Source organism: Burkholderia sp. PAMC 26561, assembly GCF_001557535.2.
Taxonomy (GTDB): domain Bacteria; phylum Pseudomonadota; class Gammaproteobacteria; order Burkholderiales; family Burkholderiaceae; genus Caballeronia.
In genome coordinates, this window is record NZ_CP014306.1 from 3,323,852 (window position 1) to 3,379,810 (window position 55,959).

Annotated in this window: 59 protein-coding genes, 2 tRNA genes and 2 pseudogenes (1 of these 63 running past the window's edge); 16 read left to right on the top strand and 47 right to left on the bottom strand. The window is 60.5% G+C overall.

The window, feature by feature from the left end; translation table 11 throughout:
• The 11 genes from pheS to AXG89_RS15275 form a co-directional block, all read right to left on the bottom strand.
• On the bottom strand, positions 1–246 hold the start of the coding sequence (gene pheS, locus AXG89_RS15225) for a phenylalanine--tRNA ligase subunit alpha (protein ID WP_062170089.1). Its footprint begins 768 nt before the window's first position; the window shows 246 of its 1,014 coding nt (coding positions 1–246); its start codon is at positions 244–246; its stop codon lies off the left edge, out of view.
• 180 nt (positions 247–426) lie between these two features.
• Positions 427–786 carry a 50S ribosomal protein L20 gene (rplT, locus tag AXG89_RS15230; RefSeq protein WP_007585475.1) on the bottom strand — a complete coding sequence of 120 codons (360 nt, stop codon included), beginning with the start codon at positions 784–786 and terminating at the stop codon, positions 427–429.
• A 29-nt stretch (positions 787–815) separates the two neighbouring features.
• Entirely contained in the window at positions 816–1,013 is a 198-nt protein-coding gene (gene rpmI / locus AXG89_RS15235) for a 50S ribosomal protein L35 (protein ID WP_031359004.1), read from the bottom strand.
• A 210-nt stretch (positions 1,014–1,223) separates the two neighbouring features.
• On the bottom strand, positions 1,224–1,748 hold the full coding sequence (gene infC, locus AXG89_RS15240; RefSeq protein ID WP_075359824.1) for a translation initiation factor IF-3: 525 nt from the start codon (positions 1,746–1,748) through the stop codon (positions 1,224–1,226).
• A gap of 50 nt (positions 1,749–1,798) precedes the next feature.
• A complete protein-coding gene (gene thrS, locus AXG89_RS15245; RefSeq protein ID WP_062170090.1) occupies positions 1,799–3,706 on the bottom strand; it encodes a threonine--tRNA ligase in 1,908 nt (635 codons plus the stop codon).
• Between the two features lie 276 nt (positions 3,707–3,982).
• Positions 3,983–4,059, bottom strand: a tRNA-Val gene (locus AXG89_RS15250).
• 148 nt (positions 4,060–4,207) lie between these two features.
• Positions 4,208–6,442 (bottom strand): RelA/SpoT family protein, encoded by a 2,235-nt coding sequence (locus tag AXG89_RS15255; RefSeq protein ID WP_062170091.1) that lies wholly within the window; start codon positions 6,440–6,442, stop codon positions 4,208–4,210.
• Between the two features lie 33 nt (positions 6,443–6,475).
• Positions 6,476–6,841 carry a RidA family protein gene (locus tag AXG89_RS15260; RefSeq protein ID WP_062170092.1) on the bottom strand — a complete coding sequence of 122 codons (366 nt, stop codon included), beginning with the start codon at positions 6,839–6,841 and terminating at the stop codon, positions 6,476–6,478.
• Positions 6,842–6,890: 49 nt separating this feature from the next.
• Complete coding sequence (locus AXG89_RS15265) at positions 6,891–7,808, bottom strand: alpha/beta fold hydrolase (protein WP_062170093.1); 918 nt, start codon at positions 7,806–7,808, stop codon at positions 6,891–6,893.
• A gap of 219 nt (positions 7,809–8,027) precedes the next feature.
• Positions 8,028–8,669 (bottom strand): CoA transferase subunit B, encoded by a 642-nt coding sequence (locus AXG89_RS15270; RefSeq protein WP_061999731.1) that lies wholly within the window; start codon positions 8,667–8,669, stop codon positions 8,028–8,030.
• 2 nt (positions 8,670–8,671) lie between these two features.
• Complete coding sequence (locus AXG89_RS15275; RefSeq protein WP_061999732.1) at positions 8,672–9,376, bottom strand: CoA transferase subunit A; 705 nt, start codon at positions 9,374–9,376, stop codon at positions 8,672–8,674.
• Between the two features lie 192 nt (positions 9,377–9,568).
• Here AXG89_RS15275 and AXG89_RS15280 point away from each other — a divergent pair, with 192 nt between their 5' ends.
• Positions 9,569–10,114, top strand: a complete 546-nt coding sequence (locus AXG89_RS15280) for a LuxR C-terminal-related transcriptional regulator (RefSeq protein WP_061999733.1) — start codon at positions 9,569–9,571, stop codon at positions 10,112–10,114.
• Here AXG89_RS15280 and AXG89_RS15285 read toward each other — a convergent pair whose 3' ends face one another.
• The gene (locus tag AXG89_RS15285; protein WP_062170094.1) at positions 10,115–10,576 is read right to left on the bottom strand and encodes an acyl-CoA thioesterase; all 462 of its coding nucleotides are present in this window, start codon (positions 10,574–10,576) and stop codon (positions 10,115–10,117) included.
• Positions 10,573–11,346 carry an SDR family oxidoreductase gene (locus AXG89_RS15290; RefSeq protein WP_061999735.1) on the bottom strand — a complete coding sequence of 258 codons (774 nt, stop codon included), beginning with the start codon at positions 11,344–11,346 and terminating at the stop codon, positions 10,573–10,575. The genes AXG89_RS15285 and AXG89_RS15290 overlap by 4 nt, the downstream gene beginning before the upstream one ends.
• Before the next feature lie 237 nt (positions 11,347–11,583).
• Between AXG89_RS15290 and AXG89_RS15295 the strand changes: the two genes are divergently transcribed.
• Positions 11,584–13,257, top strand: a complete 1,674-nt coding sequence (locus tag AXG89_RS15295; RefSeq protein WP_062170095.1) for an electron transfer flavoprotein-ubiquinone oxidoreductase — start codon at positions 11,584–11,586, stop codon at positions 13,255–13,257.
• Positions 13,258–13,334: 77 nt separating this feature from the next.
• Here the strand turns inward: AXG89_RS15295 and aroC are convergent, their stop codons facing one another.
• The 3 genes from aroC to AXG89_RS15310 form a co-directional block, all read right to left on the bottom strand.
• Complete coding sequence (gene aroC / locus AXG89_RS15300; protein WP_062170096.1) at positions 13,335–14,438, bottom strand: chorismate synthase; 1,104 nt, start codon at positions 14,436–14,438, stop codon at positions 13,335–13,337.
• A gap of 82 nt (positions 14,439–14,520) precedes the next feature.
• Positions 14,521–16,455: an MFS transporter gene (locus AXG89_RS15305; RefSeq protein WP_062170097.1), complete on the bottom strand. Its 1,935-nt coding sequence runs from the start codon at positions 16,453–16,455 to the stop codon at positions 14,521–14,523.
• 156 nt (positions 16,456–16,611) lie between these two features.
• Entirely contained in the window at positions 16,612–17,064 is a 453-nt protein-coding gene (locus AXG89_RS15310) for a CBS domain-containing protein (protein ID WP_061999739.1), read from the bottom strand.
• Between the two features lie 253 nt (positions 17,065–17,317).
• Between AXG89_RS15310 and AXG89_RS15315 the strand changes: the two genes are divergently transcribed.
• The 3 genes from AXG89_RS15315 to AXG89_RS15325 all read left to right on the top strand — a co-directional run bounded on the left by AXG89_RS15315 (position 17,318) and on the right by AXG89_RS15325 (position 19,921).
• Positions 17,318–18,619, top strand: a complete 1,302-nt coding sequence (locus tag AXG89_RS15315) for an O-acetylhomoserine aminocarboxypropyltransferase (RefSeq protein WP_062170098.1) — start codon at positions 17,318–17,320, stop codon at positions 18,617–18,619.
• Entirely contained in the window at positions 18,616–19,449 is an 834-nt protein-coding gene (locus AXG89_RS15320; RefSeq protein WP_062170099.1) for an alpha/beta fold hydrolase, read from the top strand. Before AXG89_RS15315 ends, AXG89_RS15320 begins: the two co-directional genes overlap by 4 nt.
• A 151-nt stretch (positions 19,450–19,600) precedes the next feature.
• A complete protein-coding gene (locus tag AXG89_RS15325; protein ID WP_062000905.1) occupies positions 19,601–19,921 on the top strand; it encodes an Mpo1-like protein in 321 nt (106 codons plus the stop codon).
• A 7-nt stretch (positions 19,922–19,928) separates the two neighbouring features.
• Here AXG89_RS15325 and AXG89_RS15330 read toward each other — a convergent pair whose 3' ends face one another.
• Positions 19,929–21,236, bottom strand: coding sequence for a YihY family inner membrane protein (locus AXG89_RS15330; RefSeq protein WP_061999742.1), 1,308 nt, complete (start codon positions 21,234–21,236; stop codon positions 19,929–19,931).
• Positions 21,237–21,353: 117 nt separating this feature from the next.
• Here AXG89_RS15330 and wrbA point away from each other — a divergent pair, with 117 nt between their 5' ends.
• From wrbA to AXG89_RS15350, 4 genes are all read left to right on the top strand, one after another.
• On the top strand, positions 21,354–21,956 hold the full coding sequence (gene wrbA, locus AXG89_RS15335) for an NAD(P)H:quinone oxidoreductase (RefSeq protein WP_061999743.1): 603 nt from the start codon (positions 21,354–21,356) through the stop codon (positions 21,954–21,956).
• Positions 21,956–22,363: a DUF2069 domain-containing protein gene (locus AXG89_RS15340; protein WP_062170100.1), complete on the top strand. Its 408-nt coding sequence runs from the start codon at positions 21,956–21,958 to the stop codon at positions 22,361–22,363. The genes wrbA and AXG89_RS15340 overlap by 1 nt, the downstream gene beginning before the upstream one ends.
• 122 nt (positions 22,364–22,485) lie before the next feature.
• Positions 22,486–23,934 carry an FAD-binding oxidoreductase gene (locus tag AXG89_RS15345; RefSeq protein WP_062170101.1) on the top strand — a complete coding sequence of 483 codons (1,449 nt, stop codon included), beginning with the start codon at positions 22,486–22,488 and terminating at the stop codon, positions 23,932–23,934.
• Positions 23,935–23,956: 22 nt separating this feature from the next.
• Positions 23,957–24,760, top strand: coding sequence for a metallophosphoesterase (locus AXG89_RS15350; protein WP_062170102.1), 804 nt, complete (start codon positions 23,957–23,959; stop codon positions 24,758–24,760).
• Between the two features lie 200 nt (positions 24,761–24,960).
• On the opposite strand, the gene AXG89_RS42150 is transcribed toward AXG89_RS15350, so the two are convergent.
• Both AXG89_RS42150 and AXG89_RS15355 read right to left on the bottom strand, forming a co-directional pair.
• Positions 24,961–25,122, bottom strand: coding sequence for a hypothetical protein (locus AXG89_RS42150; RefSeq protein WP_162916060.1), 162 nt, complete (start codon positions 25,120–25,122; stop codon positions 24,961–24,963).
• A 172-nt stretch (positions 25,123–25,294) separates the two neighbouring features.
• A complete protein-coding gene (locus tag AXG89_RS15355; protein WP_061999747.1) occupies positions 25,295–26,233 on the bottom strand; it encodes a LysR family transcriptional regulator in 939 nt (312 codons plus the stop codon).
• Between the two features lie 199 nt (positions 26,234–26,432).
• On the opposite strand from AXG89_RS15355, the pseudogene AXG89_RS43020 reads away from it, so the two are divergent.
• Positions 26,433–26,785, top strand: a pseudogene (locus AXG89_RS43020) (RND transporter); the annotation flags it as partial.
• Between the two features lie 8 nt (positions 26,786–26,793).
• Positions 26,794–26,997: pseudogene (locus tag AXG89_RS15360) on the top strand (HlyD family secretion protein); the annotation flags it as partial.
• A gap of 6 nt (positions 26,998–27,003) precedes the next feature.
• Here AXG89_RS15360 and astE read toward each other — a convergent pair.
• From astE to AXG89_RS15410, 10 genes are all read right to left on the bottom strand, one after another.
• Positions 27,004–28,008, bottom strand: coding sequence for a succinylglutamate desuccinylase (astE, locus tag AXG89_RS15365; RefSeq protein WP_236873345.1), 1,005 nt, complete (start codon positions 28,006–28,008; stop codon positions 27,004–27,006).
• Positions 28,009–28,015: 7 nt separating this feature from the next.
• Complete coding sequence (gene astB, locus AXG89_RS15370) at positions 28,016–29,359, bottom strand: N-succinylarginine dihydrolase (RefSeq protein ID WP_062170105.1); 1,344 nt, start codon at positions 29,357–29,359, stop codon at positions 28,016–28,018.
• 9 nt (positions 29,360–29,368) lie between these two features.
• Positions 29,369–30,844, bottom strand: coding sequence for a succinylglutamate-semialdehyde dehydrogenase (gene astD / locus AXG89_RS15375; RefSeq protein ID WP_062170106.1), 1,476 nt, complete (start codon positions 30,842–30,844; stop codon positions 29,369–29,371).
• Between the two features lie 21 nt (positions 30,845–30,865).
• Positions 30,866–31,903: an arginine N-succinyltransferase gene (gene astA / locus AXG89_RS15380; RefSeq protein WP_062170107.1), complete on the bottom strand. Its 1,038-nt coding sequence runs from the start codon at positions 31,901–31,903 to the stop codon at positions 30,866–30,868.
• Positions 31,900–32,955 (bottom strand): arginine/ornithine succinyltransferase subunit alpha, encoded by a 1,056-nt coding sequence (gene aruF, locus AXG89_RS15385; RefSeq protein ID WP_062170108.1) that lies wholly within the window; start codon positions 32,953–32,955, stop codon positions 31,900–31,902. Before aruF ends, astA begins: the two co-directional genes overlap by 4 nt.
• Positions 32,956–32,999: 44 nt before the next feature.
• Positions 33,000–34,211 carry an aspartate aminotransferase family protein gene (locus tag AXG89_RS15390; RefSeq protein ID WP_062170109.1) on the bottom strand — a complete coding sequence of 404 codons (1,212 nt, stop codon included), beginning with the start codon at positions 34,209–34,211 and terminating at the stop codon, positions 33,000–33,002.
• A gap of 106 nt (positions 34,212–34,317) precedes the next feature.
• Positions 34,318–35,235, bottom strand: a complete 918-nt coding sequence (locus AXG89_RS15395) for a GlxA family transcriptional regulator (RefSeq protein ID WP_082771475.1) — start codon at positions 35,233–35,235, stop codon at positions 34,318–34,320.
• 64 nt (positions 35,236–35,299) lie between these two features.
• Positions 35,300–36,115 (bottom strand): ABC transporter ATP-binding protein, encoded by an 816-nt coding sequence (locus tag AXG89_RS15400; protein WP_062170110.1) that lies wholly within the window; start codon positions 36,113–36,115, stop codon positions 35,300–35,302.
• A gap of 138 nt (positions 36,116–36,253) precedes the next feature.
• On the bottom strand, positions 36,254–36,679 hold the full coding sequence (locus AXG89_RS15405; protein ID WP_061999754.1) for a hypothetical protein: 426 nt from the start codon (positions 36,677–36,679) through the stop codon (positions 36,254–36,256).
• A 37-nt stretch (positions 36,680–36,716) separates the two neighbouring features.
• Entirely contained in the window at positions 36,717–37,604 is an 888-nt protein-coding gene (locus AXG89_RS15410; protein ID WP_082771435.1) for an EAL domain-containing protein, read from the bottom strand.
• Between the two features lie 438 nt (positions 37,605–38,042).
• Here AXG89_RS15410 and AXG89_RS15415 point away from each other — a divergent pair, with 438 nt between their 5' ends.
• The 4 genes from AXG89_RS15415 to rpsU all read left to right on the top strand — a co-directional run bounded on the left by AXG89_RS15415 (position 38,043) and on the right by rpsU (position 39,966).
• Entirely contained in the window at positions 38,043–38,588 is a 546-nt protein-coding gene (locus tag AXG89_RS15415) for a GNAT family N-acetyltransferase (protein ID WP_062170111.1), read from the top strand.
• Between the two features lie 54 nt (positions 38,589–38,642).
• Positions 38,643–39,236 carry an IMPACT family protein gene (locus AXG89_RS15420; RefSeq protein ID WP_061999756.1) on the top strand — a complete coding sequence of 198 codons (594 nt, stop codon included), beginning with the start codon at positions 38,643–38,645 and terminating at the stop codon, positions 39,234–39,236.
• Positions 39,233–39,565 (top strand): 2Fe-2S iron-sulfur cluster-binding protein, encoded by a 333-nt coding sequence (locus AXG89_RS15425; protein ID WP_062170112.1) that lies wholly within the window; start codon positions 39,233–39,235, stop codon positions 39,563–39,565. Before AXG89_RS15420 ends, AXG89_RS15425 begins: the two co-directional genes overlap by 4 nt.
• A gap of 188 nt (positions 39,566–39,753) precedes the next feature.
• Positions 39,754–39,966 carry a 30S ribosomal protein S21 gene (gene rpsU, locus AXG89_RS15430; protein WP_006999077.1) on the top strand — a complete coding sequence of 71 codons (213 nt, stop codon included), beginning with the start codon at positions 39,754–39,756 and terminating at the stop codon, positions 39,964–39,966.
• A gap of 313 nt (positions 39,967–40,279) precedes the next feature.
• Here the strand turns inward: rpsU and AXG89_RS15435 are convergent.
• Positions 40,280–40,356, bottom strand: a tRNA-Met gene (locus tag AXG89_RS15435).
• 91 nt (positions 40,357–40,447) lie between these two features.
• Positions 40,448–41,992 (bottom strand): peptide MFS transporter, encoded by a 1,545-nt coding sequence (locus AXG89_RS15440; RefSeq protein WP_062170113.1) that lies wholly within the window; start codon positions 41,990–41,992, stop codon positions 40,448–40,450.
• Positions 41,993–42,313: 321 nt separating this feature from the next.
• On the opposite strand from AXG89_RS15440, the gene AXG89_RS15445 reads away from it, so the two are divergent.
• Positions 42,314–43,045: an SDR family oxidoreductase gene (locus tag AXG89_RS15445; RefSeq protein WP_062170114.1), complete on the top strand. Its 732-nt coding sequence runs from the start codon at positions 42,314–42,316 to the stop codon at positions 43,043–43,045.
• Here AXG89_RS15445 and AXG89_RS15450 read toward each other — a convergent pair.
• The 16 genes from AXG89_RS15450 to AXG89_RS15525 all read right to left on the bottom strand — a co-directional run bounded on the left by AXG89_RS15450 (position 42,985) and on the right by AXG89_RS15525 (position 55,853).
• Complete coding sequence (locus tag AXG89_RS15450) at positions 42,985–43,716, bottom strand: ribonuclease HI family protein (RefSeq protein ID WP_069638359.1); 732 nt, start codon at positions 43,714–43,716, stop codon at positions 42,985–42,987. The genes AXG89_RS15445 and AXG89_RS15450 overlap by 61 nt on opposite strands.
• Positions 43,717–43,766: 50 nt before the next feature.
• Complete coding sequence (gene ccmI, locus AXG89_RS15455; protein WP_062170115.1) at positions 43,767–44,945, bottom strand: c-type cytochrome biogenesis protein CcmI; 1,179 nt, start codon at positions 44,943–44,945, stop codon at positions 43,767–43,769.
• Positions 44,942–45,406 carry a cytochrome c-type biogenesis protein gene (locus AXG89_RS15460; protein WP_069638360.1) on the bottom strand — a complete coding sequence of 155 codons (465 nt, stop codon included), beginning with the start codon at positions 45,404–45,406 and terminating at the stop codon, positions 44,942–44,944. Before AXG89_RS15460 ends, ccmI begins: the two co-directional genes overlap by 4 nt.
• On the bottom strand, positions 45,399–45,938 hold the full coding sequence (locus tag AXG89_RS15465) for a DsbE family thiol:disulfide interchange protein (protein ID WP_062170116.1): 540 nt from the start codon (positions 45,936–45,938) through the stop codon (positions 45,399–45,401). The genes AXG89_RS15460 and AXG89_RS15465 overlap by 8 nt, the downstream gene beginning before the upstream one ends.
• Positions 45,935–47,977: a heme lyase CcmF/NrfE family subunit gene (locus AXG89_RS15470; protein WP_062170117.1), complete on the bottom strand. Its 2,043-nt coding sequence runs from the start codon at positions 47,975–47,977 to the stop codon at positions 45,935–45,937. The genes AXG89_RS15465 and AXG89_RS15470 overlap by 4 nt, the downstream gene beginning before the upstream one ends.
• Positions 47,974–48,435, bottom strand: a complete 462-nt coding sequence (ccmE, locus tag AXG89_RS15475) for a cytochrome c maturation protein CcmE (protein ID WP_062170118.1) — start codon at positions 48,433–48,435, stop codon at positions 47,974–47,976. The genes AXG89_RS15470 and ccmE overlap by 4 nt, the downstream gene beginning before the upstream one ends.
• Positions 48,432–48,611 carry a heme exporter protein CcmD gene (locus tag AXG89_RS15480; protein WP_062170119.1) on the bottom strand — a complete coding sequence of 60 codons (180 nt, stop codon included), beginning with the start codon at positions 48,609–48,611 and terminating at the stop codon, positions 48,432–48,434. Before AXG89_RS15480 ends, ccmE begins: the two co-directional genes overlap by 4 nt.
• 25 nt (positions 48,612–48,636) lie before the next feature.
• Entirely contained in the window at positions 48,637–49,353 is a 717-nt protein-coding gene (gene ccmC / locus AXG89_RS15485; RefSeq protein ID WP_062170120.1) for a heme ABC transporter permease CcmC, read from the bottom strand.
• Positions 49,354–49,360: 7 nt separating this feature from the next.
• Entirely contained in the window at positions 49,361–50,029 is a 669-nt protein-coding gene (ccmB, locus tag AXG89_RS15490; protein WP_062170121.1) for a heme exporter protein CcmB, read from the bottom strand.
• Positions 50,017–50,712, bottom strand: a complete 696-nt coding sequence (ccmA, locus tag AXG89_RS15495; RefSeq protein WP_062170122.1) for a cytochrome c biogenesis heme-transporting ATPase CcmA — start codon at positions 50,710–50,712, stop codon at positions 50,017–50,019. The genes ccmB and ccmA overlap by 13 nt, the downstream gene beginning before the upstream one ends.
• A gap of 11 nt (positions 50,713–50,723) precedes the next feature.
• Entirely contained in the window at positions 50,724–51,338 is a 615-nt protein-coding gene (locus AXG89_RS15500; protein WP_061999768.1) for a NapC/NirT family cytochrome c, read from the bottom strand.
• Between the two features lie 9 nt (positions 51,339–51,347).
• Positions 51,348–51,854 carry a nitrate reductase cytochrome c-type subunit gene (locus AXG89_RS15505; protein ID WP_061999769.1) on the bottom strand — a complete coding sequence of 169 codons (507 nt, stop codon included), beginning with the start codon at positions 51,852–51,854 and terminating at the stop codon, positions 51,348–51,350.
• Positions 51,855–51,864: 10 nt separating this feature from the next.
• Positions 51,865–54,369: a periplasmic nitrate reductase subunit alpha gene (napA, locus tag AXG89_RS15510; RefSeq protein ID WP_062170123.1), complete on the bottom strand. Its 2,505-nt coding sequence runs from the start codon at positions 54,367–54,369 to the stop codon at positions 51,865–51,867.
• A complete protein-coding gene (locus tag AXG89_RS15515; protein WP_062170124.1) occupies positions 54,341–54,676 on the bottom strand; it encodes a chaperone NapD in 336 nt (111 codons plus the stop codon). The genes napA and AXG89_RS15515 overlap by 29 nt, the downstream gene beginning before the upstream one ends.
• A gap of 51 nt (positions 54,677–54,727) precedes the next feature.
• Positions 54,728–54,886: a periplasmic nitrate reductase, NapE protein gene (locus AXG89_RS15520; RefSeq protein ID WP_062170125.1), complete on the bottom strand. Its 159-nt coding sequence runs from the start codon at positions 54,884–54,886 to the stop codon at positions 54,728–54,730.
• 262 nt (positions 54,887–55,148) lie between these two features.
• Entirely contained in the window at positions 55,149–55,853 is a 705-nt protein-coding gene (locus tag AXG89_RS15525; protein WP_062170660.1) for a glutathione S-transferase N-terminal domain-containing protein, read from the bottom strand.
• Positions 55,854–55,959: the final 106 nt, after the last annotated feature.

Sequence of the window (55,959 nt, forward strand, 5' to 3'; positions counted from 1 at the left end):
CAGCAACACGTCCGCCAGCGCCTGACGGCGCGCGTTCAGCGCTGCTTCCACTTGCTGCTTGACCGCATTGATGCGCGCACCCTCGGTCTTACGAGTGTCGGGATCGAGCTTGCCCAAGCCCTTCAGCAGATCCGTGAGTACCCCGGACTTGCCGAGAAAGCGGGCCTTTTCGTTTTCGAGCGTGACCGCGTCTGCGGCGTGTTCGAAGGCATTTCGCGCGTCGGCGACAATCTGGTCCAGATCCATTGATCCCATCATTTCATCGTCAAAATTCTTCTGATCGTTCCCGGGCCAGTTTTCAACCCGGCTTCACCAACAAAAACGGGGCTCTTGTCGAGCCCCGTTTTCTGTTGAAGCACTGTCCTTGATCACAGCCGGACAACGCTCCAACGAACCACGCAGTACCAATCTCGCCAATAAGCTCGATCAGGCTGCAACGGCGGCTTTTACCTGCTTGACGATCGCAGCAAAAGCAGCCTTGTCGAACACAGCCATGTCGGCCAGCACCTTGCGGTCGAGTTCGATCGAAGCCTTCTTCAGGCCATTGATGAACACGCTGTACGTCATGTCGTGCTGACGCACCGCAGCGTTGATACGCGTGATCCACAAAGCACGGAACACACGCTTCTTGTTGCGGCGATCGCGATAGGCATATTGCCCTGCGCGCATGACCGCCTGCTTGGCGATGCGATAGACGTTATTGCGACGGCCGCGGTAACCCTTGGCCAGCTTGATGATCTTCTTGTGACGGGCCCGTGCGGTAACCCCACGTTTGACTCTAGGCATAGTGCGCTCCTGTGAGTGTCAGTTAAGGGTTAAGCGAACGGCAACATTGCGCGCACAGAATTCATGTCAGATGCATGAACTTCCGTGGAACCGCGCAGATGGCGTTTTACCTTGGTGGTCTTCTTGGTAAGAATGTGACGCTTGAAGGCTTGACCACGCTTGATGGTACCGCCCGGACGCACCACGAAGCGCTTTGCAGCACTCTTCTTGGTCTTCATCTTCGGCATGAACTACTCCAGTTTATTAGATGGATATGGGTGTGCGGTCGATCCAATCGATCCTGACCCGCCCTTCGAAACCCACATACCACTTATGAGCGGCGAACTTTGACAATCACCGCTTTTTCATGAGCGCCGCCATTATCAGGCAACGCCCTGAAACCTGCTCATTCGATGCCGCGCAGACCCAAGAATCTCCGGTCGCGCGATCCATCGACATTACTTCTTTTTCTTCGGGGCCATGACCATGATCATCTGGCGCCCTTCCATCTTCGGCATTTGCTCGACCTGGCCATGCTCTTCGAGGTCAGCCTTCAGCCGCTCGAGCACGCGCATGCCAATTTCCTGGTGAGCCATTTCCCGGCCGCGGAAACGCAACGTGATTTTCGTCTTGTCGCCGTCTTCGAGGAAGCGCGTGAGGTTGCGCAGTTTCACGTTGTAGTCACCGTCGTCGGTGCCAGGACGGAATTTGACTTCCTTGACCTGAACGATCTTCTGCTTGAGTTTTGCCTCGTGCTGCTTCTTGGCTTCCGAATACTTGAACTTGCCGTAGTCCATCAACCGGGCGACAGGCGGAACAGCCTGAGGCGCGATTTCGACGAGATCCACGTCTTGTTGTTCCGACATGCGGAAAGCATCGGCGAGCTTCACGATTCCTAGCGGCTCATTGTCCACTCCGACCAGGCGCAACTCAGGTGCCGTGATTTCCCCGTTGATGCGATGTGCAGACTTATCAGTAGCGATGTTACGTTTCCTCTAAAAATTCAAAAAAACTAGCCGCGCTGCGGGTGGGCTTACTTGTACGCCTGCACGTCCTGCTGCAGACGCTCAAGGAATGCATCGACCGGCATAACGCCAGCGTCGATACCGCCACGAGCACGCACGGCTACGGTATGGGCATCACGTTCTTTGTCCCCGACTACCAGCAGATACGGGACCTTTTGCATCGTGTGCTCGCGTATTTTATAACTAATCTTCTCGTTGCGCAAATCGCTCTCTACTCTAAGCCCTTGTTTTTGCAACGATTGGGTCAGTTCCTGTGCATAGTCGGCCTGACTTTCCGCGATGTTCAGTACCACAGCCTGCACTGGCGCGAGCCACGACGGCATTGCACCAGCATGGTGCTCGATCAAAATACCAAGGAATCGCTCCATGGACCCGACGATTGCACGATGCAGCATCACCGGACGCTTGCGGCTATTGTCTTCGGCCACGTACTCGGCGCCCAGCCGCTCCGGCAGAACCATGTCGAGCTGCAGCGTCCCGCATTGCCATGAGCGGCCAAGCGCGTCCTTGATGTGATATTCGATCTTCGGACCGTAGAACGCGCCTTCGCCCGGCAATTCTTCCCAGGTCAGACCACAGGCCGTCAGAGCGTCGCGCAGGCCTTGCTCGGCGCGGTCCCAGGTTTCATCGGTGCCGGCACGGGCGTCAGGACGCAGCGACAGTTTGATGTCGATGTGATCGAAGCCGAAATCCTTGTAGATGCTCATCGCGAGCGTGTTAAACGCGATCGATTCTTCAATGAACTGGTCTTCGGTACAGAAAATGTGTGCGTCGTCCTGAACGAAGCCACGCACGCGCATCAAGCCGTGCAGCGCGCCGGACGCTTCATTCCGATGACACGAGCCGAATTCCGCGTAACGCAGCGGCAGGTCGCGATACGAACGCAAACCATGATTGAACACCTGCACGTGGCCGGGGCAGTTCATGGGCTTGATGGCGTAGTCGCGCTTTTCGGATTCCGTCGTGAACATGTTTTCACGATAGTTCTGCCAGTGACCCGACGCTTCCCAGAGGGAGCGGTCCATGATCATCGGCGTCTTGATTTCGAGGTATCCGACTTCGTTCAGGCGGCGGCGAATGTATTGCTCGACCTGCTGCCAGATCGCCCAGCCCTTCGGATGCCAGAACACCATGCCCGGCGCTTCTTCCTGCAGATGGAACAGATCGAGCTGCTTCGCGAGCTTGCGGTGATCGCGCTTCTCGGCCTCTTCCAGCATGTGCAGATACGCTTCCTGGTCTTCCTTCCTGGTCCAGGCCGTACCGTAGATGCGCTGCAGTTGCTCGTTCTTCGAGTCGCCGCGCCAGTAGGCGCCTGCAACCTTCATCAGCTTGAAGACTTTCAGCTTGCCGGTCGACGGCACGTGCGGGCCGCGGCACAGGTCGGTGAACCCGCCATGTGAGTAGAGCTTGATGTCGTCGGTAGACGGGATCGATTCGATGATCTCCGCCTTGTATTTCTCGCCGATGCTCTTGAAGTAGTCCACCGCTTCGCCGCGAGTAACGACCCGACGTGAAACCGGTTCGTCCTTCTTTGCGATCTCGGCCATGCGCTTCTCGATCTTCTCGAGGTCTTCCGGCGTGAAGGGACGGCTGTACGCGAAGTCGTAGTAGAAGCCGTTTTCGATTACGGGACCGATGGTGACTTGCGCTTCCGGATACAGGTCCTTGACCGCGTAGGCAAGCAAATGCGCGGTGGAGTGACGAATGATGTCGAGACCGTCGGCGTCCTTGTCCGTAACGATCGAGAGCGATGCATCACGCTCGATCAGCGTGGAGGTATCGACGAGTTCGCCGTCGAGCTTGCCGCCCAGAGCGGCCTTGGCAAGTCCTGCGCCAATCGATGCGGCAACTTCCGCAACCGTCACCGGGTGGTCGTACTGGCGAACTGACCCGTCGGGCAAACGTATCGAAACCATTTCGTTCTCCAAGACGCCGAAAGCCGGCGTCCAAGTTCATTCAACAATGCCTTGCAAGACGCGAAACTACCGCGCGAAGACAAAAAAAATGCGGCCCCACATTCGAGGGGCCGCATTCACTTTTCCTACAACTGCAAAGGCGAAAGTGGTCCTCGACTAGCGTCGTTCCGAAGTTGTATCGGTCAACGTTCGCGGTGCCATCTTGTTCATTTGCCTTTCGCGCCAAGACGCTTGCTGCAGTTTTGAAAATCCGGCGAACCGGACTTTCACTTTCGTTGGTAGGCTCGATTGGACTCGAACCAACGACCCCCACCATGTCAAGGTGGTGCTCTAACCAGCTGAGCTACGAGCCTGAAGAAGCGAAATTATATGGTGCGTTTTGAATCCTGGCAAGTGCTTTCATGCGATGACACTGAAGATATTCGTCGATACGTTTAAGAAGCCCCAACAATGCGCTGCTGATTCAAAGCGTTAAGCCGCATGACCACAAACGAAAATGTGTTAGCCGCGCCGCGTTGCCCGCACGACGCCCTGCACTTCACTCAGCAACGAGCAAGCGCGCTGGATCTGCGCGGCACTCGATACCTCGACCGTGAACTGCATATAGGCAACGTTGCGCCGGCTTTGCGTCTTCACGCCGGTCACATTCATCTTCTCGCGTGCAAACACTTCGGAAATGTCGCGCAACAAACCTTGGCGATCGTTCGATTCGACAGCAAGGTCCACCGGATAAACAGACGAACCACGCCCGTTCATGACATCGGCGGACCACGCTGTTTCAAGCACGCGCTCCGGCGAATGTTCGGCCATCCGCTGGAATGTCGCGCAATCACTGCGATGGATCGACATACCCTTGCCACGCGTTACAAACCCCGAGATGCGATCGGGCGGCGCCGGCCTGCAGCAACGCGCAAGCTGCGTGAGCAATGCGTCTACACCGACGACCAGCACACCGGTAGACGCACCCTGTGCAACGCTTTGCCCGCTGCTGCGCTTTTCGAACTGCGCGGGTGCCTCGGGTTCGGGTTCCGGCGGCGGCGTGTCGTGCAGCGCCTGCTCGATATTGCGCAGGCTGAACTCTTCCTTGCCTACAACCGCATACAGTTCTTCCGGCGTCTTGAAGCCAAGCTTCGATGCCAGTTGATCCAGATTGACGGACGTCTTGCCTTCGCGCTGCAACGTCTTTTCAACCAGTGCCCGGCCGTTTGTGATGTTCTCTTCGGAATCGACCGAGTTGAACCATGCGCGCACTTTCTGCCGCGCGCGCGGACTGTGCAGATAGCCGAGCAAAGGGTTGAGCCAGTCGCGCGACGGGCCGCCCTCCTTCACCGCGACGATTTCCACCGTCTGGCCGTTTTGCAAAGGCGTGTTGAGCGGCACCATGGCGCCATCGACACGCGCACCGCGGCAACGATGCCCTAGTTCGCTATGCAGGTGATATGCGAAATCCACCGGCGTCGAGCCGTGCGGCATCGCAATCACGCGCGCCTGCGGCGTGAGCACGTAGATATGGTCGTCGTCGAGGGTTGCTTCGCGCAGATGCTGCCAGGGTTGCGCACCCGGTTCTTCGCTTTCGGAAACATCTTCCTTCCAGGCCAGCAGTTGCCGCAACCACGCGATCTTCTCGTCGTATTTTTCAGCCGCCGTCACCTGCCCGCCGTAGGCTCGCGTGCCGGCTTCCTTGTAACGCCAGTGCGCCGCCACGCCATACTCAGCGAAGCTGTGCATTTCCATGGTGCGGATCTGGACTTCAAACGCGCGGCCATCGTCACCGACCACCACCGTATGCAGCGACCGATAACCATTGGGCTTCGGCCGCGAGATGTAGTCGTCGAATTCCCGCGGAACCGGCTGCCACAGGTTATGGACAATACCCAACACCGTGTAGCAATCCTTGATATCGTCGACGATCACGCGAAACGCGCGCACGTCGTTCAGCTCGGAGAAATCCAGCTCCTTGCCGCGCATCTTCTTCCAGATGCTGTAGATGTGCTTCGGCCGTCCGCTCACCTCAGCGCGGATGTGCGCCGTAGCCAGCTCTTTCTGCAAGCGCGCGATGGCACTGGTCACATACGCTTCGCGCTCGATGCGTTTTTCGTCGAGCAGCTTGGCGATGCGCTTGTATGTAGGCGGTTCCTCGAATCGAAACGCGAGGTCCTCCAGTTCCCACTTCAGTTGCCAGATGCCGAGGCGGTTTGCCAGCGGCGCATAGATCTCGAGCGTCTCGCGCGGTACATCGGGCGACGGATCAAGCTTGTTCGCCGCGTAAAAGCGCAGCGACTGCAGCCGCGATGCAAGGCGGATCAGCACCACCCGAATGTCTTGCGCAAACGCCAGCAACATCTTGCGCAGCGCTTCGACCTGGGCGCGACGCGCCGCTTGTGCGTCGCGGCCCGTCTCGGGCAATGTCGCCTGCGTGGCGCGCGAGCTGACGGAGCCCAGACGCCACAGCTTGCGGACATCGGCAACAAGGCTTTGCACCTCTTCGCCGAAACGTTCGGTGATCACACGTTCCGGATCGTCGATATGCGGCGCGATGGCAAACAGCGCCGCCGCCGCGATTGCCGCCGGATCTACGTTCAACGTCTGCATGATCCGCGCCGTGCCGGCTGCGTGTTCGGCCAGCAACTCGCCGCTCGTCAACCGCGCGTCGCCAGCGTGTTCGCGTACGAACGCGAGCGCGTCGTCGAAGGACGGCTCGGGGTTCAATGCGGGAGAAACGGCGGTATCGGGCATGCGATCGATCAGGTGCGAAGCAATGTTTGACTATCAGTCATGCGCCTTGTCAAACAAGGCGGCGATGACAACCACTTCCACGAGGCATGCCGGGTTGGCAAGCTTCGCTTCCACGGTCGCGCGCGGGGGCGTATTGCCTTCGGGCACCCACATGTCCCACGCCGCGTTCATGGCGGCGAAATTCGCCAGGTCCGAAATGTAGATCTGCACCGACAGCAGTTGCGTCTTGTCGCTTCCGACTTCAGCGAGCAAGCGGTCGATGTGGCCAAGCACTTCGCGAGTCTGACCCGTGATGTCCTGATCGGTGTCTTCGGCAATCTGGCCCGCGAGATAAACGGTGCCGTTGTGGATCGCGGCTTCGGAAAGACGCGCGCCGACATGAAGACGGATAACTGCCATGAATGCCTCTGAAAAGTGATTTGTCAAAAAAACCGTGCGAAGCCCAATATTATGCCTCGTGTGTTTCCGTATCGAGGAAGAAGCGGTAGGCGAGGTCTATCTGTTCCGGCGCGAGAAATGCCGGGGCGTGACCTACACCCTTGACCTCAGCGCTTGTCACGGCCTGGCCTGTGGCGACCATCTTTTCGACCGTTTCCCGCGATAACAGATCCGAATTCTCGCCGCGTACGACCAGAACCGGATGTTTGATCGCCGCAAGCGAATGCCAAAGGATCGCCTCCCCAAGCGCGGCCGCATTTGCATCTGCAGCGGCAAAGGGCACGGCGATCTTCGGATCGTATCTGTAACCCCAGCGCCCATCGCGCTCGTGCATCAGCGGCGTATTGATCGCGCGCCATTCCTCGGCGCTCAACGGGCCGAAGGACGCCGCGAGTTGCGCCGCGTTGTCGATTCCATCCTGAAGCGTGGCGAAGGTTTCGTCGCGGCCCAGATAGCTGCCAATGCGCTCTAGCGCCACCGGCTCGATGTGCGGCCCCACGTCGTTGAGCAGCAACTTGCGGATGGGCGTGTTCGGCAGCCCGGCGAGTCCCAGACCGATCAATCCGCCCATGGATGTTCCGAACCAGTCCACCGTTTCCACATTCAGGCGTGCGATCAGCGCGACCATGTCCGAAACGTATTGCGGCACGCCGTAATGTTTCGGGTCGGCAAGCCAGTCGGAAAGCCCTCGCCCGACCACGTCCGGACACACCACGCGATACTCCCGCGCGAGCACCTTCGCCACCTCGTCAAAATCGCGGCCGGACCGTGTCAGCCCGTGAACGCACACGAGCACGCGCGGGTTTGCGGGATCGCCCCACTCCGTATAAGCCATGCGATGCAAACCGGACGGGCTGATGCATTGCACGTGGCGTTGCCGAGGCTCGGAAACGAAGGAAGGCGCAGCTTCGACGATGGTCGCGGACATGATTTTCCTTGGGCGCAGTAGCGCTGCTGCATGACGGATGGATCAATGGAAATCGATTGTAAACGCTTTGCGCGCCGCAATTCCTCGTCAGACGCAACGTTGGCTAACCGGTCTATGCTCTGCGTCCTACGGCCAACGAAAAGTCAAAAAAAAAGGGCTGCACCAACGCAAGGTTGGAACAGCCCTTTCCAGCCGGCAAACCACGCCGGCACTCGCTTCTTACTTGACTGCGCTCACATCCAGCGGCGCGCCGGTTTTCTGTTGAATCTCTTCCACACTGACGCCGGGGGCAAGCTCGATCAGCTTGAGGCCCGCGTCTGTCACGTCGATCACGCCAAGGTCCGTAATGATCCGGTCGACGACGCCCTTGCCCGTCAACGGCAAGGTGCACTCTTCCAGAATCTTGTGCTGGTCGCCCTTCGCGACGTGTTCCATCAGCACGATCACGCGTTTCACGCCCGCTACCAGGTCCATGGCGCCGCCCATGCCCTTGATCATCTTGCCGGGAATCATCCAGTTGGCGAGGTCGCCGTCCTTGCTGATCTGCATGGCGCCGAGGATGGCGAGGTTCACGTGGCCGCCGCGGATCATGGCAAACGAATCCGCCGATGAAAATATCGACGATCCCGGCAATGTGGTCACCGTTTGCTTGCCGGCGTTGATCAGATCGGCATCGACTTCTTCTTCAGTCGGTGACGGCCCGATGCCGAGCAAGCCGTTCTCCGATTGCAGCCACACTTCCATGCCGGCCGGCACGTGGTTCGCGACCAGCGTGGGCAGCCCGATCCCGAGGTTCACATAAAACCCGTCCTGCAATTCCTTGCCCGCCCGCGCGGCCATCTGGTTCCGGTCCCATGCCATGATCAGTCTCCTTTTGCGCGCACGACGCGTTGTTCGATGCGTTTTTCCGGGTGCGCATTCAGCACGATGCGTTGCACGAAAATCCCCGGCGTGTGAATGGCGTCCGGATCGAGCTCACCGACTTCCACGATTTCCTCCACTTCGACCACCGTGATCTTGCCGGCCATGGCGCACATCGGGTTGAAGTTGCGGGCCGTGCGTCGATAAATCAGGTTACCGGATTTGTCGGCTTTCCATGCTTTCACGAGCGCTACATCGGCCGTGAGCGAGGGTTCGAGCACGTAGAAGTTGTCACCGAACTTGCGCGTCTCCTTGCCCTCGGCGATCACCGTGCCATAACCCGTGTTCGTGAAAAACGCCGGAATGCCCGAGCCGCCCGCGCGCAGCTTTTCAGCCAGCGTGCCTTGCGGCGTGAATTCGAGCTCGAGTTCGCCGGCCAGATATTGCCGCTCGAACTCCTTGTTTTCGCCCACATACGACGAAATCATCTTCTTGACCTGGCGGGTTTCGAGCAGAAGGCCAAGGCCGAAGCCATCGACGCCCGCGTTATTGCTGATACACGTGATTCCCTGGACGCCCGTGTCGCGCAATGCCGCGATCAGCGCTTCGGGAATGCCGCACAGGCCGAATCCGCCGACGGCAAACGTCTGGCCGTCCTTCACGATGTCTTCGAGCGCCTCTTTCGCGCCGGGATAGACCTTGTTCATTTGTCCCTTCCTGATCTGGATGAAATCTGATTATTCGAGTCGTTGCGCCGTTCGTTTCTCCGGCGATAACGACTTTCTGACGTTGCAAAAGAGTACGACGATGCATCGATCCGGCACAATACGCAAAAATACATAAGTAATTGCCGTAGTGCGCGGCGATGCAAACATCAAACGCCCGTCGTCCGAGCCAAAATGCCTCAACTGGATTATCAAACTGCGTTTCATCTTGCGCCAGTCGGGCTGGTGTTGTCACGGGAACGGATCATCGAAGACTGCAACGCGCAGCTTTGTGCAATCTTCGGCGTAAAGCCCGAGGCGCTGATCGGGCGCTCGTTCCAGGTGCTGTATCCGTCGCCGGTGGAATTCGAGCGGATCGGCGCGCGCATTTCCGCCTTGATGCAGCGTCAGGGCAGCTACGCCGACGACCGCATCATGAAACGCGCGAACGGGGAATTGTTCTGGTGCCACGTGACCGGACGGTCGCTGGATTTGAGCGCGCCGCATGCCGCGGGTGTCTGGACGTTCGAAGACCTGAGCGCGACGCGGCGAGTCGCCATCGAACTCACACCGCGTGAGCGCGAGATTGCCGCGCAACTCGTGACGGGCAAGACCAGCAAGCAGATCGGCCGCGCGCTCGACATCAGCTCGCGAACCGTCGACATCTACCGCGCGAAACTCATGCGCAAATACGACACGGGCAACGCCACCGAATTGCTGCAGCGGCTCCTGGGCGATTGATTACTTGTGCGGCGCCGCCGTTTCAATGGCATGACGCAGCAGATCCGGAATCGGCACCGATTTCGCAGCTGCGTAGTCGACCCACACGCATTTGGCGGTGCCGCGTGCGTAAAGCGTGGCGGGATCGTCCGCTCGATACAGCTCGAAGCGCGTATCGAAGCTGCTGCGTCCGGGCGCGCCGACAAACATGCTGCCAATGACGTCGCCCGGGTAATGGAGTTGCCTGAGGAATTCCATCGATGCATTCACGACCACCGGCCCCTGCCCTTTGGCGTTGGCGCCGGCAATGTCCAGCTCCCGGAACCACGTGATCCGCACTTCTTCCATGAAGCGGAAATACACCGTGTTGTTGACGTGGCCGAAAGCGTCCATGTCGCCCCACCGGATAGGCATGGACAAGTCGATGACGCGATGAAACCCGCCTTGCGCCGCGCCCGACGCTTGTTCGACAACCTGGCTCATAAGCCGAATCCATCGTCGGCGGCGATCACCGAGCCGTTGATGAACTGCGACTCGTCGGCGGCGAGCAGGAGCAACAGTCCATCCAGGTCTTCAGGCGTGCCCACGCGGCGGCGCGGCAAGATGGACAGCAGTTTCTGCCCCGCTTCGCTCTTCCAGTGGTGATGATTCAGTTCGGTATCGATATAACCGGGACAGATGGCGTTCACGTTGATCCCATGACGGCCCCATTCCTGCGCCATGGCTTTTGTCATATGGACGACGGCCGCCTTGCTCATGGAATACACGCCGATCTGCGGCAGCGTCTTGAGTCCGGCCATGGACGCGATGTTGATGATCCGGTAGCCGGGCTTTACGGTCCCGTTGCCGCGCATGATCATTCGCTTCGCCACTTCCTGCGCGACGAAAAACGCGCCGCGCGTGTTGGTATCGAAGACGAAATCGAAATCCGATGGCGTCACGTCCGTCAGCTTTTGCTGGGTCGATACACCCGAGTTGTTCACCAGAATATCGATAGTGCCCGCTTCCGTCTCCGCGTGGGCGACCGCAGACTTGATGCTCTGGTAGTCGGTGACATCGAGCGATACGACATGCGCCGCGCCGCCCGATGCCTCGATTTCAGCCCGCAATTCCTTGAGGCGCTCAGTGCGGCGGCTTGCCAGCACGACCCGTGCGCCGGCCTGCGACAGCACTTGCGCAAAGCGTTTGCCCAGTCCGCTGGAAGCGCCGGTAATAAGCGCGCATTTGCCTTCCAGGTTGATCGAACGGCCCATTGTTTTTCCTTGGTTGAAAGCGATTGAGTTGTTCGGGATCGGTCCGTCTTGCGCTCGTGTGATGCTGTTGCTTTGTACGAAATCTGCGCGGAACTGGACCAGGTCCAGCGAGCCAATATGCTATCGTGAAATAATACGGTCGTGCTAATCGCCGGAACGTTAGTTGCACCATACCTATCGTTCCCTGACAATACGCGATCCCCAAAAAAGCATTCTAACGTTAGACAGGAGCATTGGATGACCCCGGCGAGTCTCATCGAGCAGTACGGTCCCCGTGAGTCCATGGAGTACGACGTCGTGATCGTGGGCGGCGGCCCTGCGGGACTTTCTGCGGCCATCCGGCTGAAACAGCTTGCGCAGGAAAAAGGCGTCGAACTCGGCGTATGCGTGCTGGAGAAAGGCTCCGAGATTGGTGCGCACATCCTCTCCGGCGCCGTCATGGACCCACGCGCGCTCAGCGAATTGCTGCCCGACTGGAAGACACAAGGCGCGCCGCTCGACGTGGAAGTGACCGAAGACCGCTTTCTGTTCCTGTCGCAGGACAGCGCGAAGCAAGTCCCGAACTGGTTGCTCCCGGACAACTTCAAGAACCACGGCAACTACGTCATTTCGCTGGCTAACGTTACCCGCTGGCTCGGCCAGCAGGCGGAAGCGCTGGGCGTCGAGATATTCCCGGGCTTTCCTGCAGCCGAAGTGCTCTACACGGAAGACGGCGCCGTGCGCGGCGTGGCGACCGGCAACCTGGGCGTGGGCAAGAACGGCGAGCCGACCGGCAATTTCCAGCTCGGCATGGAATTGCACGCCAAATACACGCTCTTTTGCGAAGGCGCGCGCGGCAATCTCGGCCGGCAGTTGATGGACAAATTCAAGCTCGGCCGCGACGCCGATCCGCAGGTCTATGGCCTCGGCATCAAGGAACTCTGGACAATCGACCCGGCCAAGCACAAGCCGGGTCTGGTGATTCATACCGCCGGCTGGCCGCTCGAAACCGATACCTACGGCGGCTCGTTCCTCTATCACATGGACAATAACCAGGTAATGGTCGGTTTTGTCGTGGGCCTCGGGTACTCGAATCCGTATCTGTCGCCGTTCGAGGAGTTCCAGCGCTACAAGACGCATCCTGCAATCCGTACGTTCCTGGAAGGCGGCAAGCGCGTGTCGTATGGCGCGCGCGCGATCGTGGCCGGCGGCCTCATGTCGCTGCCGAAGCTGGTGTTCAAGGGCGGCGCGCTGGTCGGCGACGATGCCGGGTTCCTGAATGCATCGCGGATCAAGGGCAGTCACGCGGCAATCAAATCCGGCAAGATGGCGGCGGAAGCGGCGTTCGACGCAGTGCAAGCCGGCCGCGAGGCCGATGAACTGACCGCATACCCGGAATCGTTCAATAACTCGTGGCTCAAGACCGAGCTGTATCGCGCCCGCAATTTCAAGCAGTGGATGAGCAAGGGCCTGTACATGGGCACGTTCATGGTCGGCCTCGAACAGAAGCTGCTGGGCGGCAACGTGCCCTGGACGCTGCACCATCAGCACGCCGATAACGAAACGCTCAAGCCGGCATCGCAATGCAAGCCGATTGTTTATCCGAAGCCGGATGGCAAGCTGACGTTCGACCGGCTCACGTCGGTGTTCATATCGAACACGAATCACGACGAGAACCAGCCGCCGCATTTGACGCTGAAGGATGCGTCGGTTCCGGTCGATGTGAATCTGCGCACGTACGCCGGACCGGAAAGCCGTTATTGCCCGGCGCAGGTGTACGAGTTCGTGAAAAACGACGACGGCACCGAGCGCCTGCAAATCAACGCGCAAAACTGCGTCCACTGCAAGACGTGCGATATCAAGGACCCGACGCAGAATATCGTGTGGGTTCCGCCTGAAGGCGGCGGCGGTCCGAACTATCCGAACATGTGATCGTTCGGCTGGATTGACGGTTAGAAGGCCTGAACGCTTGAAAAAAACGCCGGTTCTTTGTGAGAACCGGCGATTTTTTATTCGGGGATGTGCGCCGCGATGTGAGGCGTAGTCGTCTCGACATCGCCATTCTGCGCGCGATGTCGCAGCGCGTGATCGATCAGGACCAGCGCGAGCAGTGCTTCGGCGATAGGGGTCGCGCGAATCCCGACGCACGGATCGTGGCGGCCGAAAGTTTCGACGATGGCTGCATGACCAGCTTTGTCGATGGATTCACGCGGCGTGCGGATGCTCGACGTCGGCTTGATTGCGATAGACACCGTAATGTCCTGCCCGCTCGAAATCCCGCCGAGCACGCCGCCTGCGTTGTTCGCGGCGAAACCTTCCGGCGTCATCTCGTCGCCGTGAACGCTGCCGCGTTGCGCGACGCTCGCAAAGCCCGCGCCGATTTCGACACCCTTCACGGCATTGATGCCCATCATCGCCTTGGCGATGTCAGCATCGAGACGGTCATAGAGCGGCTCGCCCAAACCCGCCGGCACGCCCGTTGCAATCACGCCGATGCGCGCGCCGATCGAGTCGCCGTCGTGGCGCAGCGCGTCCATGTATTCCTCGAGACGCGGCACGATCTCGGCATTCGGCGCGAAAAACGGATTTTCACGCACGTGTTCCCATGCCACGAATGGAATCGGGATCTCGCCGAGCGCGCTCATGAAGCCGTGGGTTTCGATGCCATACCGTTCCCGCAGCCACTTCTTCGCGACCGCACCGGCCGCCACTGTCGGCGCCGTCAAGCGCGCCGAAGAGCGGCCGCCGCCACGATAATCGCGGATTCCATATTTCTGCCAGTACGTGTAATCGGCGTGTCCGGGACGAAACGTCTCCGCGATATTGCCGTAATCCTTGCTGCGCTGATCGGTGTTGCGAATCAGCAAGGCGATCGGCGTGCCGGTCGTCCTGCCTTCGAAAACACCCGAAAGGATCTCGACCTGATCGGCTTCCTGACGCTGGGTCACATGGCGCGACGTGCCGGGTTTGCGTCGATCGAGCTCGATCTGGATATCGGCTTCGGTCAGCGCCATTCCCGGCGGGCAGCCGTCGATCACGCAACCGATCGCAGGACCATGCGACTCGCCGAAGTTCGTGACGGTGAAAAGCGTGCCGAGTGTGTTGCCGGACATGAGCGTCGTCCTGAAAATATCGAGAGAGCCGATATTATGCCAGCCGGGAGCCCTTCCAGCCTCGTTCCGCCCCTGTTTGCGCCTACTTGCGGGCGCCCCGGAGCGTCGCAACGAGTTGTTGCAAGTGTTCCGGGGTGGCATCGGCGGGATCGATCGGCTCGCCAACCGCCAGCGTCAGCCGGCTCATCACGCCGCGCTGGATCGGACGCGGCCAGCTCGTGTCCCCATAACGGGAAAAGACGCTGCCCCACAAACCACGCAGCGCCAGCGGTATGACCGGCGCCGACCGGCGTCTCAGAATCTCGCTGATGCCGTGGCGGAACGGGTTCAGTTCACCCGTTCGCGTCAGCTTGCCTTCGGGGAAGATGCAGACGAGGTCGCCTTCGGCAAGCGCGCGGCCGCAGGCATCGTAGGCCTTTTCGAGCAGCGCCGCGTCTTCGTGGGCCGGCGCGATCGGAATTGCCTTTACATGGCGAAAGAGCCAGCCGATCAGCGGCGAGCGAAAAATCCGATGATCCATCACGAAGCGAATCGGCCGGGGACTTTCCGACATGATCACGATGGCATCGACGAAACTCACATGGTTGCAGACCAGCACAGCCGCGCCGTGCCCGGGAATCCGCTCGGCGTTGACAAGCCTGATCCGGTAGAACGTGTGCACGAGAATCCACGCGAGAAACCGCAGCAGGAATTCGGGCACGAGCGAATAGATGTAGGCGGCCACCACGATATTGAGCAACGCCGTGGTGAGGAACAGTCCCGGAATGCCCACGCCCGCTGACGTCAATCCCATGGCCATCAGCGCCGACACGATCATGAAAAACGAGTTGAGGATATTGTTCGCGGCAATGATCCGCGCGCGATGCGTCGGCTGGCTGCGCGCCTGGATCAGCGCGTACAGCGGGACGCTGTAAAAACCGCCGAACATGGCGAGCAGGAACAGGTCCGCCAGAATGCGCCAGTGGACGCCGATCTGGAGGAATTCGGCAACGCCCATCAAGTGACCGGCCGGAACGATCTTATGGCTCGCAAAAAACAGGTCGATGGCAAACACGCTGATACCAATCGATCCCAGCGGAACAAGCCCGATCTCGACGCGCCGCTTCGAGAGCTTTTCACACAGAAGCGAACCTGTGCCGATGCCTATCGAAAACGTCCCCAGCAACAGAGTGACCACGTCGGGATTCGCCGACAGCACATCTTTGGCGAAGTTGAAAAACGACGTGAGGAAAGTCGCGCCGACAAACCATAGCCACGAGATACCGAGCAGGCTCAGGAATACAGTCCGGTCGCGGCGTGCAAGCGCGAGATTGCGCCACGTTTCGGTGAAGGGATTCCAGTTGATCTTCAAATCGGGCTGAAGCGCCGCCGTGCTGGGCACGAAACTCGACGCCACGCGGCCAATCAACGCGACTGCGACGCAGCACACGGCGAGCAGAATCGCACCATGCTCCATCCACCCGGCCGACGCGCCGCCGATGATCGTGCCGATCAAAATTGCCACGAACGTCCCCATCTCGACGAGTCCGTTACCACCCACGAGTTCGGACGGCTGCAAATGCTGTGGCAGGTACGCGTATTTCACCGGGCCGAAAACGGTCGAATGGACGCCCATCAGGAAGGTGCACAGGTAGAGCAACGGCGCGCTGTGAAGCACGAATCCCGTGCCGCCAACCAGCATCACGGCGATTTCGAAGGTCTTCACAAGACGCGTGAGCGTGGCTTTGTCGTATTTATCGGCAATCTGGCCCGATGTCGCCGAAAACAGCACGAACGGCAAGATGAAGATGGCCGATATCAAAAAGGCAGCGGTTTTTGGATCGACGCCCGAAAAACGGGCGGCCTGAAACGTCACGAGCGACGTGAAGCCGACCTTGAAGACGTTGTCGTTGAGCGCCCCGAGAAACTGCGTCCAGAAAAATGGTGCAAAACGGCGCTCGCTCAAGAGGCGAAACTGGCCGTCGCCGTGTGCGGGCTTTGCGGGTTTCTCGCGGGCGGAAGCAGGTAGTTCGCTCATGGATTATTGGAGTTGGTAGCTGAGAGACCTTGGCGCCGGGCCACGCAATGCGGCGCCGGCTTCGAGACGAAAAAAATGCGCGCCGGACCGGGCGCGCATTGTTGCGAGCGTTTGACACGCGCTAAAAGGCTAATCGCGATTGTGCGTTTGCCGGGTTCAGCGCGCTTCTTCTTGCTGCTCGGGCCAGTCGCGAATATAGGCCTTGAGCATCTTGTTCTCGAAACCTTGTTCCTCCACCACGGCTTTCGCGACGTCGTAGAAAGAAATCACACCCATGAGGATGCCCTTTTCCATGACCGGCAAGTAGCGCACGTGGTGCTCGAGCATCATGCGGCGTACTTCGTTTACGTCGGTTTCCGGCGTACAGGTGATGGGATGGTCGTCCATGACCTTGCGGATGGTGAACGTGCCTACGCTGCCGCCGTTCTTGCTCAGGATCTGGATGATCTCGCGGAACGTCAGCATGCCTGCAAGATCACCGTATTCAATGACCACCAGTGAACCGATGTCGTGTGACGCCATTGCGTCAATGGCTTCGCTCAACGGCGTATCGGGCGTTACCGTGAAGAGCGCGTTGCCCTTGACGTTCAAAATGTCGCTGACTCGCATGATTGTCTCCTCGCGAAAAGCCTGACTGTCTGTCGATCCTAGCGGAAAGACGGTTAAAAAGGAAGCGCGCAGGCACCCGTGATTCGTCTGGGGAAGCATATCGGGCGGGCTTTTGCGCCGAGTCAACCCTTAGCTTTGCCGCACTGGGATGCTCACGCCGTTGAAGCGCGCCGACGCTCGCGTCTACCCCAAGTTTGTCCCGCCATACCCGATGTTACGATAAATGACCCTTTCCCATGGTAGCCCGCCCACGATGTCCGCCAACCGCTTCGATACCCTTGTACTGCATGCGGGCGCCGCGCCCGACCCCACTACCGGCGCGCGCGCCACGCCGATCTACCAGACCACGTCGTTCTCATTTCGAGACACGGATCACGCCGCGTCGCTCTTCAACATGGAGCGCTCCGGCCACGTTTATTCGCGCATATCGAATCCGACAGTCGCCGTTTTCGAAGAGCGAGTGGCGGCGCTCGAAGGCGGCGTGGGCGCAATCGGCACGGCGAGCGGACAGGCCGCGCTGCATCTCGCGATCGCCACGCTGATGGGCGCAGGCTCCCACATTATTGCGTCCAGCGCGCTTTATGGCGGCTCGCACAACCTGCTGCACTACACGCTGCGGCGCTTCGGCATAGACACCACGTTCGTGCCGCCCCACGATCCCGATGCCTGGCGAGCCGCAATCCGGCCGAATACGCGCCTCCTGTTCGGCGAGACGCTGGGGAACCCCGGCCTCGATGTTCTGGATATCGCGACCATCGCTGAAATCGCGCACGAGAACCGCGTGCCGTTGCTCGTGGATTCGACCTTCACCACGCCCTATTTGCTGCGCCCGTTCGATCATGGCGCCGACTTCGTCTACCATTCCGCGACCAAATTCCTGGGCGGCCACGGCACGACCATAGGCGGCGTGCTGGTCGACGGCGGCACATTCGACTTCACCGCGAGCGCCCTTTTCCCCGAATTCACCGAACCCTACGATGGCTTTCACGGCATGGTCTTCGCCGAAGAGAGCACGGTCGCGCCATTTCTGCTGCGCGCCCGCCGCGAGGGCCTGCGCGATTTCGGCGCATGTCTGCATCCGCAGGCTGCGTGGCAACTGCTGCAAGGCATCGAGACCCTGCCGCTGCGCATGGACAGGCACGTTGCCAATACGCGCAAGGTCGTCGAGTTCCTGCTTGCGAATCCGGCAGTCGAAGGCGTGGCGTATCCGGAACTGGAAAGCCATCGCGATTACGCGCTCGCCAAGCGACTCCTGCCACGCGGCGCGGGTGCTGTTTTCAGCTTCGATCTGCGCGGCGACGTGGCGGCGGCACGGCGCTTCATAGAATCGCTGACCTTGTTTTCCCATCTGGCCAATGTCGGCGACGCACGTTCGCTCGTCATCCATCCTGCATCGACCACGCATTTCCGCATGGACGCAGCCGCCCTTGCCGCCGCCGGAATCGCGCCAGGCCGTATCCGGCTGTCGATTGGCCTGGAAGATCCTGACGATCTCATCGACGACCTCAAGCGCGGACTGAAGGCATCGCAAAAAAGCGAAGGGAGCCGCGCATGATGCTCGATGTCGGCGGCGCACCCGCCTACGCATACACCGGCGGCCACGCGTTCGAGGCCGGACGTCCTGTGGCCGTGTTCATTCACGGCGCGCAGCACGATCACAGCGTCTGGGCGCTGCAGACCCGCTACTTTGCTCATCACGGCCTGAGCGTTCTTGCCGTTGATCTTCCCGGGCATGGCCGCAGCGCCGGGCCGGCGAAGCCGAGCATCGCCGCGCTGGCCGACTGGGTCATCGCGCTGCTGGACGCCGCGAAGGTAAGCCGCGCCATGCTGATCGGCCACAGCATGGGCTCATTGATTGCCCTCGATACCGCCGCGCGCCATCCATCGCGCGTGACCTGCCTTTCGCTGCTCGCCACCGCATTTCCGATGACCGTGTCCGACGCCCTCCTCAATGCCGCCCGTGACCGCGAACCTGACGCCATTGACATGGTGAACCAGTGGTCGCATTCCTCGATCGCCGCGAAACCTTCGAGCCCGGGCCCGGGCTTCTGGCTGCACGGATCGAACCAGCGCCTGATGGAACGCATGGCCGTTCGCGGCGAGCCGCAACTCTTTCACACTGATTTCAGCGCCTGCAATGCCTACGCGGATGGCCTTGAACGCGCCGCAGCGTTGCAGTGTCCGGTGCAGATAGTGACGGGCAAGCGCGACGCGATGACACCGCCCCGCGCGAGCCGCGCACTTGTCGATGCAATGAAACACGCGGGCGTTCCGGTGGACACCGTTGTACTGGACGCAGGCCACGCGCTCATGAGCGAACAACCTGATGCGACCCTTGCTGCGCTATTCGGTTTTGCGAAGAAAAACAGCATGAACCAAGCTTAACGGGCGCATCCGAAATGCGCTATCAGCCGAATGGGTGGGGTGCTGAAAATTCCCGCGACGGCGCGAGTTCCCGGTTGCGCCATTGCCGTGTTAGCCGGAGAATGAATCTTGCTCGCCTGCTTTGCAGGCATCGCCCGACACGGAGATTGTCATGGCCCAGACCGCTCATTCGGATCACTTTGCGAGCTTCGCGGAGTTTTATCCGTACTATCTCGAAGAGCACCGCAACGTGGTGTCGCGGCGGCTTCATTTCATTGGTTCGTTGGGGGTGATTGGTTGCCTGGCCATGGCCATCGCAACGGATGACTGGCTCTGGCTTCCGGCCGCGGTCATTTGCGGCTACGGCTTTGCCTGGGTTGGCCATTTCTTCTTCGAGAAAAACCGCCCCGCCACGTTTCGCCATCCGCTTTATAGCCTGATGGGCGACTGGGTGATGTTCAAGGACATCTGTATTGGCAGGATTTCGCTTTAGGCGCCGGTCAAGCGGTCTGACGCGGCATTGACGCTGCGTTTTCAGATTCATGCGCACGAGCTTCCCGGGAAGCAGTGCGCGCAGCAAGCAGCGTGGCAAGCGTGACATCCATCTTGTCGTTGCTCAGCGCGTTCATCAGGGTTGCATCGTCAATATGCGATGAATCGAGGCGCAACTGATAGTCCAGTTCTTCGCGGTCGATCACGAACAAATCGAAGAGACTCGACACCGTGATCTGCTGCGGACTGGCGATCAGCACATAACGCGGCACGCGCAGGTTCTCGAGCCGCGCAACCCATTCCAGGTCATCGAGCTTGCGCACAAGCCGCATGGTGGTATCCATGTCACAGCGCAGCATGCTTGCGAGCTCAAGCCCCGTATAGCCGGGCTTGCCGGCATCGCGCGCTTCGGCGAGCCGCGCGAGCAACTCGAGGGCATCCAGCAAATCGCTGCCCGGGAAGTCCGCTCGATGAAACTGGCCGGTGCGAATGGCCGGCAACGCCGACGTGACCATCGCTCCAATCAACGTGATCATCCAGCAGAGATAGACCCATAACAGGAACACCGGCAACGCCGCAAACGCGCCGTAGACGGCCGTATAAGTGGGAATGCGGCGCACGTAGTAACCGAAACCGCGCTTGGTCAATTCGAACGCAATCGCCGCGATCAGGCCGCCGACCAGCGCATCGCGCCATGCCACCTTGCAGTTCGGCAGAAAGACGTAAAGCATCGCGAACGCCACAACCGTAAATGGCAGGGTTGCACTCGTGAGCGCCCATTCGATCCCCGGCGGCAAAAGATTATGCGACCCGGCGAACGCGATGGACTGAGCAAACAAATAGGACGACATGGACAAACTCACGCCGAACAGGATCGGCCCGAGCGTGATAATTGCCCAATAAACCAGGATGCGTTGCGCCAGCGGCCGCGATTTGCGCACGCGCCAGATCACGTTGAACGCCGACTCGACGGTCATCATGGTCATCACCGACGTGACGAACAAGATGATCATGCCGACCGTGGTCAGCCCTTTCGCCTTCGATGCAAACTGGTTCAGGTACTTGAAGATCTGGCTGTTGATCTGCGACGGCATGAGATGCGATGCAAGAAAATCCTGCAACGACATCTGAAACGAGGCGAAGATCGGAAACGCCGTGAACAACGCGAACGCGACGGTGGCGAGCGGCACGAGCGACAGCACGGTGGTAAACGTCAGGCTGCCTGCCACCTGCGCGACGCGATCCTCACCCGTTCGACGCGCGACGAATCCGGCGAGCCGTTTCGTCGTGTCGAGATCGATGGGAAACTTCAACAAGAAACTCTCTCCTCAATCGTTACAACGAGTTTGCGATTCGGTACAAATAGTGGCGGACGACCACCAAAAGCACTTCGCACACCCGGTCCTTATAATACCCGTTCACCGAAAAGGCCCATGAACGACATTCTCGTGCTTTATTACAGCCGCAACGGCGCCACCCGCGAACTTGCCCAGGCGATTGCGCAGGGCGTCGACAGCGTGCCCGGCATGCAGGCGCGCGTGCGCACCGTGCCCTCCGTCTCGACCGTTTGCGAAGCAACGCAGCCGGACATTCCCTCCGACGGTCCGCCCTACGCCGAAGTACGCGACCTGGAAGAATGCGCGGGACTTGCGCTCGGCTCGCCGACGCGCTTCGGCAACATGGCTGCGCCGCTCAAATATTTCCTCGATGGAACCTCGCCGCAATGGCTTTCCGGCGCGCTCGCCGGAAAACCCGCGAGCGTTTTTACGTCCACCGGCAGCCTGCACGGCGGTCAGGAAAGCACCCTGCTTTCCATGATGCTGCCCTTGCTTCACCACGGCATGCTGATCGTGGGCATTCCGTACACCGAGCCAAAGCTGACCACCACGCAAACCGGCGGCACGCCCTACGGCGCGTCCCATTTCGCGCGCGCAGAAACGGCTGACATCGGCATTTCGGCCGATGAGAAGGCGCTCGCCATCGCGCTCGGGGCGCGTCTCGCTCAAACCGCGCTCAAACTTCTGCGCAACGCCTGATGAGCGCCACGCCTGCCAACGGGGCTTCCGCGCGCATCGCGTTTTTCAGCCTGATCGCGCTGATTGCGTTGTCGCTCGCGTGGGAGCTGTGGCTTGCGCCTTTGCGTCCCGGCGGCTCGGCGCTCGCACTCAAGGCGATCCCGCTCGCGTTCGCGCTTCGAGGCACATTCAGGCGCAACCTGTACACGCTGCAGTGGGCGTCGATGCTCGTCCTGCTCTACTTCGCCGAAGGCATTGTCCGCGGCATGACAGACGGCGGGTTGTCGGCGCGCCTCGGCTGGATTGAAGCCGTGCTTGCGCTCGTGTACTTCGTCTGCGCGCTTGCTTTTGTCGCGCCGTTCAAGCGCGCTGCCCGCGCGGCGAAGCGCCAGGGAACCGGAGCTGCCGCCGACCAGAATGGTTTGTAGCATGGATCCGCCGGTGTAACGGAGCCCTATGCCACTCGGCCAGGTTTCGCCAGGGCCACGTTCGGGCAATACTGCGTCAACGCCTGCCGCGCAAGCCAACGCTATTGAATCAACTGACACTCATGACCACAACCAACGACCGTTCAAAGTACTTCGTGGAAGCCTGCATCGAGGCGATCGGCGCCGCGAATGTCCTCACCGATTCGCACGACACCGCGCCGTATCTCACCGACTGGCGCAAGCGCTACCGCGGTGAAACATGTGCCGTGCTTCTTCCGGGCGACACAGAACAAGTGGCAAGGGTCGTGCGGCTTGCGCGCGAACATCGTCTTCCGATCGTGCCGCAAGGGGGCAATACAGGCCATTCCGGTGGAGCGACGCCCGACGCCAGCGGCACGCAGGTCGTCATCAGCTTGCGCAGGATGAACCGTATTCGCAGCATCGACTCGATCAACAACACCATTACCGTGGAGGCCGGTGTAATCCTCGCCGACATTCAGGCGCGCGCCGAACAGGAACAGCGTCTTTTTGCGCTCAGCCTGGCGGCCGAAGGCAGTTGCACGATCGGCGGAAATCTTTCAACGAACGCAGGCGGCACCGCCGTGCTGCGCTATGGAAACACACGCGAGTTATGCCTCGGACTGGAAGTGGTCACGCCACAAGGCGACGTCTGGAACGGCTTGCGCGGGCTGCGCAAGGACAACACCGGTTACGACTTGCGCGATCTTTATATTGGCGCGGAAGGGACGCTCGGCATCGTTACGGCTGCGGTGATGAAATTGCATCCGGCGCCCGTCGCTCGCGTGACGGCGCTGGCGGCCCTCGAGTCGCCTCATGCCGCACTCGATTTCCTCGCCACTGCACAGCGTTATGCGGGTCCGTTATTGACCGGCTTCGAATTGATGTCGGACTTCGCGCTGCATCTGGTGACCACGCATTTTCCGCAAATGCGTTATCCGTTCTCCGAAAAACACGGTCAGACCGTGCTGCTCGAACTATCGGATAACGAAAGCGAAGCACACGGCCGCGCTCTGTTCGAACGGCTGATGGAACACGCGATGGAGCAAGGCCTGGTTCAAGACGCGGTGGTCGCGGAAAATCTGTCTCAGACCAGGGCTTTCTGGAATTTGCGCGAGCACATTCCGCTCGCGCAGGCCCAGGAAGGACTCAATATCAAGCACGACATCTCGGTGCCGATCTCAAGCATCGGAGATTTCATCGCGCAAACCGATGCCCTGATTGCCCGATCCATTCCGGGCGTTCGCATGGTGACCTTCGGGCATCTCGGCGACGGCAATCTCCATTACAACGTGCAGGCGCCGGCAGGCGTCGACCCGAAAGTCTTCCTCGCCGAACATCAGGTGAGTGTGAATGCGCTCGTTTATGAACAAGTGAATGCCTATCACGGCAGCATCAGCGCCGAACACGGTCTGGGTCAATTGAAGGTAGCCGAGGCGATGCACTATAAGTCCCCGGTAGAAATACGCTTGATGCGTGCAATCAAGACCGCACTCGACCCCGAGAATTTGATGAATCCGGCCAAGGTGTTGCCGGACGTGCGCGCATCGTGAAGAGACCAAGGAGAATATCGCCGTGAAGATTCGCGTTCTGTCTGACCTGCACCTCGAACATGACGAACCGCTCGCCATTCCCTATGCCGAGTCTGATCTCGTCGTGCTTGCCGGCGATATTCACAATCACGCGGAAGGCCTGCGCTGGGCCGCCGAAAACTTCGGTCCCGACGTACCCGTGATTTATGTCCCGGGCAATCACGAGTATTACGACGGCGAGTTCGGTGCGCTCGAAACGGCGATGGAGGGTGCTTCGAACAGCTTGCCGAATGTGCATTTCCTGAACAACAGCGCGCTGATCGACCGGTACGGAAAGTGGCGCGTGCTCGGCACCACGCTGTGGACCGACTTCGCGTTGTATGGGTCGAGCGATGAGGCGTTGCGTATCTCGATGCAGGAAGCCGAGCGTGTGATGGTCGACTTCAGGGGCGTGATCCAGGTGGCGTGGCCTGAACCCGAGGACGAACCGCGCTCCTTTACCGCCAGTGATTCTCTGGCGCTGCACCAGCAAGCGCGTGCATGGCTGCAAGAGGAGCTCGCCAAGCCTTTCGATGGCAAGACGATCGTTGTCACGCATCACGCGCCGCTCAGGGACAGTCTTGCGGAGAAATATGCGACGGACCGGGTATCGGCGTCATTTATCAGCGACTTGCCATCGCTCGTGCGCGAGCCCGTTGCACTGTGGGTGCATGGCCACACGCATACGGCGTTCGACTACTTCGTGGAAGGAACAAGGGTTGTCTGCAATCCGCGTGGCTACCGGGACCGGCGCACGGGCTTGCCAGAGAATCCGTCATTTGAGTGGGACAAGGTAATCGAGATTTGATCGACGGACGCCGAGTGGCGTCCTGGAAGGTCGTTTGCCTGAAACCGTGAGCGCGAAAACAACGGTAACGAATACCGGCTCCCACGTAACCCGGAGCGCAGATATCCCGGCTCGCTGCGAACCCGGCGTTTCTTGATAAAGAACGTCGCATTATCGCGCTGTTGCTAACACCCAAAGACCGAAGACTCGGCCTTCCGAAGTTACCGGTCGCGCGACTGGCGGTTCTTGCGTTCGTCGATACGAATCGGGATGAGGCGCGCGCGCTTTGCGTTTTCGCGGGCGGTACGCAGCAGTTCACGAGTTGCGGGCACGGCGATCAAACCAAGCAGTGCGTAGATAGCGAACATCAGCGGCGTATTCATAACCTTCCTCGGACTAAGTCGAAAATCGGTAAAAGTGAATCCATGAAGCCAGAAGCAGCTTATCCAGCCCCTAAGCTACCAACATGAGGCTGAAATAGAAGTAAGCAAGTGTTGCGCCGCGGTAAAGCCAAAAGATCCGCATTCGCCAACTCCCATTCTCCTGCTCATAAGCTTACGCCGCCACAAATTCTTGCAGCAATTTTTCATCAGCGGCGAGTGCGCCAGGCAACTCACTGCGCAAGAAATCCACCCAGGTGCGGATTTTTGCGTCCAGATACTGCCGCGACGGATAAAGCGCGAATACATTGAACAATTGCATGGTGTGTTCCGGCAGCACCCGCACGATTGTTCCGGCTCGCAACGCAGGCAACGCGGACGATGTGGGCAGCACACCAACGCCCATGCCTTCGCTGATGGCCACCGCCATGGCTTCTGCCACATTCACCGTGAATGGTGTCGGGCCGAGATTGACGCTTTCCGGTCCGTTCGGGCCGTCGAAAGTCCATCGAGTTGGCGGAAAGGCCGGCGTCACGAGTTGCAGACACGTGTGCTCGTTCAGATCCGCAACTGAATGCGGCACGCCATGCGCTTCTATATACGCGGGCGAAGCGCACGCAATCGTGAAAACGCTGCCGAGACGTTGCGAGACCAGACCCGAATCGGGCAATTCGCTGCCAAGCACTATCGATACATCGAAACCTTCATCTAGCAGGTCCGGAATGCGCGAGGCGAGCGTCAAGTCTATCTGCACCGATGGATGCAGCCTTTGATAACGCGAAATCATCGGCACGATGTAATGCTGGCCAATACCCGCCATGGCATGCATTTTCAGCTTGCCGGAAGGCCTGGCGTGGGCGTCTCCCGCTTCGGCCTCTGCCTGATCCACATAGGCGAGGATCTGCTCGCAGCGCTGCAGATAGCGCTCGCCCGCCTCGGTTAGGGCTATACGGCGCGTCGTGCGATTGAGCAAACGGGTACGCAGATGCGCTTCAAGATCGGATACTGCGCGCGAAGCGTAGGCCGTCGTTGTATTCAACTGATGTGCTGCCGCAGTGAAACTGCCCGCTTCCACGACTCGCGAAAACACCCGCATGTTCTGGAGGGTATCCATTTAGCCCTGAATCTCTTTCAAGTTATGCGCCATTGTTGCGCTTTCGGCAAAATCGATTAGATCGGATCGCGTATGGATGCTTTACATTTTTGCCGGTTTTTTCATAATCAGGGCAAAAATACAATTCGGCACACGCGTCTCAATCAGATTTGAGAAATAATTTTGCTAGACCGGATGCTGAAAAACAGCCGTCGTTCCGATGGTTCTTACATTTATTTTAACAATTGCAGGCTGCGCGAGCACTAAAAACGTCGGTCCCGAGGATTCCCTGAAGGCCCCGTCATCGCTCGATGCGGGCGCGACCCTGCGCGCGGCAAACGCCGACGCAGGTTGACCCGCCTCCGCATGGTGGCGCTCGTACAACGATCCCCAGCTCGATGCGTGGATTGAACGTGCGCAGGCCGGCAACCATCGCTCGCGTTGGCTGCGGCGCGCGTGCGCGAGGCGCGTTCGCTGGCGGGTGTCGCGGCGTCGGCGCTCGTACCGCAGGTGGATGGATCGCTTTCGATCAACCGCAAGCACTGGCCCGAAAACGCCTACTACGGCCCGGGCAGGTTCAATACTTCGAGGAAACGAAGTTGCCGCACGTGCGTGTCGGGGACAAAGCCGAAAGCCGCGAGCTGCTCGCCGATGTGAACCCGACCTTCAACTGGGTCCGGCTCGCGCAACGCGTGCCCGTGCGCATCCGCAACGACAAAGTGCCGGACAGCTTGATCCTCGCCGCCGGGACGACGTGTACGGTAACCGTCACGCCTTCGAGTTGAGTGCGTTCAGCTCAGCGCCTTGAACGTGTCTTCAGTTGTATCGATGACCATCAATCCCGCTCGCAATCCCGGCTTCACCGTCGGGTTCGGGAACACGATCCGTTCTTCATTGCGCGTGACTTCGTAACGGTAATCGCCATCTTCCGCGAGCAACGTGCCGCGTTCGAAAGGCGTGAAGTTCGCGACGTCGCCGGCAACGTGCAGTTCGAGCGCCTCGCTTTGCTTGGTGATCTGGCCGATTACGGTGAAGACCTTCAATGTATCGCCCGACTTCGGCACCGGCGGCTGCGCGGCGATCAGGCGGCGCAAGGCTGCATCGGATGCCGCGAAGCGCGTCAAATCGTTGTGCCCGAACGGACGCACCTTGCCGAGTTCGAGCGTGCAGGCAAGCGCCCCCGATTGTTCCGCCGTGAAATGCGTGAACGTGTTCGACTTCTCTTTGTGTAAAAGCACCGCCGACAAACCCGCGTCCTGCAACCAGTCGAACATCGCTCGCGACAACGGCGCGCCCGTGTACGGCAGCAAAGCGAATTGCTCGAACACAGAAGGACGGATGGCCGTATGCATGTCGATGTGCCACTTCGCTTGGGTGGAATCGGCCTCAGCAAAGAACGCACGCGTCACACCTTCCAGCTCGACCGCACGCGGCGATTCATGACTGGTTGCGAGCGTCAGATGCCGGCCGTTGAACAGGCGGTTCAGATCGTCATCGCGGTAACGGCACGATTCGCGCATCGCGTCGATATTGCCGAAGATCACCAGCAAGCGGCTCTTCAACGGTGCTTTCCCGCTGGCAATGTCCGCCACGAGCATGGAAAGAATCTCGATGGGCGCGGTTTCGTCGCCGTGGATTCCCGCCGATGCCACCACGCTTGCCTTGACTTCATGATCCGGCTCGAAGCGCACGATGCCATCGCCAAGCCACGTCCACTTCACGCTGTTGGGCAATGTGCCCTCCGTCAGCGCAGGCTTTTTTCCATCGATGACAAAGTCGAGAAAGTTCGCGAACATGGTGGTCTCAGCGCTGGAAATCATAGAGTGTACCCAGCTTAAGGATGCCGGTGAGCGCATCGAGGGCGGCACGCGACTCATCGAGCAGTTTGGGATCGGCAAGATCGGCTGGCGCAACACGATCACGATAATGCGTGTCGATCCATGCATCGAGCTGCGCGAAAAGTGAATCGTTCATCCAGACGCCGGGGTTCACCGCGGCGCGTTCCGCGTCGTTCAGTACGACGCGCAAACGCAAGCAGGCCGGACCGCCGCCGTTCTTCATGCTTTCGCGCAGATCGAAAACGAGCACGTCATCGATTGACGTATGCCGCTCGCCCAACGCATCGAGGTACTTGGCCACGCGCGCGTTCTCGCGGCATTCCTGCGGCACGACAAGCACCTGGCGGCCATCGGGACGCGTGAGCAACTGACTATTGAACAGATACGACGATACGGCATCGGCCACGCTGACTTCGTCTTCCGGCACTTCGATTGCGGTGAAGGCGCTGCCGTGTGCATCGAGCTTGACGCGGAGCTGGTCGTAGACTTTCGTCTGTTCGAGAAACGCACGTTGATGGCAGAACAGCGTGTTGCGGTTGCCCACCGCAATCACGTCGTTGTGGAACACGCCGGCATCGATCACGTCGGGAAGCTGTTGCGCGAAGACCGTGGAGTCGTCGGAGAGGCCATGCAGCCGTGCAACCGCGCGGCTGGCCTCGAGCGTTTGACGTGCGGGAAAGCGCTTCGGCTCGGCCGCGCCCTGACCGTATTCGCTGCGGCCATAGACAAAAAACTCGACGCCCTTCTCGCCATATTCGCTGCAAAATCGCGTGTGATTTGCCGCGCCTTCGTCGCCCAAAGCGGGCGTGCCGGGCAGCGCGTGATGAATCTTGAAGCGTTGTTCGTCGGCGAAAATCGATGCAAGCGAACGCCGCGTCTCTTCATGCTCGATCGCGCGATGCAGCTTCGTGCTGAGATTGGCAGGCGTGAAATGGACGCGGCCGTCGTTCGTATCCGCCGATGGGCTGACGGTCGCGGCGTTCGCCGTCCACATCGCGGACGCCGAACTCGCCGCCGCGAGCAATTCGGGCGCTTCGCGCGAAGCACGTTCGATGACTTCGGCATCCGTGCCCGTGAAACCCACGCTGCGCAGCAACTTGAGCGAGGGCCGATCGAGCGGCGGCAACACACCTTGATGAAAACCAAGGTCCGCAAGCCGCTTCATCTTGCGCAAGCCCTGCTTTGCCGCAGCCTTCGGATTCGCCGCCGACTTCTCGTTGTTGCGCGACGCGACATTGCCGAACGACAACCCCGCGTAGTTGTGCGTCGGGCCGACCAGCCCGTCGAAATTCGCTTCGAATGCTTGCATCGTGGATCCTCAGAACTGAAGGCCGGGCGAGACGCTCGCGGGCATGAGCAACTGGGTGCTTTCGACCGACGCCATCGGGTACGAACAATAATCCGCCGCGTAGAACGCGCTCGGGCGCTGATTGCCCGAGCGGCCGATACCGCCGAACGGCGCCGCTGATGACGCGCCGTTAGTCGGCCGGTTCCAGTTCACGATGCCCGCACGAATGGTCCGCTGGAAGTGCGTCCACGTGGCGGCGTCATCGGCTAACAAGCCGGCAGATAAACCGTAGGCTGTGTCGTTCGCGCGTTCGATCGCCTGATCGAAAGTGGCATAGCGCGTGAGTTGCAGCATGGGTCCGAAGTGCTCTTCGTCAGGCACGTTCTGCGCGTTCGTCACGTCGATGATCGCCGGCGTGACATAACCCAGCTCCTTCGATTGCTGTTTCATTTCGAGGAGCGGCTTGCCGCCCGCTTCGACCAACTGTTTCTGCGCCTGCACGAGCTTCGACGCCGCTCGCGCCGAGATCACGGCGCCCATGAACGGTTGCGGATCGGCATTGAAGGCGCCGGTCTTGATCTTCGATGTGACATCTATCAGGCGTTGCGTGAAGCGTTGACCGAACGCGTTATCGGGGACGAATAAACGGCGTGCGCACGTGCAGCGCTGTCCGGCCGAAAGATATGCCGACTGGATCGTGTGATGCACGGCGGCGTCGATATCTTCGACTTCGGCCACGACCAACGGATTGTTGCCGCCCATTTCCAGCGCGAGCACGATTTCGGGACGCCCGCCAAATTGCCGATGCAACAATGTTCCGGTATCCGAACTACCAGTGAAAAACAAACCATCGATCTGCCGATGATTGGCCAGTGCAATGCCCGTGTCCTTTTCGCCCTGAACGAGATTCAGCACGCCTGAAGGCAAGCCAGCCTGCGCCCACAAACCTGCGGTAAGCGCGGCGACGGCTGGCGCGAACTCGGACGGCTTGAACACGACCGTGTTCCCTGCGATAAGCGCCGGCACGATATGCCCGTTCGGCAAATGCCCCGGAAAGTTATACGGCCCGAACACCGCCACGACACCATGCGGACGATGCCGCAAGACCGCGACACCATCGGCCATGTCCTGCCGCTTTTCGCCGGTTCGCTCGTGGTACGACTTGACCGAGATATCGACTTTTGCGGCCATAGTCGCCACTTCCGTGCGTGCTTCCCACAATGGCTTGCCCGTTTCATGCCCAATGGTATTGGCGAGCGTTTCCTTGTTCTCGTTCAGCAGCACAGCGAAGCGTCGCGTGATTGCAATGCGTTCGTCGAGCGGCAAGGCGGACCACGAAGCAAACGCACGTCGCGCTGAGAGCACGGCGCGGTCAACGTCTTGCGCCGATGCGCTCGCCCCTTCCCACACCACTTCGCCGTTACCTGGATTGCGCGATGCAAACGGCGTACCGCCGCCATTGTTCCACGCGCCATCGATAAACAATTGAGTCGAAATCGTAGTCATGTTCCTGTCCTTAACTTGCGGTCAACTTGCGTTCTTCTGGCGCGTTTGCGAGGCCAAGACACGCACCGTATCGCCTGCTTTCACGCGCAACGCCGCGGCTTCGTCTTCGGTCAGCAAGAACGATCCATCTTCCGGAATGCCGAAGGTCGCACCGCATCGGAAGTCATCGAGCGATGTATTCGAAACAAGGCTTCGGGCCTCGCCGTTCTCATGACGCTCGCCAACGCGCACCGTCACCAGCACGCTTTCGCGCACCGTGCGCAAGTCCGCCGTGTGGCATTCGAGGACGGGACCGGCATCGAAGATATCGACGTGATTTTCATAGCGCAGCCCTTCCGTTTCGAGCATCTTGCGCGCGGGCATGGTGTCGCGATGTGTGAGGCCGACCGCCGCTTGCGCGTCGTCCGGCAGCATCGCGAGATAGACCGGATAGCGCGGCATCAGCTCGGCCAGGAACGACTTCTTGCCGTGCGAACTCAGATAGTCCGCTGCGTTGAAATCGATCTGATAGAAATGCGAGCCGACTGCCTGCCAGAATGGCGAGACGCCGTTTTCATCGAAATGACCGCGCAGTTCAGCGCACAGACGCTCCGGAAAACGCTCGCGAAATTGCGCGATAAACATGAAGCGCGAACGCGACAGCAAACCACCTACGCCTGCGGTTCTGTATCGCGGGCTCAGGAACAGCGAACAGACTTCGGCATACCCGGTCAGGTCGTGCGAGATGTTGAGCAGCGACATCTTGGTCCACACGCCAAGATCGCGGCTTGCATGAACGACCGTCGACACCCGGTAGTTATAGAACGGCTGCTCCAGTCCCACTTCCGTTTCGATGCCGCACACGCCGGCAATATCGCCGGTCGCCGTGTCTTCCATTGCAAACAGATAGCCGGCTTCGTACGGCGCTGCTTCATTGGCGAGCGTGCGTCTTGCACGTTCAACGCGTGCCGTCAGCGCATCGCGATCCGGCTTGAAGGTGGTGAGTCCGGGTCCGGTTTCGTGCGCGAGCGCCACCAGCGCGTCGACATCTCCAGGCTGCACGCAGCGGACAACGATCATTGCAACTCTCCCGAAGCTTGATGAAGCGGCACGCAGCGCACCGTGCCGGATGCTTTCACGCTGAGCGCTTCGCGAATCTCTGCCGACAACGGCGCACCGCCCGCACGCGACGACGGCAGGTTGACCAGCGTGCAGCGAAATGCGTGCGCGCCGCCGGCCGCGACCAGATAGGGCGTGCCTGAAACGCCAGCGTCGTCCGAAGAATCGCTCACCGTGCGTACTTCATTTGCGAGCACCGACGCGCTGCGCTCGACCGCGACGGTCAGCACCGGACCGGCATCGAAGATATCGACAAAACGATCCGGCTCGAAACCTTCTTCAAGATGGATGTCATACGCGAGCAATGCGCCGTCGTCCGGCTCGCCCAGCACGCGTTGCGCTTCGGGCGGCAACAGCGGAACATAAAGCGGATAACTGGGCATCACTTCCGCTATGAAGGTCCGGCTCCGGCCGCCGGATTCAAGCTCGACCTGCTCGAAGTCGCGGCCGAAGAATTTGCGCCCTACCGCCTCCCAGAACGGCGATACACCCGCGTCATCAGTCACGCCGAGCATCAGTGAGAAGACGTCCTCGGAGAAACGCTTGCGGTTCGCGGCAACGTAAATCATGCGTGCTCGCGAAAGCAGATGCGCAGCGGCATCGTGCGTGCTCTCGCGTATCGACGGATCTATATAGAAGCCCGTCAGGCGGCTCTTGCCCGTGAGCTCATGCGACATGGTGAGCGCGTGGATCTTGCGGTTCACCTTGAGTTCACGCGACGCATGGATCAGCGCGTCATTGCGAAACGCGTAGAACGGTTCGGAATATCCCGCCGATGCCACGATGCTCGACGTGCCGAGCAACGCACCCGTCGCCGTATCCTCGAGCACGAACAGATAAAACTCTTCACCGGGAAACTCGACATCGGCGCGAAACGAATCTTCGGAGAGCGCGACACGTGTCTCGAGAACGCGCCGGTCGCGCGGCAGCGAATGCAGCACGGGATGCGCGGCATGCGCCATGCGTTCGAGCGCGTCGAGGTCGGCGAGTGTTGCAGGGCGGACGATCAGCATCGGCGATTCCGTTGGGTTGAAAGAGGCCGAAGACAGGCGCACGTTCACTGCGCCACGTCGGCGATAGCTTGTTCGATACGCGCGAACCCTTCGTCGAGATCGGCGACCGGCATGATCAGCGACGGCGCGAAACGCAGCACGTTCGGTCCGGCGATCAGCATGATCACGCCGCGTTTCGCGGCTGCGGTCAGCACGTCCTTTGCGCGATCCTTGTAGGCATCGGCAAGTTCGGCGCCGATCAGCAGACCCTTGCCACGGATTTCCTTGAACACTGAAAAACGTTCATCGATACGCTTCAAATGCGCCTTGATGGCATCGCTGCGTTGCTGCACGCCTTCGAGCAAGGATGGATTGCTGATCAGCTCGACCACTTTATCCGCGATGGCCGCGCCCAGCGGATTGCCGCCATACGTGGTGCCATGCACGCCGACCTTGAAATGCGCGGCGATCTTGGTCGTAGTGAGCATTGCGCCGATTGGAAAGCCATTGCCGAGCGCCTTCGCGGTCGTCAGGATGTCCGGCGTCACGCCATAGCCCATGTACGCGTAGAACGTGCCGGTGCGGCCCACGCCCGTTTGTACCTCATCAAAAATCAGCAGTGCGCCGTGTTGATCGCAGGCGTCGCGAAGACCCTGGAGGAACGCGGGGTCGGCAGGCAACACGCCGCCTTCGCCCTGGACCGGTTCGACGATCACCGCGCAGGTTTGCGGACCGATCGCGGCACGCGCCGCCGCAAGATCGTTATAGGGCAGATGGGTGATGCCTTGCGGCGTCGGGCCGAAACCTTCGGCGTACTTCGGCTGACCGCCGACGCTGACCGTGAACAGTGTGCGGCCGTGGAACGATTGGGTGAACGAGATGATTTCGACTTTCTGCGGACCACTGTTGTCGATCGCGTAACGGCGCGCGAGTTTGAGCGCGGCTTCGTTCGCTTCGGCGCCGGAGTTCGCGAAGAAGGCGCGATCGGCGAAGGTGAGATCCGTGAGGCGGGTGGCGAGGCGAAGAACAGGTTCGTTGGTATATCCGTTGCCGATATGCCAGAGTTTCTGGCCCTGGTCGTGGAGGACCTTAAGCAATTCCGGGTGCGCGTGACCCAGCGCCGTCACCGCGATACCGCCTGCAAAATCAATGTAGTTGCGGCCTTCCGTGTCCCAAACACGCGAACCGAGTCCGCGGTCCGGCACGAAATTCGCGGGCGAGAACAAAGGCACCATTACTTCATCGAAGGTACCGCGTGTCACATTCAGATCGGTCATGAATCGCTCCTTGGGCGGGATTTGCTGATCAGACCGATCGTAGCCCGCGGCGCAGTTCGCGTCTTGCGTGAACGCGACACGGTTCCACGGACATTTCAGCGCGCCATCAATTGGCGTTACGCTCGATCCAGTTGCGCCGCTCCTCGCGGGGCGTGACGCCGAATCTTTCGCGATACGCATTGGAGAAATGCGCCGCCGATGCAAACCCGCAAGCCAGGCTGATCTGCACGACCGACTGGCTGCTTCGTTGCAACTGGGTCCGCGCCTTGATCAGGCGGAGGTTGAGGTAATACTTCGCCGGCATTGCACCGAGATACTGTTTGAACAGGCGCTCCAACTGCCGCCGCGAGATGCCGACGAGCGCGGCGATTTCATCGCTGGCGAGTGGCTCTTCAATGTTGGCTTCCATCAGTTGCAATGCATCGTTCAAACGCGGATGGCGCTCGCCCGGAGCGGTCACGTATGGAATGCGCTGGCGTTCGTCGCCGGAACGCAACGCGGTTACGCCAAGCGCGTCGGCGATGCGCTCCACGAGTTCGCGGTTATGGTGACGCGCGATCATCGCAAGCATGAAATCGGCCGTGGCCTGGCCGCCGCAACATGTGGCGCGGTCGCGATCGGTTTCGAAAATCTGCTGCGAAACTATGCAGCTTTCGAACTGTTCCGTGAACTGTTGCGCCATGTCCCAGTTCACGGCGACACGGTAACCATCGAGCAGTCCCGCCGATGCCAGCCACCACGCGCCATGATGAATGCCGCTGACAAGCGGGGTGCTGGACACGACGCGAGTGAGCGACTGAAGAAACGCGCGTTGTCCGCCAAGCGGGTGCAACCCTTCGCTCAGCACGATCAGCCAGTCGCATTCAATGTCAGCGCCGAATGCGGCCTGCGCCTTCAATGTTGCGCCGCCGCCAAGCATGACATCGCGGCCATCGGGAGAAACGGTTTGCCACGCATACAGCGCATTGCCATCAATTTCATTTGCGAGCCGCAATGTATCGATGACCGGTCCCACACCGCTCATCGAACATGGAGCGATCAGCGCGATGACCACCCGCAACGGCTGCGGCCCGACTACTGCCGGCACGTTACTTGAGGCTGCCGGACAGGAATTGGCGCAGCCGTTCGCTGTTCGGCCGGCTCAGGACTTCGGCGGGCGCGCCCTCTTCTTCCGTGCGTCCCTGGTGCAGAAACATCACATGATTCGACACGTTGCGCGCGAAGCCCATTTCGTGCGTGACGACGATCATCGTGCGGCCTTCTTCCGCCAGCTTCTGCATCACCTTCAGCACTTCGCCGACGAGTTCCGGATCGAGCGCGGACGTGGGTTCGTCGAAGAGCATCACGTCCGGATGCATGGCGAGCGCGCGCGCAATCGCGACGCGCTGCTGCTGGCCGCCCGACAAATGCGACGGATATTGCTTCTCGACCTTCGGCGCGAGCCCGACTTTCTCGAGACACTCGCGCGCGCGTTCGCTGGCCTCTTTCTTCGATAAACCCAGCACGTGCATGGGCGCTTCCATGACGTTTTCAATCGACGTCATGTGCGCCCACAAATTGAAATGCTGGAACACCATCGCGAGTTTCGTGCGCACGCGCTGAAGCTGCTTGTGGTCGGCGACTTCGAGGTTGCCGCGGCTATCTGTTTTGGTTCGCACCGGTTCGCCGTCGACGATGATGTCGCCCGCGTTCGGCCGCTCGAGGAAATTGATGCATCGCAGGAAGGTACTTTTGCCCGAGCCGCTCGACCCGATGATGCTGATCACGTCGCCGGCGTTGGCGGCGAGGGAGACACCCTTGAGCACTTCGTTATCGCCGAAACGCTTGTGGATGTCGCGGGCGACGAGTTTGACCGCGGCGTTTTTCGCGGCGGCCGATGCTGCGGTTTGTGCGGATGTGTCCAACGCATTCTCCCCGGAGGATGAGTCTGAAGGGTCCGATCGATTCGATCATGGCTGCGGATTCTACCGAAACCGGCCGGCGCACTGGCATTGGGGCAAACGCCCTCGCCTGTCGCGCGGCCGGAATGCATCAACGATTCGTCAGTCTTTTTCAGGCTCGGCGGGAAGTACCGCGCGCACTTGCTGGGCCACGCGGCCGTTGGCGAGCGCAATGTCGGGGCTGCTTTGAAGCATCGGCAAGTACTGGACGTCGAAGGCGGCGTTGCGGTTCTTTGCGCCGAACATCCGTGTCACGGCGTGCGCCATGTCGATGCGTGCGTCGGGCGTGGCGTCGGTGTCGTCGATCACGTCATCGAGCGCTGCGATCAGTGTCGACAAAGGCCCGAGCCATTTGAAAGCGCTGCCGTTGATCACGATCTGCAGGAACTCGGCCGGTGTGACTGCGCCGAATTCGGCTTCGTGCCGGGCGCGCAGTTCGTCGAGGAGACTGCGGTGCAGGGCCAGTAGCGGATGGCGTACATCTTTAAGGAAAGCGGTCGCTACGGAGTCGGTCAATCTGGCGGTCATGGGCGGGGTTCCGAAATTGGAGTTCGATGCCCAAAGCCTACACCGTCACCAGTGTCCGTCCCGCATAACGAATAAAATCCGGCGCGCAAAGCGGTTCGGAAAAAAGCCAGCCCTGCCCGAACTGCGCGCCGCGCGCATGCAGATAACACGCCTGTTCTTCGCGCTCGATCCCCTCGGCCACGACCTGCACGCCAAGCGTTTGCGCCATGTCCACGATATGCGACGCCACGCTGCTGGACGCTGCGTCCTGGCCGACGGTATCGACGAAAGACTTGTCGATCTTAAGCGCGTCGACCTGGAAATTCTGCAAGTGCGACAGGCTGGAATACCCCGTGCCGAAATCATCGATATACACCGGATGTCCGGCATCGCGAAACGCCTGGATGACTTCCTTGGCGGCTTCGGCGTCGAGGAAACAGCGCTCGGTCGCTTCGATCCGGACCTGTCGCGGCGAAATCCCCGCGTGAGCCAGCGCGGGCGTCAGACGATCGAGAAAGCGCCGCGTGACGAGATCGGGCGCGCTCAGGTTGATCGACACATACATCTCGCTGTAACGCTGCAGGAATTCGCCGAGTTCGAACAGGATGGTGTCGAACACCTGGTCGGTGATCGCCTGGATCAGCCCGCGATTCTCGGCGAGCGGAATGAAGTGGTCGGGACGCACGATGCGGTTGTTCTGCTTCCATCGCACGAGCGCTTCGGCGCCGATGCATTGCCGTGTATCGAGATCGACTATCGGCTGATACGCCACAATGAACTGATGCCGGCGCACGGCGTCGCTGAGCTGCCCGAGCGGCGAGAGACGCCGGACCATCAGGAGGCCGAGCCATGCGGAAACAGCCAGGCCGCCCGCCAGTCCCGCGAAGAGCCAGTTCCAGGGACGAGTGCGCAGACGCGTGGTGCCGGCGAAATTGAAAGTGTTCATCGTGCGCGATTCTTCATGTCCGTCATGTCTCTCACGTGCCTCATGTACCTTTCGGTTCTTTTATGTCAGACGGAGTTGGCGCCCAGGGCGTCTTGCCGAGGCGATGGGATGAAACATTTGCGCTGAATGTGCAAGCTTGCGGCGTGTTCATGCCGTGCGGCAATTCACGTGCGCGTCACGCGGGCCTTCGCGCGCGACCGGATACCTTGCGATGAACTTGCAAACGACCCAGTGTAGCGGTCACGCATGCTTTGCTTCAATGCTTCTTCTATGACGAAATGCGCTCTTTGGTGGGCTGGCGCACGCCGGCTTCCATACTTTTGCCGCGCCGGTGTGCAGGTGTCTGGTAAATGGCGGATAAGGCAGGGAGTCGTGAGAAAATCGGGCATGTGTTTCATCGCTTACCGCTCCCTCACGCTCAACTCAAGGAGGCAATCAATGGCACTGGACGACGCCCGCGCTTTCACCATCCGCGACGCAACCGCCGATGACTTCGACGCGATCACGCGCATCTATGCGCATTACGTGTTGCACGCGCTCGCCACCTTCGAGGAAACGCCGCCCGACGCGAACGACATGCGCACGCGGCACGCATCCATCACGAATGCGGGCTTGCCTTACCTGGTTGCGCAACTGCAGGGCGAAGTGGTCGGTTATACCTACGCGACGGCGTATCGGCCGCGCTCGGCTTACCGGCATACCATCGAAGATTCGGTGTATATCGCCGATGGTTACGGTGGCCAGGGACTCGGTCTCGCGCTAGTGACTGCGCTGATCGAACGATGCGAGGCCGGCCCGTGGCGGCAGATGGTGGCCGTGATCGGCAACAGCGGTAACGCGGGTTCAATCGCGCTGCACACGCGGCTCGGCTTTGAACATGTCGGCGTGTTGCGCAAGGCCGGCTACAAGCATGGCCAATGGGTCGATACCGTCCTCATGCAACGTTCGCTCGGCGAGGACAAGCCCCTGCTCCCTTCTCGATAAACACGAAATCGGCCGCTTTACCCGCAATCAAATTTTTCTCAGCCCGAGCTTTATTTGCCCACTTACACGCTTGCTGCCGCCGTCACCGCCGAGATCGACATTCGCAAGAGCCGTTTCATCGCGCTGGCGCTGCCGGTTGCCGACCGCGCCGCCGCGATGCTCGAACTCGACGCACTGCGTGCGCAGCACCCCGCCGCCACGCACGTTTGCTGGGCGTTGCTGGCGGGCGGCGAATCGGGCATGTCCGACGACGGCGAACCGTCCGGCACGGCCGGCCGCCCGATCCTCGAAGTCCTGCGCCATCACGAGGTGGACGGCGTGCTGGCGGCGGTCGTGCGTTATTACGGCGGCATCAAGCTCGGCGCGGGCGGACTCGTGCGCGCGTACACGGACGCCATCGCGACCGCCATGCAGCTCGCCGAGCGCATAGAACGCGTGGCGCTCGGGCTGCTCGAAGTAGAAGTCGATTACGCCGATGAAGCCCGCGTTCGCCGATGGGTCGAACAGGAAGGCCATGAACTCGCCGAACCCGGCTACGGCATGACGGTCAGCCTGTCGATCCAGATGCCGCTCGCTGTTCGCGACGCCGCCGCCGACTCCATCCGCGACCTGACGCACGGGCGCGCGGTCATCGCAAAGACGCCATGACGGCGCGAGCCTTCACGATCACCTTGCTGCCATCGAACCGCGCTTTTGCGTCGACTGGCGAGACAAGCATCCTGGAAGCGGCGGCCCTCGCCGGATTGCGATTGTCGAGTTCCTGTCGAAATGGAACGTGCCGGGCGTGCCTGTGCCGGCTGAGAGACGGCGATGTACGCTACCGGATCGAATGGCCCGGTCTCAGCGCCGAAGAAAAAGCCGATGGCTGGATCCTCCCCTGCGTCGCAATACCGCTTGCGGATGTAAAAATCGAAGCCGATTGCGAGGAAATTCTCCCTCCCGCCGACACAAAACCCGGCCGCGGACGCGGTTTCTGAGATAGCGAACCGGCTCTCGCCAACACCCAGGGTCCCACAGGATTGTTGTCTTTTATCAATGACCTACGAAGTCATTTGCCAGCGCCGCGGTGCGTCGGATTGTTGAGCCGCCTGCAATGGAAGTCTCAAAAAGTGTACAATTGCATTTCGTTTAATTTTCTGGCAGGGCCAGATCAACTGAGAACTCAATGACTAAAGTATTGTTGAAAGAGAACGAGCCTTTCGACGTCGCCATGCGCCGCTTTCGTCGCACCGTCGAACGTACCGGGCTGATTCAGGAACTGAAGTCGCGCATGGCTTATGAAAAGCCGACTACCGAGCGCAAGCGCAAGAAAGCTGCTGCTGTTGCTCGCCTGCGCAAGCAAATCCGCCGTGCACAGTTGCCGAAGAAATTCTATTGACGTAGTTGTATGGCTCACGGGCCATGCGTGCTACGCGTTGCACTGACGGCATGTTCCTGATGAGATGAACCCGGGTATCGACCCGATGATCAGGTAAGCCGCCCTCCAAAGTCGCGCAATGGCAGGTTGTGGTTATCCCCTGCACTGACGGCCGCGCAAATCCCGAATTGAAGCGCCTGCACAATGTGATCATTGCGCGGGCTTTTGGCGTTGGTTCAGTGGATGCGTGACTTGCGGAAAAAGACTGATCTGCCCAAGATCGGCCGTAAACGCACAAAGCCCGGATAGACCGGGCTTTGTGCGTTTGAATCTTTGGTTGCGGGGGTAGGATTTGAACCTACGACCTTCGGGTTATGAGCCCGACGAGCTGCCAGACTGCTCCACCCCGCGAAAAAGATTATAGCGGGATGGGCATGTGCGGTCAAACGTAATCGAAGATTATTGCAGCTCAATGAAGCAGCGCCGAATCTGCCGTTTGAATCTAGCGCGTCGGCGCAGACGCTGATACCGGCTTCTTTGCCGGATAAGCATCGACGCCGTTACGCGCGGCATCGACACACCGTCGATGCTCTCGCGACAAACGGTTCAAAAGCGGCAGCAACACCACCGCAACCGCCGCCCCGCCCGCTGCGACCCAGCCAAGACCCATGAACAGCGACGTATAAAGCGGCAGTGATTGCAGCGGACCGAGATCGCCCGATGGCATGCGCGCCAGGTTGGCGACCACGCTGCCAAGATACTGCGACACGCCGGTCGCAATGTAATACGCGCCCATCATGAACCCGCTCATACGCATGGGAACGTAGTGCGCGATCATCGCGAGGCCGAGACCGGAGACCAGCAATTCGCCGAGCGAATAGAGCCCGTAGCCTGCGACCATGAACCAGGATGAAACGCGGCCATCGACTGCGTACTGGCCGCTGAATGCGAACACAAAAAAGCCCAGTGCCACGACGACGAAACCCAGCGCGTACTTCGCTGCGATCGGCAGGTCGAGGCCCTTGTTCGCGAGGCGCGTGTAGCCGATTGCGAGAAACGGACTCAGCAGCATGATCCAGATTGGATTGAGCGCCTGGAACTGCGCCGCGCTCCACGAGAACAGCGTCATGTTGAAGAGCGTGAACGACGGGTCCACGTTGCGCAGCGCGAACAAGGTGAGCGAAGTCGACATCTGCTGGTAGAAGATGAAGAACAGGATCACCTGCAATGTCAGGATCAATGCGGCAAGCAAGCCCGCGCGTTCGCTGCGATCGCACTTCATCAGCATCCAGCCGAAGATGACGAGAACGGCGGCGCCCGCCGCGTACACGCAGATGGCCGCGACCTGTTCGTTCTGAAGCACGAACACGGTCGCCACGCCGAGCGCCACGGCGACCGCGGCGACCGCGGCGAAGAAGCGCCATTGCATGGGTTTATCGTCGGGCGCCGAGCCGATGTGCCCCACCGTATTGCGCATCACCGCGAAGTTGATCAGGCCCAGCACCATGCCCGCGAAACACACGGCAAACGCGACGTGCCAGCCCCAATGATCCTTGATCCACGGCGTGGCGAGCATCGAAATGGTCGAACCGATGTTCACCGCCATGTAGTATATGGTGAATGCGCTGTCGAGGCGCGCGTCGTCACCCTCGTAGATGCGCCGCACGAGGTTCGCCGCGTTCGCCTTGAACAAGCCGTTGCCGACCACGATCACGCCGAGCGCCGCATACATATAGCCAAGCGATTCGAATGGAATCGCGAGCATCAGATATCCCGATGCCAGCACGCACGCGCCGAAGATCATGGTGCGGCGCGCACCGAGCACCTTGTCGCCGATCCAGCCGCCGATGGCCGGCGCGGAGAATACGAGCGCCGTGAAGGCGCCCCATGTGAGGTTCGCGTGTTCATCGGTGAAACCGATCTTGTCGATCATGAACAAGACGAGCAACGCGGCCATGCCGTAATAGCCGAAACGTTCCCACATCTCGATCAGGAAAACAGTCGTAAATGAGCGCGTCTGCGACGTGCCGGACGAGTGTGAAATCATGGTAAATCTCGATCAAGTTCAACAGCACTCGTGAACTAAAACTAAAGGAATGTTTGAGCCTGACTCATTCATGCAGGAGTCCGACTTATCGCGAGCGGCGATTATCCCAGCACGATCGGTAAATGTGTCGCAAAGCCTTGCACATACAGCGTTCAACATTTTGAGATGACGGCAGCAATGCAAATCGATTGGCCATCGTCAAGACGTGGTGCGATCGGGAGGCGGCGTTGCGCCGTTTCGCGGATTGCCGTGTGCGCGCTGTGAACGCTCGAAACTCGTGATAACTTTCCTGCTTTGCCTCACTCACTGGATTGCATTCACATGAACACCATCAAGGCGATTCTCACGGGTCATACGCGCGGTCTTGGCGCTGCGTTGGCCGACACGCTGATCGCGCGCGGCATTGCGGTGCTGGGCGTATCGCGTACCCGGAGCGCGGTGCACGCATCGGGTTTGTTGCAGGAAGTGGAACTCGATCTCGCCGATATCAACGCACTGCAAACGTGGATTGAAACGGGCGCGCTGAAGCGTTTCGTGGACGGCGCGCACACCGTGGTGCTGATCAACAACGCGGGCATGTTGCAGCCGGTGGGTCCTGTCGAAGGACAGGATGTCGGTGCGATCGGACGGTCCGTGAGTTTGAACGTGGCTGCGCCATTGATGTTGTCGGCGGCTGTGGCGGCGTCGGCGCCAAGCGTTTCCGACCGGCGGATCGTGCATATTTCGAGCGGCGCCGCGCGCAATGCGTATCCCGGCTGGAGCATCTATTGCGCGACGAAAGCAGCGCTGGATCACCACGCACGCGCGGTCGCGCTGGACCACAACCGTGCGTTGCGCATTGGCAGCGTGGCGCCTGGGGTTATCGATACGGACATGCAAGCCGAGATTCGCGGCACGGGCCTGGATGCGTTTCCGCTGCGTGAAAAATTCGATGACCTCAAGCGCAGCGGCCAGCTTTCCACGCCCGCCGACGCCGCGCGAAAAGTGCTCGACTATGCGTTGAGCGACGCGTTCGGCGAAACGCCCGTGACGGATGTGCGCGAATTGGCGTGATCGCCACGAATGGCCTCTTGCGACAATGCATCGGCCGCGGTGTTGCGGTGGCGCGGGATCCACTGAAGACGAACATCGGCGAGTTGCGCGATCAGCTCACGCGCTTGCGTTGCGTAGGAACTGAGCGCGGGCGCGCTGCAGGTTGCATCGCGCAGCACGTCCTCTATGACAACCTGACTGTCACCGTGAATGACGAGTTTTTCCGGTGCCGGTTGCTGCGATAACGCCGCTTCGAGCACCGCGATCAGCGCGAGATATTCAGCCTTGCAGCTATCGCCGTGACCGGCAATCGCGCTGATCGTGACGACCTCGCCATCGGGACTTTCGAGCATTCCGCCGATACCGATCTTCCCCGGGTTCGGATGCGCCGATCCGTCGAACCACGCGTGCCACGCGGTGGCATCGCGGGTTGAAGGCTGCCGGTTTCGTGCGAGGCGTACCACGCGGGCAGCCGAGCGTTCTTCACGCCGAAGCTGCGCGGCATGAAGCGCCGCTGCCCTTTCCAGACGCCGCGCCTTCACCAGATCTGCGAGCGTTGCTGCGCCCGCCGACTTTTCGAGCGTCTGCGCCAACGCGGCGTGGGCGGAAAGCGCCGTAAGCTTCGCCAGGCGCCGGCTCATCGCGCGTTCGCGTTTATAGGCAATCTGGAACAGCTCGTCGAACTCGAACATATCGGGAAATAAGGTGGCCGAATGCCGAGCTTAACAATTTTTCGACGAACCTATCTTGGGGGCGCCGCGATCACCAGCGCAGCACGACGATTCTCGGCGCCCGTGACGTTGGTTTGCCCGCTGAGATTCTCCCCCGGCGTCGCTGTCACGACCCGCGCTTCAACGCTCACTTGCGGGTACGCGGAAAGCGTATCGGCGGGATTGATTGCAAACGTGTCATCGAGTATGACCGTGGCCGGCAATTCGCTCGCGGATAAATGACGCTCGGCCAGCAACGTGTTCCCCGCACCCTGCGTGTGTGCGCTCAGAATCACGGTTGCATCGGGCGGGGCATGCACGCCGTCGGCGAGTTGCAGCGTCACGGTGACGGCGCTCATGCTCAACGCTTCATCGATATTCTTCTGCGCCTGGACCGCAGTCGGCGACGCAGCATCGAGTGTGGAAATCAGGCGCCGCCAATAAGCGATCGCGATCGCAAAACGCCGCGCCTCGAACGCCGCCGACGCCGCCAGAGCCAGCGCTTTCGGATTCGACGGTTCGATGGCCAGCGCCGCTGCAATCTCATCGGACGCGCGGCCGTCGAGCCGGCCTTCGTCGGCGCTTGCGAGCGTGTCAGCGAAATCGGCGCGTAGTTGCGCATCGCCCGGGGCGAGCGCGACTGCGTGCGTATAAGCCGCCGCTGCATCCGATGGCCGCTCGAGCGCCATGTAGGAGCGCGCCAACGTCGCCCATTTGGCGGCATCGCGGGGATCGGGGACGCGGCTTTTCAAACCGAACGCCAGGCGCGAGACCATCATTTCCACCGACGCGGAACTCATGTCGTGCGATGCGCCGAACGAGTCTTCAAGATCGAGCGCGGCCGGCTGGCCAAGCTTCAGGTACAACGCGCACGCGGCCGCCGGGAACAGCGCGATCAGGAGCGCACTGGTGGCCGCGCGCGTGGCCGTCCCTTGCCGCTGCGGGCGCATCACCGACAGCGCTGAGGGCGTGCGGGTATCGGCGAGAACGCGCTGTTCTATTTCGCTGCGCAACGCGGCGTGCTGATCGGCCGATATCAGTCCTGCCAGCCGGTCGTGAGTGGCATCGGCGAGTTCGCGGCGATGCAGAGATACGTTCAGCGCGCGGTTTCTATATGCATCCGCGGCGGGTTCGCGCTGCATCAGCGGCACGACCGCGCACAGGATCGCCGCGATCAGCATGGCGGCCGCGACGATCCAGAAAGTGATCACAACCGGCCTCCCAGAAGACGTCGTGCGCGTCTGCGCTCGAGGTCGGTGAGTGCGGGCAGTTGCGTTCTCCGGCGACCTGACACCACAAAAACAAGTGCTGCGAACCCAAGCACGAGCAAAACGAAAGGCCCGAGCCAGAGTGCCCAGGTCAGCGTTTTGAACGGCGGATCGTAAAGCACGAAGTCGCCGTAACGCGTCACCATGTAATCGCTGATTTGTGTGTCGGTGGCGCCCTGCTCGACTTGCTCGCGGATAATCGCGCGAAGATCCGCAGCGAGATCGGCGGTCGAATCCGCGATGGTTTCATTCTGGCAGACGAGGCATCGAAAATTCGATTCCAGCCGGTAAGCACGCGCTTTTACTTCCGGGTTCGCGCTCGCGTTCGGCACGACTTCTGCGGCATGGGCCCAGCTTTGTGTGAGGCATCCGAACACCAACAATAGGGTCGCGAGCTTATTCATCGCAGTCCTCGCTTTGCAGCATTCGAACGAGCGGGAGGATTTGCGTATCGAGCGCGGCCTGCGTGAGCGGCCCCGAGCGCTTGAAACGGATCACGCCCTGCCGGTCGATCACGAAAGTTTCGGGCACGCCGTACACGCCATAGTCGATACCCGTCTGCCCCGAGCGATCCACCACGGTTGCAATATACGGATTGCCCGCCTGCCGCAGCCATTGTCGCGCAGCTTCAGGCTCGTCCTTGTAGTCGAGGCCATAAATGGGCACGACGTTCTTGCCCGCGAGCGAGATCAGCAGCGCGTGTTCATCGCGACAGGATTCGCACCACGACGCCCATACGTTCATGATCCACACGTCGCCGCGCAAGGTATCGGGCGAGAGGTTCCTGCCGGGATTGTCCAGACGCGGAAGATCGAACGAAGGCGCGCTCTTGCCGATCAACGCCGACGGCAACCGTCGCGGATCGTTCGATAACGATGCCGCCAGCACCGCGCTCAAACCCGCGAAAAAGATAAGCGGCAGCAAAAACCGTTTCACTTGGCGCGTCTCCCCGGCATGCGCTGCTGCAAGATCGCGGACTGTGCATGAAGGCGGCTGCGTGCGGTCTCCGCGGAAGTGGAGGACGCTTCGCGCCGCGCCCGCACCGCCAGCCGATACCGCCGGTCACTCGCCGCGAGCAAGCCGCCGAGCGCCATCAGGAGGCAGCCCGCCCAGATCCAGTCCACGAACGGTTTGACCTGTACGCGTAACGTCCACGCAGTCGGGCTGTCGGCGGCGGCATCGCCAAGTGCGACATAGAGATCGCGCAAGGGCGCACGGTCGACGGCGGCTTCGGTCATGGTCGTCTTCTGGATCACGAAGAAGCGTTTCTCCGGATGCATGACAGCGACGACCGCTCCATCCCGGCTCACCACGACCGTGGCCCGCAACGCACGATAGTTCGGACCATTGACCGCCTTGGTGCCATCGAAGCGAAACGTATAACCGCCGGCGCTGATCGACTGGCCAACATCGAGTCGGCCATCGCCGGCGCTTTCATAAGCCTTGACGAGCGTCACGCCCGCAATAAAAACGCCCACGCCCAGATGCGCGGCGAGCATGCCGTAAAAGCCGCGCGGCATGCGGATGAACCGCATGAAAAACGCTCCGCGCTGTTCAGCGATGCCCACGACAAGCGCGGTCAGCGTCGCTGTTGCGCACCACACGGCAAGCCCGATTCCCAATGCGACCAGCGGTCTCCACCCGCCGGTGAGCAACGGCACCGCCACCGCTGACGCCACGCTCACCAGTGCCGCCCAGCAAAGCCGGACGGCGATATGCGGCAGGCGTGCGGATTTCCATCGAGCGATGGGGCCGATGCCCATCAGGAAAACGGCGGGCGTCATGAGGGGCACGAAAACGGCGTCGAAATACGGCGCACCGACGGATATCTTGCCGAGCCCGAGCACGTCGAGCGCAAGCGGATACAACGTGCCTAGCAGCACGGAAGCGGCCGCCACAATCAGCACGACGTTGTTCGACAACAGCAAGGACTCCCGCGATACCAGCGCGAAGCCCGCGCCCAAACCGATCTTCGGCGCGCGCCACGCGAACAGCAGCAACGCGCCGCCGGTCACTATCGAGAGGAACACGAGAATGAAAAGTCCGCGCGTGGGATCGGTCGCAAATGCGTGGACCGATGTAATCACGCCCGAACGCACGAGGAACGTGCCGAGCAAACTCAGCGAAAACGCGCAGATGGCGAGCAGCACGGTCCACGCGCGAAAGCTGCCGCGTTTGTCGGTGACGGCGAGCGAGTGCATCAGCGCCGTGCCTGCGAGCCACGGCATGAACGACGCGTTCTCCACGGGGTCCCAGAACCACCAGCCGCCCCAGCCGAGTTCGTAATACGCCCAGGCGCTGCCGAGCATGATGCCGAGCGTGAGGAAGGTCCACGCGGCAGTGGTCCACGGGCGAGACCAGCGCGCCCAGGTGGCATCGAGTTCGCCTGACAGCAAGGCCGATACGGCGAACGAAAACGCTACCGCGAAACCTACGTAGCCCATGTACAGGATCGGCGGATGCGAGACCATGCCGGGGTCTTGCAGCAAGGGGTTGAGGTCGCGGCCGTCCATGGCGGGGGGCAGCAGACGGATGAACGGATTTGATGTCCACAGCATGAACGCCACGAACCCTGCGTTGATCCAGCTCATGACGCCGAGCACGCGCGCAACCATCGGCACGGGAAGCTGTCTGCTGAAGATGGAGACAGCGGTCATCCAGAACGTCAACAGCAACGTCCAGAGCAGCAACGAGCCTTCATGTCCGCCCCAGACGGCGGCGAAACGATACGCGAGCGGCAGCATGGAGTTGGAATTCGACGCGACATACGCGACCGAAAAATCATCGTTGACAAACGATACCGCCAGGCACGCGAACGCCATCGCGACGAATGCACTCTGTCCCCGTGCCAGCGGCCACGCGCTGCGCATCCAGCCGGGAATGCCGCGCGCCGCGCCGATCAGCGGCAGCACGCCGCACGTCACCGCGAGCAGCAGTGCGACGATCAGCGCGAACTGGCCGAGTTCGGGGATCATCGAAGGGCTCCTGTCTTGTCCGATATCTTCATGGCAGGGCGGGCGCGCCTGACGGCCTCGACGGCTTCGGGCGGCATGTAGTTTTCATCGTGCTTGGCGAGGATCTGGTCCGCCACGAACACACCCTCCGGCGACAAACGCCCTTGCGCGACCACGCCTTTGCCCTCACGAAACAGGTCAGGCAGCACGCCGCGATACTCGACGGGAATCTCGCGGGCGGTATCGGTGATCATGAAACGCACGTTCAGACCGCTCGCATCGCGCTCGACCGACCCGTGCTCGACAAGACCGCCCACGCGCAGCCGCGCCGTGTGCGCCATGCTGTCAGCCACGAGCTGGCTCGGCGTGACGAAGAACATCACGTTGGAATTGAACGCATTCAGCACCAGCGCCGCCGCGCCGCCGAGCGTCACCAGCCCGGCGGCGACGCCGCACGCCCGCCGCGTGCGCCCCTTCACGGTCTCTCCGTGAGCGTGCTCGTGCGGGTGCGTGGCCGGACAATACGATCGCGCCGTCGATGCTTCCGGCCCGCATTGATGGTGATTGCAATTTCAACGGCCAGCACGAGAAAGGTGATATCGAACGCGACCCATAGATACCAGAGGTCCCCGTTGGAACTGTTCAGTACGTTCATGGCCTTCTCCCCTTTTCCCGTTCATTCAGAACTCACGTTCGTCGATGATCCGCCGTACCCGCACGAGCACGATCGCGATTGCATAGCACCAGAGGGCAAGCGTCATGACGAGAATGCCCGCGAGCATGGACGCGTCCATGGACACGCCGCTGCCAAAGGAAAGCGACGCGCCCTGATGCAGCGTGTACCACCACTGCACCGAAAAATAGATCACCGGGATATTCACCACGCCCGCCAGTGCGAGCACGGCGCAGGCGCGATCGGCGCGGCGGGTATCGTCGATGGCGCCATGCAGCGACATGAAGCCCAGGTAAAGAAACAGCAGGATCAGTTCGGACGTGAGCCTCGCGTCCCATACCCACCACGCACCCCACGTCGGGCGGCCCCAGAGCGCGCCCGTGACCAGTGCGAGCGCGGTGAAAAGCGCACCGGTCGGCGCGATGGCGCGGGCCATCATCGCGGAAAGACGTGCGTTGAGAACGAGGCCGAGCCCGGCGTAGGCGGCCATCACCACGTAGAGCAGCATCGACATCCATGCGGCAGGAACATGCACGAACATGATGCGATATACATCGCCTTGCACGGCGTCGGTGGGCGCAACAAACAACGCGATCTGAATGCCGGGCATGACGAACAGGATGGACGCGATTGCGAAGCCGGGAATCATCCTTCCCGCCAGCCGATGAAACGGTCTCGGCGACGCGTAGCGCAACCAGCCAGCTTGAGCGAGTGTGGAGATCATGTCAGGTTCATTCGGCGGAGATCCGCAAGGCTGCGGCGGTCGCGACAGGACACAACGCAAGGGCGGCGAGCAGGCCCGCGCCGAGCAGGGAAAAGTTCGCGGCCGACCATCCATCGGTACGCGATGAATCGGCGGCGTTCGCGCCAAAGATCAGCACCGGCGTTTCCAGCGGCAACACCAGGACGGCGAGCAGCATGCCGCCGCCGCGCACGCCGAGCGTAAGCGCCGCACCCACCGAACCGATGAGACTCAGCACCGGCGTACCGATCAACAACGCCAGCGTGAGCCGGCAGACCGCATTGAAGGAAAGACCGTATTGAAGCGCCATGACGGGCGCCAGCAACACGAGCGCGAAGCCGCTCGTGAGCCAGTGCGCGCCGATCTTCGCCATGACCATCGCGAGCAATGATTGCGGCGAAAGCAGCATCTGGTCGAGAGCGCCATCGGCGAAATCAGGGCCGAACAAACGCGCGAGCGAGAGCATCGCGGCAAATAATGCCGTGACCCATAACACGCCCGGCGCGATTGTCTGGAGCAGCGCGGGATCGGCGCCGACAGCCAACGGAAAGAGGCTCGCTGCGATCACGAAGAACAGCAGGCAGCCAAGCGCCGAAGTCCGCCTGCGCCAGGTCAGCGCAAGCTCGCGTTGGACAATGCGCACGGTCAGTCTGAGCATCGGCCGCTCGGTTCGAAGTACAGATTGCGCGTGGCCGAGGGTGACGTGGTGATCAGCTTGTGCGTGGTCATCAGTACGATCCCGCCGCGCTCCAGATGGCCCTTGATCACGTCCTCGAGCACGCCGGACGACTCTTCGTCGAGCGCGGCGGCGGGTTCGTCGAGCAGCCACAGCGGCTTGTGTTCAAGCAGCAGGCGCGAGATCGCAAGCCGGCGCTTTTGCCCCTGCGACAGTCCCCGCACAATGGCATCCCGATACCGGTCGAGTCCCACGCTCTTGAGCGCCGCCTCTTCGACCTCGACACGCTCTTCCGCGACATCGCCCAGCACCGAACTGAAGGCAAGGTTTTCGGCTGCGGTGAGTTCGTCGCTGACGCCGTTCAGATGCCCGAGATACGCGAGCGACTGGCGCCACGATTCGGGATGCGCATGCGCATCCCTGCCACGCCAGCGGATGGTGCCCGCGCTCGGCCGCAACAGACCGGCGAGCACGCGCAGCAAGGTGGTCTTGCCGCTGCCGTTGGGACCGTGGATCTGCAGCACCTGGCCGGCGTCCACATCGAAAGCCACGTTGCTGAACAGCATTTCCCCGGCGCGGTCGAAGCCGAGTTTATCGACGGACAACACCGCATTGTTGCGACTGTCCGACCCGAAATCCTGCTTGATAAACAGATCTTGATTCATCGATAGTGCCCTCACTTTGGACGCGCTTCGCGCAACTGTTGATCCCGCATTGCCTGCGTCATGTCCGGTAGTTCATGCGCAATGCCCTTGTGACAATCGATACACGTCTTCTCGCCCGTAGCCAGGAAGCGCTGATGCGCGTTCTGTGCCCGCGGACTCTGGCGCGTGAAGTCCATCGACTCGAAGGAATGACAGTTACGGCATTCCAGCGAATCATTGGCCTTGAACCGGCGCCATTCGTGCTCGGCGAGTTCCAGCCGCTTGTCCTGGAACTTTTCGCGCGTGTTGACCGAGCCGAACACTTTTGCCCAGACTTCCTTCGACGCCTGCATCTTTCTGGCAATCTTGTCCGTCCAGTTGTGCGGTACATGGCAGTCCGAACAGATCGCCCGCACGCCGCTGCGGTTGCTGTAATGGATCGTGCCTTTCAGCTCGGCGAATGTGTTGTCATGCATTTCGTGGCAACCCGTGCAAAACGCCTCGGTGCTCGTCATTTCGAGCGCCGTATTGAACGCACCCCAGAACACCACACCGGCAATGAACCCGCCGAGCGTGAGAAAGCCCAGGCTGTAGTACGTACTGGGCCGGTTGATCGTTTGCCAATATCGCCTGATCAGGCCGAACATCGCGTGCTCCTACTTCTTGCCGGCCGGCTGCGGCGCGGCAGGCCCGGGCGCGACGCGCACATCTTCCACATCCGTGAACGTGTTGCCGACAAGCGGCTTCGCGTCGGCTTGCGTGACATGACACTGCGTGCAGAAGTAGCGCCTCGGCGAGAGACTTCCGAGCGTGGCATTGTCTCGGTTGACGTAATGCGATATGCCGATGGGCACCGCTCCGCTCTCGGCCGCGCGGCTACGCGCATGGCACGCAAGGCAGCGGTTGGCGTCCTTGTCGAGTTGATAGCCGTCGATCTTGTGCGGGATCGTCGGCGGCTGCTGTGCATAGGCGCGGCCACGGATGACATCCTTATTTTCTGTTGGGGCAATCAACGGCGGTTTCGCCTCTTCATCGACAGGCGTCGTGCCGCGCATGGCGTCGTGAAACGGTTCGGCGGGAATCACCGGTTGCGCCGGCGCCGCCTGCGAAAACACAAAAAGACTCACGGCAATGAATACGTCAATCACGGTCAGCGATCGCATGACTGCCTCCTCAGACCTTGACGATCTTGACTGCGCACTTCTTGTAGTCAGTCTGAAGCGATATCGGATCAGTTGCGTCCAGCGTAAGTTTGTTGACCAGTTGGCTTGCATCGAACCAGGGGATGAACACGAGTCCGCGAGGCGGCTTGTCGCGCCCGCGCGTCTCGATACGCGTACGGACAAAACCGCGTCGCGACATCACCTTCACTTCCACGCCGCGGCGCAGGCCGAGCGCTTTTGCATCGTCCGGATGCATGAAACACACGGCGTTCGGAAACGCCCGATACAGCTCCGGCACGCGCCGCGTCATGGACCCCGAATGCCAGTGTTCGAGCACACGCCCCGTTGCCAGCCAGAACGGGAACTCCTTGTCCGGCGCCTCGGGCGGTGGTTCATAGGGCAATGCATAAATCACCGCGCGGCCGTCTTTGTTGCCATAGAACTGATAGCCGGTTCCCGCCTTGACGTACGGGTCCGATCCTTCCTTGTAGCGCCAGCGGGTTTCGTGGCCGTTCACCACGGGCCAGCGAATTCCACGCGCTTCATGATATGCATCGAAGGGTGCGAGGTCGTGGCCATGCCCCCGGCCGAAACTCGCGTATTCCTCGAAGAGGCCCTTCTGCAGATAGAAGCCGAACGCCTTTGCTTCACTGTTTTCGTAATGCGCGCTCGTTTCCTTCAGCGAATATTTGTCGACTTGTCCGTTTCGGAAAAGCACGTCGTAAAGCGTTTTGCCTTTCAGTTCGGGCTTCGTTGCAATCAGCTCGGCCGGCCAGACTTCCTCGACCTTGAAGTGCTTCGAGAACTCAACCAGTTGCCACAGGTCCGAACGGGCGCCGGTGGGTGCATCGACGAGTTGATGCCAGAACTGCGTGCGGCGCTCGGCGTTGCCATAGGCGCCTTCCTTCTCGACCCACATCGCCGCAGGTAGGATAAGGTCGGCCGAAACCGCTGTTGCGGTCGGATAAACATCGGATACCACGATGAAGTTGTCCGGATTCCGATATCCCGGAAGCGTCTCTTCGTTCAGGTTTGCGCCCGCCTGGACATTGTTGTTGCACATGACCCAGTACGCGTTCAGCTTGCCGTCCTTCAACATGCGGTTCTGCAGCACCGCGTGGTAACCGGGCTTGGGCTGGATCGTGCCGGCCGGCAGCTTCCAGATTTGCTCCGCGTGCTCCCGGTGCTCCGGATTCGTGACCACCATGTCCGCCGGCAGCCGATGCGAAAACGTCCCGACCTCGCGCGCCGTTCCGCACGCCGACGGCTGCCCCGTCAACGAGAACGGACTGTTGCCGGGCGTCGAGATCTTGCCTGTCAAGAGATGCAGGTTGTAGATCATGTTGTTCGCCCAAGTGCCGCGCGTATGCTGGTTGAAGCCCATGGTCCAGAACGACATCACCTTGATGTTCGGGTCGGCATAAAGCTCGGCGAGCTGGTCGAGTTTCACCTTCGTTACCCCCGACAGCTTCGTCATGTAATCCGCGTCGTACTTGGATACAAAACGCGCGAAGGTATCGAAGTCGATCGGCTTCGAGCCGTTCGGATCGCCCGCATTTTTAGCGGCCTTCTGCAGCGGATGTTCGGGACGCAGCCCATAGCCAATGTCCGCGTTGCCTTCCTTGAACGTGACGTGTTTCGCGACGAAATCCTTGTGCACGCGATTCGTCTTGATGATCACGTTCGCGATGTAATTCAGGATCGCGAGATCGGATTGCGGCGTGAAGATCACGCGGTAATCGGCCAGGTCGAAACTGCGATGCTCGAACGTGGAGAGCACCGCGACCTTCGTCTTCGGCGCACTCATCCTGCGGTCTGTCACGCGCGTCCAGAGGATCGGATGCATCTCCGACATATTCGATCCCCACAGCACGAAGGCATCGGCTTGTTCGATATCGTCGTAACAGCCCATTGGCTCGTCCATGCCGAACGTGCGCATGAAACCCGTCACGGCCGACGCCATGCAATGCCGCGCGTTCGGATCCAGGTTGTTCGTACGGAACCCCGCCTTCATGAGTTTCAACGCTGCATAGCCTTCGAAAACCGTCCATTGTCCCGAGCCGAACATGCCGACGGCTGTCGGACCTTTCTCCTTCAACACACGTTTGAACTGCTCGGCCATCGTGGCGAATGCGCGGTCCCACGAAACCGGCGCGAATTCGCCGTCCTTCGCGTATTTGCCGTCCTTCATCCGCAACAGGGGCGTGGTCAGCCGGTCCTCGCCGTACATGATCTTCGAGAGGAAATAGCCCTTCACGCAATTCAGCCCGCGATTCACTTCCGCCTGCGGATCACCCTGCGTCGCGACCACCTTGCCGCCTTTCACACCCACGCTCACGCCGCAGCCCGTTCCGCAGAAACGGCACGGCGCTTTCGACCATTTCACTTCGGTGTCGGCAACGGCGCCCGCCATCCGGTCCACACCCGAGGCGAACGCGGGGAGCGCCATCCCCGCAGCGGATGCCGCCGTGGCCGCAGCCGTCTGTTTAATAAAGCTTCGACGCGTCAGGCTCATTCCGGATCTCCTCATCGAGCGCGGCCACGTGTTCGTGATGCTGATATACGAGCGATGCCGAATACACGCCCTGCATTGCATGAATGGCGTCTATCTGGTCAGCGAGAACACCCGACCGGTCCGCTTCAAGCGTCACTACCATTTTTCCTTCCGGACTGATTGCGTGAATCTCGGAACCGGGAAACATTGAAATAGCCTGCTTGATTTTTTCGAGATCCAACTTACTTGCATGAACGACGATTCCCGCAATATGCGATTCGGGAATTAAAGCCATTTCAAGGAACGCGTTTTTCAGGCGTGCAGACATAACCCGACTCCTGTCGTTGTGTAACGTTAAACGGTTTAATTTACAAATAAGTCAATGAGGCGGACCACCGATCGCCATTTGATAAAACCAGACCACAAAACCATACGCAGCAACGAACATGATCGTCAGAACCGGAACCATCACGACGGTCAGGAACAGGAAGCTGCGCAGCTCTTCCGTCTTTTGAAGGGACGTTTCGGTTTTGGTCATGATTATGCCGACGTTAAAAACACGCGCAATTGAAGCCGTGTTATTGAGATGCCGTTGTGAGATTGATTGTTGGCGCAGGAGAGAAAAGCGTCAAGCGGTTTATTATTTTGGTAACCGCGGCGTCAAGCCGATCATTTCAGCGTTTTTATTTTAATAACAATGCGAGGAACAAGATTGTTTATTATCTCGCGATCGCTTATTAATCAGGGCATCGAATACGAAAAGAGGCGGCATAGGAGCCGCCTCGGGGAACCTGAAAACATCAACCCCGCTTCGGAATGTTCAAGCCTCTGTCGACTGCAGGCCGCGCCACGAACGCAGCCAGCACACGTTTCACGTTCGGGAAGTTATCGATGCCCACCAGATCTCCCGCCTCATAAAAACCGATCAGGTTGCGAATCCACGGAAAACTCGCAATGTCCGCGATCGTGTATTCGTCGCCCATGATCCATTTCCGGCCGGCGAGCCGCTGTTCGACCACACCCAGGAGACGCTTCGATTCCGCCACGTACCGGTCGCGCGGACGCTTGTCCTCGTAATCCTTGCCCGCAAACTTGTTGAAGAAACCAAGCTGGCCGAACATCGGGCCGATTCCGCCCATCTGGAACATCACCCACTGGATCGTCTCGTAACGGCCGGCCGCGTCCTGCGGGATGAACTGGCCGGTTTTATCGGCGAGATAAAGCAGGATCGCGCCCGATTCGAACAGCCCGAGCGGTTTGCCGTCCGGTCCGTCCGGATCGATGATCGCCGGGATCTTGTTGTTCGGATTCAGCGATAAAAACGCCGGCGACGTCTGGTCATTCGTCTCGAAGCTCACCAGATGCGGCTCGTACGGCAGGCCGGTCTCCTCCAGCATGATAGAGACCTTGACGCCGTTGGGCGTCGGCAGCGAATAAAGCTGCAGCCGCTCGGGATGCTGCGCCGGCCATTTTGCCGTGATGGGGAACGCGGACAACTCGGTCATGGAATCCTCTGAACGATAAACATTGAACAGCGGCAATGATGCGCCGCCTGCATGGATTGATCGGTCAATTACAGCGTACAGGACGACAAATATAGTCATTCCGGCT

Excerpts from the sequence above, each read along its gene's own strand:
- AXG89_RS42150 (WP_162916060.1), bottom strand. The coding sequence starts at position 25,122 with ATGAATACGCCGCTGATGTTCGCTATCTACGCACTGCTTGGTTTGATC.
- AXG89_RS15285 (WP_062170094.1), bottom strand. The coding sequence starts at position 10,576 with ATGAGCCAGGTTGTCGAACAAGCGTCGGGCGCGGCGCAAGGCGGGTTT.
- AXG89_RS15395 (WP_082771475.1), bottom strand. The coding sequence starts at position 35,235 with ATGAGCGGTGTGGGACCGGTCATCGATACATTGCGGCTCGCAAATGAA.
- aruF (WP_062170108.1), bottom strand. The coding sequence starts at position 32,955 with ATGCTGATCGTCCGCCCTGCAACACTCGCCGACCTCGACGCGCTCGAA.
- AXG89_RS15290 (WP_061999735.1), bottom strand. The coding sequence starts at position 11,346 with ATGGGCCGTTCGATCAACCTGGAAGGCAAATGCGCGCTTATTACCGGC.
- AXG89_RS15355 (WP_061999747.1), bottom strand. The coding sequence starts at position 26,233 with ATGGATACCCTCCAGAACATGCGGGTGTTTTCGCGAGTCGTGGAAGCG.
- AXG89_RS15410 (WP_082771435.1), bottom strand. The coding sequence starts at position 37,604 with ATGAACACTTTCAATTTCGCCGGCACCACGCGTCTGCGCACTCGTCCC.
- AXG89_RS15270 (WP_061999731.1), bottom strand. The coding sequence starts at position 8,669 with ATGGCATGGGACCGGAACCAGATGGCCGCGCGGGCGGGCAAGGAATTG.
- AXG89_RS15425 (WP_062170112.1), top strand. The coding sequence starts at position 39,233 with ATGACGGCGCGAGCCTTCACGATCACCTTGCTGCCATCGAACCGCGCT.
- napA (WP_062170123.1), bottom strand. The coding sequence starts at position 54,369 with ATGAGCCTGACGCGTCGAAGCTTTATTAAACAGACGGCTGCGGCCACG.
- astE (WP_236873345.1), bottom strand. The coding sequence starts at position 28,008 with ATGTTCGCGAACTTTCTCGACTTTGTCATCGATGGAAAAAAGCCTGCG.
- AXG89_RS15320 (WP_062170099.1), top strand. The coding sequence starts at position 18,616 with ATGATGCTCGATGTCGGCGGCGCACCCGCCTACGCATACACCGGCGGC.
- rpsU (WP_006999077.1), top strand. The coding sequence starts at position 39,754 with ATGACTAAAGTATTGTTGAAAGAGAACGAGCCTTTCGACGTCGCCATG.
- AXG89_RS15450 (WP_069638359.1), bottom strand. The coding sequence starts at position 43,716 with ATGTTCGAGTTCGACGAGCTGTTCCAGATTGCCTATAAACGCGAACGC.
- AXG89_RS15405 (WP_061999754.1), bottom strand. The coding sequence starts at position 36,679 with ATGACCGCCAGATTGACCGACTCCGTAGCGACCGCTTTCCTTAAAGAT.
- AXG89_RS15440 (WP_062170113.1), bottom strand. The coding sequence starts at position 41,992 with ATGATTTCACACTCGTCCGGCACGTCGCAGACGCGCTCATTTACGACT.
- wrbA (WP_061999743.1), top strand. The coding sequence starts at position 21,354 with ATGAACGACATTCTCGTGCTTTATTACAGCCGCAACGGCGCCACCCGC.
- AXG89_RS15275 (WP_061999732.1), bottom strand. The coding sequence starts at position 9,376 with ATGAACAAGGTCTATCCCGGCGCGAAAGAGGCGCTCGAAGACATCGTG.
- AXG89_RS15255 (WP_062170091.1), bottom strand. The coding sequence starts at position 6,442 with ATGCCCGATACCGCCGTTTCTCCCGCATTGAACCCCGAGCCGTCCTTC.
- thrS (WP_062170090.1), bottom strand. The coding sequence starts at position 3,706 with ATGGTTTCGATACGTTTGCCCGACGGGTCAGTTCGCCAGTACGACCAC.
- AXG89_RS15295 (WP_062170095.1), top strand. The coding sequence starts at position 11,584 with ATGACCCCGGCGAGTCTCATCGAGCAGTACGGTCCCCGTGAGTCCATG.
- AXG89_RS15310 (WP_061999739.1), bottom strand. The coding sequence starts at position 17,064 with ATGCGAGTCAGCGACATTTTGAACGTCAAGGGCAACGCGCTCTTCACG.
- AXG89_RS15345 (WP_062170101.1), top strand. The coding sequence starts at position 22,486 with ATGACCACAACCAACGACCGTTCAAAGTACTTCGTGGAAGCCTGCATC.
- ccmC (WP_062170120.1), bottom strand. The coding sequence starts at position 49,353 with ATGATCTCCACACTCGCTCAAGCTGGCTGGTTGCGCTACGCGTCGCCG.
- AXG89_RS15480 (WP_062170119.1), bottom strand. The coding sequence starts at position 48,611 with ATGAACGTACTGAACAGTTCCAACGGGGACCTCTGGTATCTATGGGTC.
- AXG89_RS15305 (WP_062170097.1), bottom strand. The coding sequence starts at position 16,455 with ATGAGCGAACTACCTGCTTCCGCCCGCGAGAAACCCGCAAAGCCCGCA.
- AXG89_RS15470 (WP_062170117.1), bottom strand. The coding sequence starts at position 47,977 with ATGATCCCCGAACTCGGCCAGTTCGCGCTGATCGTCGCACTGCTGCTC.
- AXG89_RS15280 (WP_061999733.1), top strand. The coding sequence starts at position 9,569 with ATGCCTCAACTGGATTATCAAACTGCGTTTCATCTTGCGCCAGTCGGG.
- AXG89_RS15505 (WP_061999769.1), bottom strand. The coding sequence starts at position 51,854 with ATGCGATCGCTGACCGTGATTGACGTATTCATTGCCGTGAGTCTTTTT.
- AXG89_RS15325 (WP_062000905.1), top strand. The coding sequence starts at position 19,601 with ATGGCCCAGACCGCTCATTCGGATCACTTTGCGAGCTTCGCGGAGTTT.
- ccmB (WP_062170121.1), bottom strand. The coding sequence starts at position 50,029 with ATGCTCAGACTGACCGTGCGCATTGTCCAACGCGAGCTTGCGCTGACC.
- AXG89_RS15525 (WP_062170660.1), bottom strand. The coding sequence starts at position 55,853 with ATGACCGAGTTGTCCGCGTTCCCCATCACGGCAAAATGGCCGGCGCAG.
- AXG89_RS15515 (WP_062170124.1), bottom strand. The coding sequence starts at position 54,676 with ATGTCTGCACGCCTGAAAAACGCGTTCCTTGAAATGGCTTTAATTCCC.
- AXG89_RS15460 (WP_069638360.1), bottom strand. The coding sequence starts at position 45,406 with ATGAATAAGCTCGCGACCCTATTGTTGGTGTTCGGATGCCTCACACAA.
- AXG89_RS15315 (WP_062170098.1), top strand. The coding sequence starts at position 17,318 with ATGTCCGCCAACCGCTTCGATACCCTTGTACTGCATGCGGGCGCCGCG.
- AXG89_RS15390 (WP_062170109.1), bottom strand. The coding sequence starts at position 34,211 with ATGACCGATCTGAATGTGACACGCGGTACCTTCGATGAAGTAATGGTG.
- astB (WP_062170105.1), bottom strand. The coding sequence starts at position 29,359 with ATGCAAGCATTCGAAGCGAATTTCGACGGGCTGGTCGGCCCGACGCAC.
- ccmA (WP_062170122.1), bottom strand. The coding sequence starts at position 50,712 with ATGAATCAAGATCTGTTTATCAAGCAGGATTTCGGGTCGGACAGTCGC.
- AXG89_RS15265 (WP_062170093.1), bottom strand. The coding sequence starts at position 7,808 with ATGTCCGCGACCATCGTCGAAGCTGCGCCTTCCTTCGTTTCCGAGCCT.
- AXG89_RS15340 (WP_062170100.1), top strand. The coding sequence starts at position 21,956 with ATGAGCGCCACGCCTGCCAACGGGGCTTCCGCGCGCATCGCGTTTTTC.
- AXG89_RS15260 (WP_062170092.1), bottom strand. The coding sequence starts at position 6,841 with ATGGCAGTTATCCGTCTTCATGTCGGCGCGCGTCTTTCCGAAGCCGCG.
- AXG89_RS15500 (WP_061999768.1), bottom strand. The coding sequence starts at position 51,338 with ATGTTCGGCCTGATCAGGCGATATTGGCAAACGATCAACCGGCCCAGT.
- AXG89_RS15415 (WP_062170111.1), top strand. The coding sequence starts at position 38,043 with ATGGCACTGGACGACGCCCGCGCTTTCACCATCCGCGACGCAACCGCC.
- astA (WP_062170107.1), bottom strand. The coding sequence starts at position 31,903 with ATGATCGTTGTCCGCTGCGTGCAGCCTGGAGATGTCGACGCGCTGGTG.
- aroC (WP_062170096.1), bottom strand. The coding sequence starts at position 14,438 with ATGTCCGGCAACACACTCGGCACGCTTTTCACCGTCACGAACTTCGGC.
- AXG89_RS15445 (WP_062170114.1), top strand. The coding sequence starts at position 42,314 with ATGAACACCATCAAGGCGATTCTCACGGGTCATACGCGCGGTCTTGGC.
- rplT (WP_007585475.1), bottom strand. The coding sequence starts at position 786 with ATGCCTAGAGTCAAACGTGGGGTTACCGCACGGGCCCGTCACAAGAAG.
- rpmI (WP_031359004.1), bottom strand. The coding sequence starts at position 1,013 with ATGCCGAAGATGAAGACCAAGAAGAGTGCTGCAAAGCGCTTCGTGGTG.
- astD (WP_062170106.1), bottom strand. The coding sequence starts at position 30,844 with ATGACTACGATTTCGACTCAATTGTTTATCGATGGCGCGTGGAACAAT.
- AXG89_RS15520 (WP_062170125.1), bottom strand. The coding sequence starts at position 54,886 with ATGACCAAAACCGAAACGTCCCTTCAAAAGACGGAAGAGCTGCGCAGC.